This is a genomic window from Streptosporangium sp. NPDC006007 (assembly GCF_040614315.1).
Lineage (GTDB): Bacteria > Actinomycetota > Actinomycetes > Streptosporangiales > Streptosporangiaceae > Streptosporangium.
In genome coordinates this window covers 1-57,671 of record NZ_JBEXUG010000018.1, presented here as the reverse complement: position 1 = coordinate 57,671, position 57,671 = coordinate 1, and the positions used below count along the sequence as shown (strand labels likewise).

Genomic DNA, 57,671 nt, shown 5'->3' with positions numbered 1-57,671 from the left:
ACGCGGTAGAACCGCTCGAAGACGCGCTCGCACTGCTCGGCGCTGAGCCCCGGCCCCTCGTCGGCCACCTCCACGACGGCCATGCCGCCCTGGGCCGAGAGCGCCACCCGCACGGGCGTGCCGTCCGGGGTGTGGGTGAGCGCGTTCGTCATCAGGTTGCCCACGACCTGGCGGAGCCGTACCTCGTCACCGCAGACGATGAGGGCGGCGCCGTCCACCGAGAGCGCGACGTCACGGGCGGGGGCGAGGATGCGGGCGTCGTGGACGGCGTCGGCGGCGATGGCCAGCAGGTCCACCGGGCGCATGGCCATCGGCCGCTGCTGGTCCAGCCGGGCGAGCATCAGCAGGTCGTCCACCAGCAGGCCCATCCGGACGGCCTCGGCCTCCACCCGCCGCATCAGCGGCGCGGGATCGACGTCGGGCGCCTGCCGGCAGAACTCGGCGAAGCCCCGGATCGAGGTCAGCGGGGTACGGAGCTCGTGGGAGGCGTCGGCGACGAACCTGCGCATGCGCTCCTCGGATCTGCGAGCCGAGGTCTCCGACTCCGACCTGGCCTGGAAGGCGGTCTCGATCTGGGCGAGCATGCCGTTCAGCGACCGGCCGAGGCGGCCGACCTCGGTGGCCGGGTCGGAGTCGGGGACGCGGCGGCTCAGGTCTCCGGCGGCGATGGCCTGGGCGGTGCGTTCGATCTCCTCCAGCGGGCGCATGCTCCGCCTGATGACGACCACACCCACCCCGGCCAGCACCAGCACGAGACCGCCTCCGCCGAGCAGCTCGATCAGCGCGAGCTGGCCGACGATCTGCCGGACCTCGGTCATGTCCACGGCCAGGACGAGGCTGCCGCCGTCGTTCAGGAAGACGCGGCGGACCCGCCACTCACCGCTCTCGAACGGGCCGACCTCCCGGCCCCGCGGCACCTGCGGGCCGGGTTTGCCCTCGACGTCGGTGCCGTTGAGCAGGATGATGATGGTGCCGGCCGCGTCGCGGAGCTCCACCCTGGCGTCGGACGGCAGCGGTTTGCCGATCAACGCGGCGTGGCCGCGGTGCAGGCGGCGCATCGAGGCCTGGGTGGTCAGCTCGATCTGGCCGTCCACCCGGTCGATCAGGTAGCCGTGCATGATCGACACGCTGCCGACGCCGATGAGGGCGAGGGCGATGGTCAGCAGGACCAGGATGACGGCGATCAGCTTTATCCGCAGCGACGACCGGCCGGCCATCATGGCCCCGGTGGAAGGCGCAGCACGTAACCGACGCCGCGCAGGGTGTGGATCAGCCGGGGATCGGTGTTGTCGATCTTCCGGCGGAGCACGGAGACGTAGGACTCCACGATTCCGACGTCGCCCCGGAAGTCGTAGTCCCATACGTGATCGAGAATCTGGGCCTTGGACAGCACCCGCCCGGCGTTCGCCATGAAGTAGCGCAGGAGCTTGAACTCCGTCGGCGACAGCGCCACGGACCTCCCCTCACGCCACACCTCGTGGCTCTCCTCGTCGAGCTCTATGTCGGCGAAGGTGAGCCGGGGCGGCCTGGGGAACAGGTCTCCCTGGCCGGTACGGCGGAGCACGGCCCGGATCCGGGCCACGACCTCCTCCAGGCTGAACGGCTTGGTCACGTAGTCGTCCCCGCCGACCGTCAGCCCCCGGATCTTGTCCTCCACCGCGTCACGGGCGGTGAGGAAGACCACGGGCGTGTCGGTGCCGCCACCTCGCAGGCGTCGCACCACGTCGAAGCCGTCCATGTCCGGGAGCATCACGTCGAGCACGATGAGGTCGGGGCGGTGGCGCTGGACGGCTGCGACGGCCTCTGTCCCACTGCCTGCCGTGTTCACCCCGAATCCGGCGAATCGCAGGCTCGCGGCCAGCAGTTCGAGGATGTTCGGCTCATCCTCGACGATCAGGAGGCGGGCTTCCGGGGAGTCGGTCACAGGATTTATCTTCACCCGCCCAGATGAAAAAGGAGTTAACTGGCCAACACTGAGGTTAACCCCACGATATGCCGGGCAATCGCCAAACTGGACGTCGCCGCAGGAGAGGGGGCGTTTCTCAGCAGAACCACTCGGCCGTGCACATCGATCGCGAAATCATCCAGCATGCCGCCGTCCCTGGCCACGGCCTGGGCGCGGACCCCGCCCGCAGTCCTGACCAGATCGGCCCCGGTGAGCGCGGGAACGTAACGGCGCGCGGCCTTCAGGAAGGACCTCTTGGCCAGCGAGCCGAGCACCTCCCGCACCCCGGTCCGCCAGTGCCGGGCGGCGAGCCGCCGGGTGCCCTCCCAGGCCAGGATCCGGCGCAGGTCGCCGAGGTCGACGTCGCCCCAGGAGTAACCCTCCAGCGCCAGGGCCATGACCGCGTTGGGACCGACCAGCACCTCACCGTCGATCCTGCGGGTCAGGTGCACCCCGAGGAACGGGTAGCGAGGGTCGGGCACCGGGTAGATCAGGCCGCGGACCAGATCTCTCGCCGCACCGGCCAGCGCGTAGTACTCCCCGCGGAAGGGAACGATCCGCACGTCGCCCGCGGCCCCGGCCATCCGGGCGACGGTGTCGGTGCCGAGCCCGGCGCAGACGATGAGCCGGTCGAAGCCGAGCTTGCGCCGTCCCGCCAGCACGTCCACCCCGCTCGCGGTCTCCCGCAGCGCGCGGACGGGGTGCGACAGCAGGACCGACCCGCCGGAGGAGGCCACGTCCTCGGCCAGCCGGCGGGCGACGGCGGGAAAGTCGGCGATCGCGGTGTGCGGGGAGTGCACGGCCGCCACCCCGACGGTGTCCGGCTCGATCTCGCGCAGCGCCAGGGCGTCCAGCTCCGCGATGCCGGGAACGCCGTTGGCGCGGGCGCGCTCGGCGATCCTCCGCAGCCCCGCCCTCTCGGCCGAGGTGGAGGCCACGACGAGCTTGCCGACCTCCTCGTAGGGGATGCGGTGCTCGGCGCAGTACTGTCTGAGCAGGGCCACGCCCTCCCGGCAGAGCCGCGCCTTGAGCGAGCCCGGCTGGTAGTAGATCCCCGCGTGGACGACCCCGCTGTTGTGCCCGGTCTGATGGGCTCCGACGCGGTCCTCCTTGTCGAGGACGGTCACCCTGGCCCCGCGGGTCCGCGCCACCTCCCTGGCGACGGCCAGGCCGACGATCCCCGCACCGACGACCCCGACGTTCACCGCGCCGCCCTCTCGATCACAACACCGACCATCGCAACACCGACCTTCGCCATGCCGACCATAGCCACGCCGGGCAACCGCGCGGGAGCCGACGGAGCAGGATGCCCCGGTCAGCGGAGCGGACCTGCTCGAAAACCGGTGGCACCCCTCCCCGGCAGGGGAGGTTCATATCCGGCCATATTGGTGATCGTAGTCATACGGCCACCGCCGCCTCGCCCAGATCGCAAGGTTCGGCCGAACCACCGGAGCGACCGGAGTGGCCGGACCGTCAGGTCGTGGCCCCGTCGCCAGGTTGGGGATCCCCCCGGCGTCTGGCACGCTGTACGGCCCGCGCCCAAAAAAGCCCGCCCGGAGGGAATCACATGCGTAGGTATATAGTTAGCAAAGGTAATGACATATGCTAATGAACCACCCACCCAGGAAGGACCTCGTCGCGAACCTGCGCAGCGACGCCGGTCTGGCTTCGGCACTGCGCGTGTCACTGGCACGGCTGAACAGACGCCTGCGCAGGCAGGCCGCGGGGCACTCACTGACCCCCACCCAGGTCGCGACACTCGTCGCGGTGGAACGGCATTCCGGGATAACCCCCGGCGAGTTGGCCGAACACGAGAAGGTACAACCACCCTCGATGACGCGCGTGATCACCTCCCTGGAAGAGCGGGGGCTGGTGTCCCGCACCCCGCACCCGTCCGACCGGCGTCAGGTGACCGTGAGCGTGACCGAGCAGGGCGCACTGCTGCTGAAGGAGGAGCGCCGCCGCAAGGAGGCGTGGCTGGCGCAGCGGCTGAGGGAACTGTCTCCCGAGGAGAGGACGGTGCTCCGGCAGGCGGCTCCAATCCTGGAGAAGCTCAGCCGGAACTAGCCGAGCCCGAGGAACCCAGGGCCTCGGCGCCCCCACTGGACGCCGAGGCGCACGTTTCCGACGCCGAGCAAGACGAGGAGAAGGACCACGGGGGAGACGTCTCCCCGGCGGGCGTCGAGGAACGTGCCCCCCAGAACGACACGGGGGACAAGGGCACCAAGGGTGTCGGAGGTACCTCCGACACCTCCGACACCGGGAACACCGGGAATACCGGGAACACCGCCGGGACCGGGGAAACCCTCAAGACCGACGACACCCCCGAGACCGGCACCACCCTCAAGACCGACGACACCCTCAAGACCGATGACACCGCGGCCGCGACCGCGCGGGCGACGCCGGAGGCGCGGGGCGGGATGTTCCGCTCGCTGCGCGTCCGCAACTACCGGATGTTCGCGCTCGGCGGGGTGGTCTCCAACGTCGGCGGATGGATGCAGCGCACCGCGCAGGACTGGCTGGTGCTGGAGCTGACGCACGGCAGCGCCACCGCGCTGGGCGTGACGACCGCGCTGCAGTTCCTGCCGCAGCTGCTGTTCGGGCTCTGGGGCGGCATGCTCGCCGACCGCTACGCCAAGCGGCCGCTGCTGATCGTCGCCCAGTGCCTGATGGGCGTGCTCGCGCTCACCATGGGCGTGCTCACCCTGACCGGTCACGCGCAGGTCTGGCACGTCTACGTGATGGCCTTCACCCTCGGCCTCATCCTCTGCGTCGAGATACCGACCCGGCAGGCGTTCGTGGTCGAGATGGTCGGACGGCGGGACCTGTCCAACGCCATCGCGCTGAACTCCTCCAGCTTCAACCTGGCCCGCGTGGTCGGCCCGGCCCTCGCGGGTGTGCTGATCTTCGCGCTCGGCGGCACGGGACCGATCTTCCTGGTCAACTCGCTGTCGTTCCTCGCCGTGCTCGGCGGTCTGGCGCTCATGCGCACCTCGGAGCTGACCACCCCCGACCTGGTGCCCAGGGCCAAGGGGCAGCTCCGCGAGGGGTTGCGCTACGTGCTGCACCAGCCGGACCTGCTGATGCCCATACTGCTGGTCGCCTCCGTGTCACTCTGGGCGCAGTCGTTCTCGATGTCCATCGCGTTGATGGCCCGGGGGACCTTCGGCGCCGGCGCGTCGTCCTTCGGCCTGGCCTCCAGCATGTTCGCGGTGGGCGCGCTGGGCGGCGCGCTGATGGCGGCCCGGCGGGTACGGCCCAGCCGGAAACTGCTGATCGGCGGCGCGATATCGTTCGGCCTGTTCCAGATCGCCACAGGGCTGGCCCCCTGGTACCCGGTCTACCTGCTCCTCCTCGTCCCCGCCGGGATCGCGCTGATCTCGGTCAACACGGCGGCCAACACCAGTGTGCAGCTCACCGCCTCCCCGGAGATGCGTGGCCGGGTGACGGGCATCTACGTGCTGGTGTTCACCGGCGGCGCGCCGATCGGCTCGCCGCTGATCGGCTGGGTCTCCGAGCTGGGCGGACCCCGCGCGGGGGTCGTGGTCGGGGGCATGCTCACCCTGATCGGCGTCGGCACGGTGATAATGCTGACCAAGGCCATCGGCAGGAGGTCGCATGCGGCTGTTCGTGGGGGTGCTACCGCCTTGGCGGGCGCGTGACGAGCTGACCCGCGCGCTCGGCCCCCACCGGGCCGCGTGGCCCGCCCTCCGCTGGCTGGATCCGGCGAACTGGCACGTGACGCTCTCGTTTCTGGGAGAGGTGCCCGAGGAGATCCTGCCCGAGCTGGACACCAGGCTCGCCCGTGCCGCGGCGCGCCAGGCGCCGATGACGCTGTCGTTCGCGGGGGCCGGCGCCTTCCCCTCCGCCCGTCAGGCGCGGGTCCTCTGGGCCGGCGTGTACGGCCCCCGCCCCCGGCTCATCCGCCTCGCCGGCTCCCTGGGGGCGGGGGCGCGGCGGGCGGGAGCCGTACAGACGGACCGGCGGCAGCTCAGGCCGCACCTGACCCTGGCCAGGTCCCGCACCGATGTCGACGTGCGGGACCTGGTCGAGACGTTCGAGGCGTTCGCCGGAACCGCGTGGGAGGCGCGCGCCGTACACCTGGTGAGAAGCCGTCTCGGGCCCGTGGTCCGCTACGAGCCGATCGCCGAGTACGCCCTGTCGGCCTCGGCACCCGGCGGGCGGAGCTAAGCTCCAGGACGTGGATCGTCCCCGTCGCTGGCTCCTCCCCCTGGTGCTCACCCTGCTCGTGCTCCTCGTGGTGATCGGCGCCTTCGTCTCCTAGCGCGGTGACCACACACCTTTCCCACCTGTCACCAGGCGTACTCCTCGGGGGCCGTCCTGAACCCCGGGAAGATCTCGTCGAGCTGGGCGAGGGCCTTCTCGTCCAACCTGATCTCCAGGGCCCTGGTGACGCCGTCGAGCTGGTCGAGGGTGCGCGGGCCGATGATCGGGGCGGTGACGACCGTCTGGTGGAGCAGCCAGGCCAGGCCGACGTTGGCCGGCTCCTCTCCGAGCTCGTCGCAGAACGCCTCGTACCGTTCGATCTTGCCTCGGTGCTTCTCCAGCTCCTTGGTGATCTGCTCAGAGGCCGACCTCCCCTTGTCGATCTTCCTGAGGATGCCGCCGAGCAGGCCGCCCGCGAGGGGGCTCCACGGGATCAGGCCCAGCCCGTAGTCCTCGCAGGCCGGGATGACCTCCAGCTCCGGGGCTCTGACGATCAGGTTGTAGTGCGACTGCTCCGAGACCAGGCCGAGGGTGTTGCGACGGGCCGCCGTCTCCTGGGCCTTGGCGATGTGCCAGCCCGCGAAGTTCGACGACCCGACATACAGGATCTTGCCCTGCTGCTTCAGGATGTCCATGGCCTCCCAGAACTCCTCGAACGGAGTGTTCCGGTCAATGTGGTGCGCCTGGTAGACATCGATGTAGTCGGTCCGCATACGCTTCAGCGAGGCATCGGCCGCGCGGCGGATGTTGAGCGCCGACAGCAGGTCCTCGTTGGGCCAGTCTCCCATCGAGCCGTAGAGCTTGGTGGCGATGACGGTCTTCTCACGGCGCCCGCCCCCCTTGGCGAACCACCGTCCGATGATGTTCTCGGTGACGCCCTCGCCCCGCTTCCAGCCGTAGACGTTGGCGGTGTCGAAGAAGTTGACTCCCAGCTCATGGGCATGGTCCATGATCGCGAAGGAGTCCTCTTCCGAGGTCTCGGGGCCGAAGTTCATGGTGCCCAGACAGAGACGGCTGACCTTCAGACCGGTACGGCCAAGCTGCGTGTAATCCATGAACACACACTAAGCATCCGGAGTGCGCCCCCGTCGAGTCCCGCTCCCCTCACGGACGGGTCCCGCCCCTGAATCCGCCGGCGACGCCGGGAGACCCCTGCGGACGGGCGAGTCCGCGGAGGGGCGAGTCCGCGGAGGGGCGAGTCCGCGGAGGGGCGAGTCCGCGGAGGGGCGACGACGGCCGGGGCGCTCCCGGGCGGGCGCGTCCAATCCCGGCCCGCGACCGTGGTGGCTTCCGCCGGTACGGCGCCCCGCAGGGCATGATGGCTGGATGGTGAGTAGACCGGGGTATGTCATCGTTCGCGTGCTTGTGGTGGCCGCGCTGCTCGGGGTGGCGGCTCCACTCGGCCCGGGGGCGCGGGCGGACGGGGAGTCGCCTCTCTTCACCCTCAAGGACAGGCGGATCAACGAGTCGAGCGGCCTGGCCGTCTCACCGACGCACAAGGACGTCTACTACACCCACAACGACAGCTCCGCCGGGCCGGTCTTCTTCGCGGTCGGCGCCGACGGGCGGACCCGGGCCACGTTCACCCTCCGGGGGGCGGCGGCCCGCGACTGGGAGGGCATGGCGGCCTCCAGGGACCCCGAGACCGGGCAGGGGGTGCTCTGGTTCGCCGACATCGGCGACAACTTCGACGGAGCATGGCCCGACATATCGGTCTACAAGGTGACAGAGCCCACCGTGCTGCGCGACGCCGTCCTCCCCGCCGTCCGCTACCGGTTCCGGTACGAGGACGGCGGCCACAACGCCGAGGGCGTCATGGTGCACCCCCGCACCGGGCGGCTCCACATCGTGAGCAAGGAGTTCTCCGGCTCGGTCTACGCGGCCCCGAAGCGGCTGCGCACCGACAGAACCAACGTGCTCCGCAAGGTCGGCTCCGCGCCCATCATGGCCACCGACGCGGCCTACGCCCCCGACGGATCGAGTTTCGTGATCCGTACCTACTTCTCCGCCACGGTCTACCGCGCGCCGGGGGACCAGATCGCCCGGATCTCGATGCCCCAGCTGGAGCAGGCGGAGTCGATCGCCTACACCCTCGACGGCAAGGCGTTGCTGACCGGCAGCGAGGGGAGGAACAGCCCGGTCTACCGGGTGCCGCTGCCCGAGAGCGTCCTGCGGGAGACGGCTCCCCCGCCCGCCCCCACACCGACGGGCGGCACCGGCCGGCGCGGCGGCGCCGGTCAGGGCGGGGGCACCCCGCTGGCCGCCGACGCGCGGGAGGACGACGCCGACGCCGGGGTGCCGGGTTCGGCGGTGGTCCTCTGGCTGGCGGCGGCGGCCGGGGCCACCGGTCTCATCACCTTCATCGCCCGCCGTACCCGATGAACCCCCCTCGGTGAGGCCGTGGCGTTCGATGCCGCCCCGGAGCCGCCGGCCGCCCACCGCGGTGTCCGTGCCAGTGTCGGCCGGCACCGGCCGTGAGGTACTCGGCCCGGATTGAGTACCTCGCTGCAAGCGCCTCGTGACCTGCGTCCGGCATTCTCCGTACCATGCACGATCAAAGTCCGGTGCCGGAGCCACGTCGCCCGCGCCCGGGAGTGAGCTGCCCGGAATGCGGCGCACCTGTCACGGGGCCGCAGGGCACGGGGACCCGGGATCGTTGCCCGCGCTGCGCGCTGCCGCTCCACGGACCGGTGGCGGCCCAGCTGTGGCAGGTGGACAGGGCACTGGCCGATCTACGGGTCAGGGAGGCGGACCTGCTGACCCGGCGCGGCCACCTGCTCGGCCTGCTCCGCGCCGGCCGGGCGCGCTCGGCCCAGGACGCCTTCCGGAGCCCGGCAGCCGGGGAAGGACGGGGAAACCCGCCGTCCCCCACCCCTCCAGGGCACACGCCTCCAGGGCACACGGCTCCAGGGCACACGGCGGAGCCTCCGCCGCGTAAGGACTTCTCCCCCAAGGCCGCGCAGAACCTCCTGCTGGGCCTCGGCGGCCTGCTGCTCGTCGTCGCGGCCGTGGTGTTCACGGTGGTCAGCTGGGGACACATCGGTATCGGTGGACGGGCGGTGATCCTCGCCGGGGTGACGGTGCTCACCCTCGCCACACCCAGGCTCCTGGTGGCGCGCGGACTCACCGCCACCGCCGAGACGATCGCGATGTTCGGTGTCGCCCTGCTTTTCCTGGACGGCTACGCGGCCCGCCGGGTCGGCCTGGCCGGAGCCGACGGCCTCTCCCCACTCGACTACGCCGCCCTGCTCTTCGGTCTGGTCGCGCTCGTCATGGCCGGATACTCGCGGCTGCTGCCGTTGCGGCTGCCGCTGCCGGTGGCGATCGTGCTCGCCCAGTTCCCCCTCCCGCTGCTGACGCTGGGGAAGACGGCCCCCTGGGTCACCGCCGCCCTCATGGTGACGGCCGCCGCCGACGCCGCTCTGCTGATGTCGGGTACCGGGGCCAAGAGGGGGACGGCACCGGCGGTTCCGGCGACGGCGAGGGGCTGTTTCGGGGTGACGTGGGCGCTGGGCGCGGCCTGTGGAGTCCTGGACTCGGCGCTGAGGTTGGGGGATTCCTCCCAGGCCGAAAGCCCGGCGGCCACCTTGGTCAAGGGGGCTCTGCTGGTGGCGGCAGCCGGGCTCGGAGTGGTCGTCGCCCCGAGGCTGAGGACGCCCGGACTCGAACTCCTCGCCGCCGGATCGGCGTTCACGCTGGTCGCCGGGGTGGCCGCGCCCGTCTGGCCGCTGCTCCCGCCCGGCTGGCAGGTCGTGCCGTACACCGCCGGGGCGCTGATCACCGTGGCCGTCGCCCGGTACCTTCCAGGCCTGAACGATCCCCGGGTCCGTTCCTCCGGCGCGGTCTCCGCCGGATGCCTGGCCGTGCTCACCGCCGTTCCCTCCGCGCCCGCGGTGATCAACACCTTGCTCGCCCCGTTCACCAGGTTGGACGATGTATGGGCGGGGCCCCACGTCCTCACCGGCGACTGGCGGATCGTGCCGCCTCCCTCCACCCCGGTCGTGCTGGGACTGCTGGCGCTCGCCTCGGCGATGGCTGCGTGGCGTCGATCAGCGAGGCCGGGATCCGTGGAACCGGAACCCGTGAAGCCGGAGCCCGCGGAGCGGGAAACCTCAGCGCGGGAACCCGTGGAACCGGGATCCATGAAGCCGGAGCTCGCGGAAGGGGCCCCCATAGGGGGGACGCCTGCCGGACAGGGGCCGGTGAGACGGCGGCCCGCTCCCATGGGACTGTTCGCCCTGGTCACCGGTACGCTCGCGACGGCCGTCGCCCCGGTCGCCCTCGCCTGGGGCCATCCGGCGAATCTCGCGGTCCTTCTCGCCTTGACCTCCGTGCTCGTGGCCTGCCTGACCTTGACCGGGAACCCCCGGTGGGCGCGTGCCCTCACGGTCACGGCCGTGCCGGTGGCCTCGGTCGCGGCTGCCACCGCGACCGCCGACCGAACCGGCACATACCTGGCGCTCACCGTCCTGCTGGTCGCATGGGGTGTGGCGACGTTCACCGCCCGGGTGCCGGAGGCCGCCGCGACGGCCCTGGTCGTGGCGGTGCTCTCGGCGACCGGCCTGATCTGGGCGGTGACCACCGGGATCGGATGGCAGCCGGTGAGCGACGGGCTGTCGCTGGCCCTGGCGGCCGGCGCGGTGCTGGCCGCGCTTCTCCACCTCCGCCGATCCCGGCCACAAACCGGAACGGCGCCGGATGAAACCCCCGAGCCCGAACGGCGGGCCGGGCCGGCGGCGGATGGAGTCTCCGACCCTCGGCGGCGGGCCGGGGTGGCGCTGAGTGTGATGCTGGCCGCGTCCGCGGTGCCACCGACGCACGACGCCCTCGCCGGGATCCTCGACTTCTACGGCCCGCTCGCCCACCCGTGGTCGGCTCCGGCCGCCCCCCACGCCCGCTATCCGCTCCTCATCGTGATCGCGGTTCTCGTCGCGGTCGCGGCGGTGACGGCCTCCTGGCGGCTCGCCGGGCGCAGGGGCGCGTTCGGGGCCGGGCTGGTGGCCTGGCCAGTGGTGTCGGCGGCACTGCCGGTCTCGGTCGGCCTGCCGTACGGGCTGGAGGTGGGACTGTTCGTCGCGGCTCTCGGACCTTCGGCGTGGATGGCCGCGCGCAGCCGTACGAACTGGGTGTTCGGTGCCTCGGCGGCACTGGCGACGGTCTCGCTCGCGCTCTCCTGGGCGCTTGCGAGCCGATCCGCCACGCTGGTCGCGCTCCCGTCGGTCGCGGTGATCGCCGCGGCGACGGCCTTCCGGGGGCGGGAGCGGGCCGTACGGGCCGGTGGGGCCGCCCTGGCGGTGCTGCTCGCCGGCGCGGAGGCGCTGTCCGCCGGGATCGCCCTGGAGTGGCCGGTACGGCATGCGGCGTTCGCCGTGCTCGCCGTGGCCTGCGTGGCGACGGCGGTGGCCGGCGGGTTCCGGCGTTCGTCGTTCGCGGTGGGGGTGGAGGGCGCCGGGTACACCCTGGCCGTCGTGGGCCTGGCGCTCGCCGCCGAGAGCCTGCCCCTGGCCGCCCTGGCATGCGCGACCGTCGGTGTGCTGATGGCGGGTACGGCGCTGCGCCCCGACCGCCGGTGGGCCGGATACGTGGGGACGGGTCTCCTGCTGGCCGCCTCGTGGCTGCGGCTGCTCGCCTCCGACATCACCGTGGTCGAGGCGTACACGGTGCCGTTCTCGCTGGTCCTGCTGGTGTTCGGCTGGTGGCGGGCGCGTGGCCGCGCCATCTCCTCCTGGGCCGCCTACGGCACCGGGCTCGCCTCCAGCCTGCTGCCCGGCACGATCGCGATGCTCGTCGGCACCGGCTGGGTACGGCCGCTGCTGCTCGGCGTGGTCTGCCTGGCCGTACTGTCGGCCGGGGCGCGCCTGCGGCTTCAGGCTCCGGCGCTGCTCGGCGGCCTCACCCTGGCGGTCGTCGCCCTGCACGAGCTGGCGCCGTGGATCGCGCAGGTCGTGATGGCCGTACCGCGCTGGGTGCCGATGGCCGCCGGGGGGTTGCTGCTCGTCGTGCTCGGCGCGACCTACGAGGCGCGGCTACGGGACGTACGCCGCCTGCGGGCGGCCGTCCTCCGCATGCGCTGACCATCCCGTGCTCCGGCCCGTAGCCGGTACCGCGGACCGAGAGGACGCCAAGCTCGGGAGCGGAGCGCGGACGACGGCGACCGTCCACCTCAGGAGTGAACCCATGACGTTGTCCGGTATCTCCCGTGGCGATGCCCTGAAGACTGTCCCCCGTGGTGATGCCCCGGAGATCGATCCGTGGCCTCACCAGGGGCGTTCCACCGCCGGCGAGGCCGCGTCGCCTACTCTGGAGCGTGTGAACCAGCCTCGCCTCCCGGATCTCCAGCCGTTGAAGACCAACGACTCGGTCACGATCGGTGTGGGCACCGGCCTGTGGGCGGTGGCCCTGGTGGTGCTTCTGATCGCGCGACCGGCTCCGGAGCACCAGTGGTGGATCTGGACCTGTGTGTCGGGCATATGCGGCGGTCTGTTCGGCCTGTGGTTCGTCCGCCGCCGCGACCGGCGGGATCCGCCTCCCACCCCACGGGCATCGGACGGACAGGGAACGGCGACCCCGCCCGCGTCCTCCACGCCTCCGCCGCCCCGCCACGGTGACGTGGCACGCTGACACGGCGGCCGGCCCCGACGCGACGACCGGGCGCCTCCGGGGCGGTGAGATGACGACCGCCCGCCCCGCCGAGCGCCCCGACCGGCCGGGCGGTGTCAAACCGTCCGGCCGGGACGCGTGGTCAGGTGCCGGTCGACGCGGTCCAGCTGTCCAGGTCGGCCTCGGCGAGCAGCAGCGGCACCGCGGCCGGGTCGCGCAACAGGGCCGCGACCGCGAGCCGGTCACCCCACTGTCCCGAGGCCCACGCGAGTCCGCGCGCCAGCCCCTCCACGCCCGAGGCGTGCACGGCGCCCTCGAAGAACCGCCAGGTGGAGGGGACGCCGTCCACCAGCAGCCTCTCGTGCTCCACATAGGTCGCGGGCGCGGTCGGCAGCAGTGACCGGACCGCCGCCGGGACCTCGCGGACCGCGCCCGTGGAGGTCACCTCGCCGGGGGCCTCCTCTCCGGCCAGCGGCAGGTCGAGCAGCTCCGACAGCGCCTCGGCCAGGTCGAACGGGGCCAGGATCAGCGGCCGGCCCGCGACCGGCGGAAGCAGGTCCGGGGCCTCGACCACGACCGGCTCACCCGCCCCGCCTCCGCCCCCCTCCGCCGCGCCGGACAGCAGGTGACCGTCCTCGACGTCGACGACGACGATCTCGCCGTTGAGGACGGCGCGCACCGCCCGGGGCGGGGCGACGCGGGCGGGGGCGACCCCGGCGAGGGCCACCCACAGGGCGCGGAGCTGGGCCCGGTCCACCTCGACGGCCGGATCGCCCAGCAGTTCGAGGACCTCGTCGGGGCCGCCGTGCGAGGCGAGCAGGTCGGGCAGCGTGGTCCGGACGCCGATCATCGCCAGCGCGGCCTCGTCGAGCCCGGTGGGGGCGTCGCCGTACAGGCCGAACAGCAGGGGGTCGGCGGCCGGAAGCCGCAGCTGGGTGGGGCGCCGCCCGCCGAGCACCGGGTGGGTGGAGAGCCACCACGCGGTGTAGGAGGGCACCTCCACGACCTCTCCGGCGACCAGGACGCGGAGCGGGTGCAGCACCGCGCGGAGCGGTGGGCGGACGAGGAGGGCGAGGGCCGCGGACCAGTCGGCGACGTACTCCAGGTCACGGACGGCGGAGAACTCCCTGGCGACCGGCGGCACGTCCACCTCGGGCAGCAGGTCGAGAACGGCCTCCAGCCACTCGTCCTCGCGGTCCAGGTCGTGGTCGCAGTCATCGGGGTCGATCATGACGTCGGTGTCGTTGACCACGGCGAAGCCGTCGAGCACCCCGGCCGCGGCCAGCACCCGGGAGCCGTACCGGTCCACCAGCCCGGGCGCGGCCGTGCCGAAGTGCGTCTCCTCGCCCAGCAGCCCGGCCAGCGCCCCCTCGGCCAGGAGCAGCTCACCGGCGGGGTACAGCTCGCCGTCGGCGCCGCGCAGGGCCAGGTCCGACAGCCACGGCTGCTCACCGGCGACCAGCCCGGCGGCGTCCACCAGGGCGAGCACCGCCTGGGCCACCGCCTCGGAGTCGGGGCTGTCCAGCGACTCGGCGACGGCGGCACGGGTCAGCGGGTCCTCCAGGACGGTCCTGGGCGTCGCCTCGCCCGCGCCCAGCCGCAGCAGCAGCGGGTGGGCCGCCTCGGGGTGGACGACGCGCAGCCCGAGCGGGGCCAGCACGGCCGGGTCCAGCGCGGAGCCGTCGGTCAGCAGCAGCGTGCCCCTCGGGCCGCGGACCAGGCGGCCGTCGGCCAGCGGCACCGGCAGCGCGCCCAGCGCCTCGGGGTCGTCGGCGGGCAGCACCTCGTACAGCGACCGCCACCAGGCGGGCGCCCTGTCCTTGACGGCGTCGCCGGAGAGCATGTCCACGACGTCGGCGAGCTCCACCCGCCTGACGCCGAGCGAGGTGATCGCGGGGTGCCGGGACGGCCAGCCCGCGGGCAGCAGGCCGGGAACCATGTCGGAGATCTTCTCCAGCAGTTCGCCCGGTGCCGCGACCACGGACGCCTGCCGCCCGGCCACGACCGGCTCACTCCCCTGGCCCGCCTCTTGGCCGGTCCCCCGGCCCATGCCGTTGTCGGCGGCGGGCGGGGAGAGCGCGGGCAGCAGCGGGGTGGCGGGGAGCCTGCGCAGGATCGCCCGGCGGATCTGGGCGTCGAGCTCCCCCTTGCCCATCAGGCCGGGGACGAGGTCGAGCAGCCTGGGCGTGCGGGGCAGCCCGGCGAGCAGTTCGAGGTAGGCGTCGGCGGCGCGCTCGACCAGGAAGTCGGTCAGCGGGCCCATGGCCACGTGCCGCCGGTCGGTGGCCATGGGGAAGGAGGCGATCAGCAGCGCGGGCAGGTCGAGCGGCTCGTCGCTCGGCGTCGGCGCGTGCACCACGGGCGGCACCCGCGCGGGCAGCGGGCGCGGCTCGCCCTCCACCCCGTCGGCGGACGCCGCTCCGCTGACGGGTACGGCCCAGCGGACCAGCCAGTACGGCCGGGCCCGCTCCTCGGTCGGCCGGTCGGCGAACAGCTCGGTCACCTGCTCGGGGGTGAACCCCCCGGAGGCCGAGACCACCCGCCAGCCGTCGGGCAGGACCGTCCTGACCTCGCCGTCCAGGTCGATCTCGATCGCCTCAAGCGCGGGCAGTCCCAGCAGCAGCGCGGGGCTGGTCTCCTGGAGCATCCGCCGGACCGCGTCCTCGGCGGCCTTGTCGCGCAGCGGCAGCCGTACCAGGGTGTCGAACCCCGCCGGCACCTCCACCGGCCCCGAGGAGAACGGCAGGCGCAGCAGCGGCACGTGCCCGCCGCGCTCGGCGAGTTCCTTGGCCAGCGCGGGCTCGGCGGCGACCAGGGCCGCGGTCTGGTCGCGGGACCAGCGGACGACCCCCGACCTGAGCGAGCCGATGACCGGCTCGTCGCAGACCGAGACCACGGCCGCGAAGCCGACGCCGAACCGGCCCGCCGCGCCCGACTCTCCGCGTTTGCCGGAGACGCGCAGCGTGGACAGGCCCTCGATCCCGGTGGCGTCCACCGGGGCGCCGGTGTTGGCGGCCGACAGCACCCCCTCCCGCAGCGACAGCCGGAGCCGGCCGGGCACCCCGGCCCGGAGCGCCGCGTCGGCGGCGTTCTGGGCGAGCTCGACGATCAGCCGGTCACGGTAGCCGCCGAGCGCGAAGTCCTCCTCCGCGTTGGCGTCCTCGCGGAACCGCGCGGGCGATGCCGTCCAGGCCGCGAGTACGGCGGAGCGCAGTCGGTCGGTGCCGAAGATGTCAGCAGTCACAGCGATGAGTCCAAAGGTCGGGGGCCCCACAGGTCACGTCGCGTCGCGGATCGCCGGATCATCGGGCCGCGGGCGATACGGCGGCCCGGCGGCCCGGCGCCCCTGCGGCCGGTGAACGGCCTGTGAGGACGGCGTCGGATCAGGAGTGGCCCAGCGGCTCGGCGGCGGTGTCGTCCACGGAGCCGGCCAGGTCGGCCTCCGAGGAGTCCTCGGTGAGGTCGTAGGCGTGGTCGTCGAGGATCGGTGAGGTCGGCTCGACCTGGTGGGGCAGCACGGCGGCCTCGGAGTGCGCGCCACAGCCGTGGTCGGCGGCGACCACCCGGCCGTCGTCGGGGGCGTACTCGTTGGTGCAGACACCGAAGCCGGTGCCCAGCGCGCCGGCGAGCGGCCAGTAGAAACCGCAGGTGGAGCACTGGGCGGGGGCGGCGTGCGCGAGCGGGGTGTGCGGGCCGGACTCGCCGGCGTGCCAGCGCCGCACGGCGCGGTCACGGCCGATCGGGGAGAGCACCCTGGCCCGGCCGAGACCGTACTCGAAGATCATTTGATGGTCGAAGTCGTCGTCGGTCTCGGTGAAGCCGGGCGCGAGCCGGGCGTCGTCCGCGGGGGTGGGCAGCAGGTCGCCCACGCCGAGGTCGCCGGGGCGCAGCCGCTCACTCCACGGCACCCAGTCGGGGGGCAGCAGCGCGCCCGCGCCGGGCAGGAGCACGACCTCGCTGACCGTCACGTTGCGCGCACGGGAGGCCCGGACGACGGTGACGGCCCAGCGCCAGCCCCGGTAGGCGTGATCGAGGCAGGTGAAGTAGTGGGTGACGATCCGCTCGCCCTCGGCCTCGGCCCCGAGGTGCTCACCCACCTGGTCGGGTCTGACGTTCTCCTGGATCACAGAACGGGCCAGGTCGACGGCGGCGGCGCAGGCCGGGTCGAGGACGATGGCGCGGGTTCGGGGGCGGTTCACGAGTCCTCCTCCGCCGGCTTCGCAACCGGACGGTTGCTGTGCCTACTGCCTAGCTCGCTGCGCTGACTCACAGTTCATTCTCACCTATGCCCGGAGCGAACGGCACCGGATACCCGTTCATCGGCGACGTGCCGCCGGGACGGCCCGCGGGTCCGGCTCTGCGGGGCGACGTTCTCGGGACCGAGGGTACCCGCACCGGCCGGGAACGGGGGCTACCGGGCGCGCCCCCACCGCGCGGGGCATCCCATCCGGCATTCGGGTAAGACTTGATGCGTGGCAGGTGGGTGGGAGCGAACACGCGAAACGGTGGGTGCCGCCTGCCGTCTGGTCGGCCGTTCGGCCGTCGGGGCGGGCCGGGCGACCGTGCGGGCGGGCAGGAGCGCGGGCCGGACGGCCGTGCGGGCGGGCAGGGGCGCGAGCCGGGCGACGGTTCGGGCCGGGCGCGGCACGGCGAACGGAACACGGCGGATCGGCAGCGCCTCCAGGCGGCTGACCCACGCCCAGGGGGCGGGCCGTACCGGGCTGGGCCAGCTGATCGAGTTGACCGCGGCGCAGAGCGCGGGCGACGCGCTGGTCACCGCGGCCCTGGCCGGGACGCTGTTCAAGCTCCCCGTCAACGAGGCCCGGGGCCAGGTCGCGCTCTACCTGCTGATCACGATGATCCCGTTCGTGGTGGTCGCGCCGTTCGTCGGCCCGGTCCTCGACCGGTTCCGCTCGGGCAGGCGCTTCGTGATGGCGGGCACCCTGTTCGGCCGGGGCCTGCTCTGCTTCGCGATGGCGGCGGCGATCGTCCCGGGTGACGTGTTCACCATCTTCCCCGCGGCGCTGGCCGTGCTGGTGCTGTCCAAGGCGTACAACGTCTCCCGCGCCGCGATCATGCCGAATGTGCTGCCCGCCGACATCGCGCTGGTCACCGCCAACGCCAGGGTCGCCCTGTTCGCGCTGGTCGCCGCAGGGGTCGCGGTCCCGATCGGCGCGGGCGTCAGCGCGTGGCCCGGCCCCGAGTGGGCGCTGCGCGGGGCGGTGGCGGTCTTCATCCTCCTGGGCGTGCTGGCCGTACGGCTCCCGCGTCACGTGGACTCCCCCGACTTCGAGGAGCGGGAGGAGGACGGGCGGGAGCGCCCGCACCGCTGGCGCACCCTGCTGAACGTGGGCCCGGTGGTCGCCGAGGGCGCGGGCGCCAACGTGGCCGTCCGTCTCTACTCCGGGTTCCTGCTGTTCTACCTGCTCTTCCTGGTGCAGGACGGGAACCTTCCGGGCCTCGCCCCGGCGGTCACGATCGGTGCGCTCGCGGTCGCCGCCGGGGCCGGGGGGCTGGCCGCCACGGCGGTGGCCTCCTGGACGCGCAACCACTCCCCGCAGGTCATCGTGCTGGCCACGCTCGCCCTGGCGACCGTGGCCACGGTGGCGGCGGCGATCGTGTTCACCCTGTGGACCGCGGTGGCCGTCGCGCTGACGGCCGCCTTCGCCCAGGGGCTGGGCAAGCTGGCGCTGGACGCGATCGTGCAGCGCGAGATCGGCGAGGAGGTGCGCTCGTCGACCTTCGGCGTGGTGGAGGCGTTCCTGCAGGTCGCCTGGGTGATCGGCGGGCTGGTCGGGCTGCTGCTCTCACTGTTCACCGACGGGACCGGAGGGCTGTCGGTGATGGCCGTGCTGCTCGGCTGCTCACTCGGCTGGCTGGTGGTACGGCGGCGCGGGCGGATCAGCGCGCGGGACGCCAGGGTCAGGGCCGCCACGACCACGACCCCGGACGATCCGCGCTCCGGATCCGGCGTTCCGGACGGCTCCGGCGCCTCACCCGCGGCCGGGGACGCCGCTCCGGCCCCGGCCCCGGCCCCGGACACCGGATCGGAGAGCCCCGAGGCTCGGCCCGCGGGCTCCGGCACCCGGCGTCCCGCCCCCTGGAAGAGGCGGCGACCGGAGACCGGGGGAACGACGACCGCGATCGTGCGGCGCGACGATCCCCCGGCGGAGAAGCGGACCAAACCGCTGACCAACCCCCACGGCTGAGCCTCGAACAGGCCGAGCCGCGAACAAGGGGGAAGGCCGGCCCCCCATCGGCCATCCGGACGGCCACGGGGGCGGGCATCCGGTTCACCGGCCGTCCGGGGGGCCGAATGGTCGTCCGGGTCAGTCGTCCAGGTCGTCGGCCACGGCACGGAGCACCGCGGCGATCTTCCTGGCGTGCGTGGCCTCCGGGTGCTTGCCCTTCTGATAGGAGGTGGAGACCGTGTCCAGGAGCTTGATCAGGTCTTCCACGATCACCACCATTTCGTCGGGCTTCTTGCGCTTACCCTTCGGCTTTGCGGTCTTGGCGAGCGTGGGGGGCTGGTCGATCACGCGTACCGAGAGCGCCTGCTGACCGCGGCGCCCTTCGGCCACACCGAACTCGACCTTCTGACCCGGCTTGAGGGAATCCACGCCATCGGGCAGCGCGGAAGAATGCACGAAGACCTCACCGCCGTCGTCGCGGGTGAGGAAGCCGAAACCCTTGTCGGCGTCGTACCACTTGACCTTGCCACTCGGCACAGGGGTGACCTCGTTCAGACTGTCGTGAAAGGGAATGGATGTAGGTTATGCCCAGCGCGAGCCCAGGGCGACCGTCTAATCAAGTCTGAATTACACGAGTGCGGCGGGAATCCTCCAGCCGTCGAACCATTCCGCGAACTCGGTCAGATCACCGAGTACGACGTCGGCTCCGTGATCACGCAGTTTTCCCGCCGGATAGTGACCGGTCGCCACCGCCACGCTGACGACGCCTCCCGCCCGCGCCGCGTCGATGTCGGCGATGTGGTCCCCGACGTAGGCGAGGGCGCCGAAGTCGGTGATGGCCGGGCCCTTGGCGGCTCCGAACACCGAACCGGCGATCTCGTCCACCTCCAGGCCGAGAAACTCGACCGTCCTGGCCGCGTCGAGAGGGTTCTTCCCGGTCACCACGATGACCCTGCCGCCGGCCCGCCGTACGGCGTCGACGGCCTGGCGCGCGCCGGGCATCAGGGTGGTGGCCGGGACCGCGGTCGAGGGGTACAGCGACCGGAAGACGGCGACGGCCGCGGGGATCTCCTCGGCGGGCAGCCAGTTGGCCAGCTCCAACTCCAGCGGCGGCCCGAGCCTGGCCACCACGGCCGCGCTGTCGATGGCCACACCGATGCGCAGCGCCAGCTCGTCGTAGACGGCGGCGATGCCGGCACGCGTGTCGGCCAGCGTCATGTCCAGGTCGAACCCCACCGAACCCATTCGGTCTTCACCGCTCCTCGTCCGCCCGGCGGCGGACTCCGCTCCGCCCGCCTATCGCAGGATGCCAAACCGCCGGGGAAAGAGGTAACCCCGGAATGCCGTACGCGGCGAGCTCCGCTCGGGTGAGTTCGTCAGTGGGTAGGGTCACGATGGAGGTATCGGCAGACAAATGACGAGATCAACGCGTGAGCGGATCATCGACGAAGCTCTGCGCCTGTTCGCCGAACGCGGTTATTCGGCGACCTCGGTGGCCGAGATCGAGGCCGCCTCCGGGCTCTCCCCGGGCGCGGGAGGGCTCTACCGGCACTTCAAGTCCAAATACGAGGTGCTGGCCGCGGCCGTGAACGAGCACGCCACCCGGACCCGGAGGCAGATCGCCGAGACCCTGGCGGAGACGAGTGCCGCCGACGCCTCGATCGCCGTCGAGGAGCGCCTGGCACACCTGTGCGGGGCCGGGCTGTCCAAGGTCCGCGAGGAGAGCGAGCTGACACGTGTCTTCTTCCGCGACCTGAGCCAATTTCCCGAGCTGGTGGCGGTCGTGCGCGAGGGGCTGCTGCAGCCCATGTTCGACGCGATCACCACCTGGTTCCACGCCCAGCCCGAATACACCGGGACCACCCCCGACTGGCCGGCGATCGGCGCGGTGCTCGGCGGCGCGGTGGTCCACTACCGGCTTTTTCAGGAGACCGTGGGCGAACCTCCGGGACGCGCGGAGCGTGATCGTTTCGTCGCCGCCTGGGTACGGCTCGCGCTCGGCCTGCTGCCCCGGCCCCCGGTCCAGGCGATCAGCCGGGACGACGGATTTCCTCGGACGCCGCTCTGTCGGTCATGCCTCCTACCATTAGCGGAATGAGCACGGAGTTCACCGAATGGCTGCGCGGCCGGAGCGACGACCAGTTGCGGGCTCTCGTCGCCGTGCGACCCGAGCTCATCACCCCCGTCCCGGCGCACGTCGAGGGGCTGGCCGGGCGAGCGAGCAGTCCGTCGGCGATCGGGCGCGTCCTCGACCGGCTCGACCGCTTCACGCTCTCGGTGGTGGAGGCGCTGGTCGTGCTTCCCACGCCCGTCGACTACCGGCGGCTGCGCACCCAGATGGCCAGGGCGCTGCCGGAGGGCGTCGCGGCCCCGACACTGCAGGCGGCACTGAAGGAGACGGTCGAGCGGCTGCGGACCCTCGCCCTGGTCTACGGGCCGCACACCGCCCTGACCCCGGCTCCGGGGGTGCGGGAGGTGCTGGAGACCCCCGCCGGGCTCGGCCCGCCCGCGGCGCAGGTGTTCCGGCACCATTCCGCCGAGCGCCTGACCGAGCTGGTCCAGGACATCGGAGGTGGGGGCGGTGACACCAGGCAGGCCCTCACCGGGCTGCTCGGCGACCCGCAGGTCGTCGGACGGCTGATCCAGGAGATCTCGCCGCAGGCCAGGTCCGCGCTGAGCGAGCTGGCGTGGGGGCCGGCCAGCGGCCGGGTGCCCAACGCGCGCCGGGAGGTGCGGGTCGCCGCCGCCCAGTCGCCGATCGAGGAGCTCCTGTCCCGCGCGCTGCTCGGCGCCACCGGCTCCGAGACCGTCGTCCTGCCCCGCGAGATCGGCCTGTTCCTGCGCGGCGGCCGGATCCACCGGGAGCTGTCCCCGGTCCCGCCGGCGCTCAGCGGGGCCGCCCGTGACCGGAGGCTCGCCGACCGCACCGCGGCGGGGCAGGCGTTCGCGTTCACCCGGTCGGTGGAGGAGCTCTGCGAGCGGTGGGGCGCCGACCCGCCCGGCGTGCTCCGCAGCGGCGGTCTGGCCGTGCGCGACCTGAAGCGGACGGCGGGCCTGCTCGACCTGCCCGAGTGGGTGATGGGGTTGATCATCGAGGTGACGTACGCCGCCGGAATGGTGGCCACGAGCGGCGGGGTCGACGGCGACTGGCTGCCCACCCCGGCCTACGACGGCTGGCGGGTGAAGAGCACCGAGGACCGCTGGGTGATGCTGGCCTCGGCCTGGCTGACCATGGACCGGGTGCCCGGGGTGATCGGTGAGCGCGACGAGCGCGACCGGCTGCTCAACGCCCTCCACCCCGACCTGCGGCGCTCGGCCGCGGCCGAGGTCCGCGCCACGACCCTGGGCCTGCTCCGCGCGGCCGGGCCCGGCGTCGCCCCCGCCCTGGAGTCGGTGCGCGGGCGCCTGGCCTGGGAGCAGCCCCGCCGTCGCGGCGGCCGGCGCGACCAGCTGGTGGAGTTCACGCTGCGCGAGGCCGAGCAGATCGGGGTGACCGGCCTGGGCGCGCTCACGGGCCACGGCTGTGCCCTGCTGCCCGGCGGGGGCCGCGCCGAGCCGGCGGGCGCGCTGCTGGCCCCGCTGCTGCCGGAGCCGCTCGACCACGTGCTCCTGCAGGCCGACCTGACCGCCGTCGCCCCCGGGCCGCTCACCGGCGACCTGAGACGCTGGCTGGCGCTGGCCGCCGAGGTGGAGTCCACCGGCGGTGCGACGGTCTACCGGTTCGGCGAGCGGTCGATCCGGCGGGTGCTGGACGCCGGCCAGGGCGCCGACGAGATACTGGCGATGCTGGAGCGTCATTCGACCACGCCCGTCCCGCAGCCGCTCAGCTATCTGGTCACCGACGTGGCCCGCCGTCACGGCCGCATGCGCGTGGGTACGGCGAGCGCGTACATCCGGTGTGACGACCCCTCGCTGCTGGACGAGGTGATGGCCGACAAGCGGACTTTCCCGCTGCGGCTGCGCCGGCTCGCCCCCACCGTGATCGCCTCCAAGTCCGCCAGAGCGACCCTGGTCGACTCGTTGCGCGCGATGGGTTACGCCCCGGCCGCCGAGTCCCTGGACGGTGACGTGATCATCGCTCAGCTCGACGTCCGCAGGACCGACTCCCAGCCCTCGTCGCGCTCCTCCGGAACGTTCAACGGCCCGGAGGCCGACGTCGTGGCGGCGGCGGTGCGCGCCGTACGCGCCGGTGACGCGGCTCACCGATCCCGCCGCGCCCCGGTGGACGCTCCGGAGGGCCAGGTGCCCCGCTCCCCCGCGACCGCCACGCTCAACGCCCTGCGCGACGCCATCCGGCAGGGCTCCCAGGTCTGGATCGGCTACCTCGACTCCCAGGGCAACGCCACCAGCCGGATCCTGGAGCCCGCCCGGATGGAGGGCGGCTACCTCACCGCCTATGACGAGACCCGTGCGGCGGTGCACCGTTTCGCGTTGCACCGCATCACCGGGATCTCCGACATCAACTGATCCGCTGGTCGTGACCGTGCGAGCCACCCGGATCGACCGGCCCCACCACCGGGCGTAATCCCCATATCGTGATATCCGTTGACGTTCCAAGTTCAACAGAAGCGAGACGATCCAGAGTGAGCGGTCACCCCGAAGGTCCCAGCACCAACCCGGACGACTGGAAGAGTCCGTACAGCACCGGCCCCGGCCAGACCCCGGGCTACGGGCAGGGGTACGGCGGACACGACCAGGGACAGCAGGACCACGGACAGCAGGGATACCCCGGGCAGGACCCCGCCGGGCAGGGGCACCCCGGGCAGGGCCACGGCCACCAGGACCACGGCGTGCCGGGGTACGGCGGCCAGGACCCCGGCGCGCCGGGGTACGGCGGCCAGGGATACGGCGCGCAGGAGTACGGCACACCGGGATACGGCACGCAGGAGTACGGCGGCCAGGGGTACGGCACGCCGGGATACGGCACGCCGGGGTACGGCGAACGCCCCTACGGCGTGCAGGGCTACGACCAGCAGGCGTACGGCGAGCAGCCCTACGGCCGCTACCCCCCGCAGTACGGTTACGGGCCCGTGCCCCACCAGAACAACGAGGGCGTCAGGACTCACGCGATCGTGGCGCTGGTCATCAGCATCGTGCTCGGCCTGACCTGCTACATCAGCCTCGGCGGCATCGCCGGGGCCATCATGTCCGGTATCGCGCTCGGCAAGGTCGACACCGACCCCCGGGGCGCCAGGAACCTGCTCAAGTGGTCCTGGATCGCCATCGGCGTCAACGTCGCCCTGCTCGTGCTGGGCGTCGGCGCCCTCATCGTCGTGGGCGTGGCGAGTTCCTCCTGAGGCTGAGCGGGGCGGGGACTGCCGGCGGGCACATCCGTCGTTGGACATACGGAGCGGGGAAACGAACGGGCGAGTCTCCCGCGTGAGTGCGACCATGGGCTGGCCAGCCGTACACGAGGGAGAAGTCTGTGACTAATGGACCGTTGATTGTCCAATCGGACAAAACCCTGCTTCTTGAAGTCGATCACGAGAGGGCGGACGAGTGCCGTAAGGCGATCGCGCCCTTCGCCGAGCTGGAACGCGCCCCCGAGCACGTGCACACCTACCGGGTCACCCCGCTGGCCCTGTGGAACGCCCGGGCGGCCGGGCACGACGCCGAGCAGGTGATCGACGCGCTGATCAGCCACAGCCGCTACCCGGTGCCGCACGCGCTGCTGGTGGACGTGGTCGAGACCATGGCGCGCTACGGCAGGCTCCGGCTGGAGAAACACCCCGTCCACGGCCTCGTCCTGACGAGCACCGACCGGGCCGTGCTTGAGGAGGTGCTGCGCTCCAGGAAGATCCAGCCGCTGCTGGGCGAGCGGCTGGACGCCGACGGTGTGGCGGTGCACCCGAGCGAGCGCGGCAACATCAAGCAGCACCTGCTCAAGCTGGGCTGGCCGGCCGAGGACCTGGCCGGATACGTCGACGGCGAGCACCACCCGATCGCGCTGAAGGAGGACGGCTGGCGGCTGCGCGCCTACCAGCGGGAGGCCGCCGAGGCGTTCTGGCACGGCGGTTCGGGCGTGGTGGTGCTCCCCTGCGGCGCGGGCAAGACGATCGTGGGCGCGGCGGCGATGGCGCAGGTCAAGGCGACGACGCTGATCCTGGTGACGAACACGGTCTCGGCGCACCAGTGGAAGCAGGAGCTGCTCAATCGGACCTCGCTCTCCGAGGACGAGATCGGCGAGTACACCGGTACCAAGAAGGAGATCCGGCCGGTCACCATCGCCACCTACCAGGTGATGACGACCCGCAGGCAGGGGGTCTACCGGCATCTGGAGCTGTTCGACGCCCGCGACTGGGGCCTGATCGTGTACGACGAGGTGCACCTGCTGCCCGCGCCGATCTTCCGGATGACCGCCGATCTGCAGGCCAGGCGGCGGGTCGGGCTGACCGCGACGCTCGTGCGCGAGGACGGCCGGGAGGGTGACGTGTTCTCCCTGATCGGCCCCAAGCGCTACGACGCGCCGTGGAAGGAGATGGAGAACCAGGGCTGGATCGCTCCGGCCGACTGCGTCGAGGTGCGGGTGACGCTCAGCGACGAGGAGCGGCTCGCCTACGCGATGGCCGAATCCGAGGAACGTTACCGGTTCTGCGCGACCACCCCGTCCAAGATCCGGGTGACCGAGGCGCTGGTCCGGCGCCACCTTGACGAGCAGGTTCTGGTCATCGGCCAGTACATCGACCAGCTCGACGAGCTGGGCGAGCACCTGAACGCGCCGGTGATCAAGGGGGAGACGAAGATCAAGGAGCGGGAGCGGCTGTTCCAGGCGTTCCGCGACAAGGAGATCCAGGTCCTGGTCGTCTCCAAGGTGGCCAACTTCTCCATCGACCTGCCGGAGGCGGCGGTGGCCATCCAGGTGTCGGGCACCTTCGGGTCACGTCAGGAGGAGGCCCAGCGGCTTGGCCGGGTGCTGCGGCCCAAGTCGGACGGTGGCGGGGCGCGGTTCTACTCGGTGGTCAGCCGGGACACTGTGGACCAGGAGTTCGCCGCCCACCGGCAACGGTTCCTGGCCGAGCAGGGATACGCCTACCAGATCATCGACGCGGACGACGTGCTCGCCGGCGATTGACATCACACGGCGAACACGTCGTCGTCTGTGTCAGGTCCACGAGATACCGCAGGCTTTCGACAAAGCAAACACCCCCTCGCTAGGCCGCGATGGCCACTGGCGACATACCCCATGATCTGCGCGAGTCACTGGATTTGCCCGGCTTTTTAGCGTTTTTGGCGCACAAACACGGACCGTGCCAACGCGGTCACCCCGCCGATCCGGCCGGAGACGGACGGCGTCATCTCCTTCGGCCGCCGAACGGCCACCGCGTCCCATTGGGGAAACGCGAGTAATTCTTTTGAGCGGTGCGAAGGGCATCGGTAGGCTGGCCGATTCGCTGCCTTACGACCACCTCCGTTTATCGAATGGGAGGCGCTTTCGCGTGCCCGCACAACAACTGTCCCCCCACATAACCGGCGGCCCATCCGGCGACGGCGCGGATGCCGCCGGCCCCGCGGAGATCCTCGCCGCCGAACGCGAGCATCTGGCCGCCTCCAGGGCCGCGCTGCGCGCGATGCGCGAACACGCCCGATCCCTCTCCTCCGACGCCGCCGGAGACTGGGTCTCCCAGCAGATCCTGCAGGCGCTGCTGGACCAGCGGGTCGCGGCGCTGGCCGATCACTCAGGCACCCCGCTGTTCTTCGGCCGCCTGGACCGGTCGGCCGACGACGATCTTCCCGTGACCGTCCACGTCGGGCGCAGGCACGTCCACGACGACCGCAGCCGCCCCCTGGTGATCGACTGGCGGGCCCCGGTCTCGCGGGCGTTCTACCAGGCGAGCCCGGCCGACCCGATGGGCGTCGCGCTCCGCCGCCGGTTCGGCTACCACGCCGGCGACCTGACCGCCTTCGAGGACGAGCGTCTCGACCAGGGGGAGGTCATCCGGCGGTCGAGGATCCTGACCGAGGAGATCGAGCGTCCCCGCTCGGGGCCGATGCGCGACATCGTCGCCACCATCCAGCCCGACCAGGACGAGATCGTCCGCTCCGAGCCGGGGCTGACCGTGTGCGTCCAGGGGGCGCCGGGGACCGGGAAGACCGCCGTCGGCCTGCACCGGGCCGCCTACCTGCTCTTCACCCACCGGGAGAGGCTCGCCCGGTCCGGAGTGATGATCGTCGGCCCGAACCGGGCCTTCCTCGCGTACATCTCCTCGGTTCTCCCCGCGCTGGGCGAGGTCAAGGTCGACCAGACCACGGTCGCCGGCATCCTGGGCGACCACCGGGCGCCCGAGGATCCCGCGGCCGGCACGGTCAAGGGCGACGCGCGGATGGTGCCGGTGCTCAGGCGGGCCCTGTGGGCGCACATCGTCAAACCGGACGAGGGCGTCCTGTTCACCAAGGGGGTCAACCGCTACCGGGTGGCCGATCACGAGGTCCGTGAGATCGTCGCCTCGCTCCGCGGCACCACGCGCTACGGTCCGGGCCGTGCTGCTCTGGCCCAGCGGCTGGCCCACCTGGTGCTCGTCCGGATGGAGCAGCGCGGGGAGGCCCCCGACGACCGGGTGCAGGACGCGGTCGCCCGGTCCAGGCCGGTCAAGCAGCTCGTGGACCGGGTGTGGCCCAAGGTGACCCCGGAGCAGGTGCTCCACCGCCTCTTCAGCGACCCCGGCTTCCTCGCCGCCGCGGCCAGGGACGACCTCACCGCCGACGAACAGGCCCTGCTGCTCTGGACCAGGCCCCCCAGGTCCTTCCGCTCGGCGAAGTGGTCGGCGGCCGACGGCGCGCTGATGGACGAGCTCGGCGACCTGATCGAGCGGACCACCCCGCTGGGGCACCTGGTCGTGGACGAGGCCCAGGACCTGTCGGCGATGCAGCTACGCGCCCTGGGACGGCGCTGCCGTACGGGCGCGGCCACCGTGCTGGGCGATATCGCGCAGGGCACCACCCCCTGGTCGGCACGCTCGTGGCGGGAGGTCCTGACGCACCTGGGCTTCGAGGACGGCACGGTCACCGAGCTCACCCTGGGCTTCCGCGTCCCCCGGGAGGTCCTCGACTACGCCGCGCGGCTGCTGCCCTCGATCGCGCCCGATCTGGCGCCTCCCCGGTCGCTCCGCCCCGGTGTGGGCTCGCTGTCCGTACGGCACGCGCCCGAACCGGCCACCGGCCTGACGGAGGCGGCGCGGGAGGCGCTGTCCCGGGAGGGCTCGATCGGCGTCATCGTCCCGGACGCCTCGGTCGTCGCGGTGTCGGAGGCGCTCTCCGCCCTGGAGCACCGCGTGCTGAGCCAGGACTCGGCCGAGGAGCATCGTCTCCTGGTCGTCCCGGCGACCCTGGCCAAGGGCCTGGAGTACGACCACGTCATCGTGGTCGAGCCGGCCGACATCGTGGACGCCGAGCCACGCGGCCTGGCCCGGCTCTACGTGGTCCTGACCCGCGCGGTCACCTCGCTGACCGTCCTGCACACCCGGGAGCTGCCCGCGCGGCTGCGCTGACCGGGCTCCGCCGGAGAACACCGCGGACGCCAGAAGAGGCGGCCCCCGCACCTCGGGGCCGCCTCTTCCGTGAAAGCGTCAGGACTTAGAAGTCCATGTCGCCGCCGCCCGGCATCGCGGGAGCGGCACCGGCCTTCTCGGGCTTCTCGGCGATGACGGCCTCGGTGGTGAGGAACAGCGCCGCGATGGACGCCGCGTTCTGCAGAGCGGAACGAGTCACCTTGGCCGGGTCGATGATGCCCGCCTCGAACATGTTGACGTACTCACCGGTGGCGGCGTTCAGACCCTCACCCGGGGTGAGGTTGCGCACCTTCTCCACCACGACGCCGCCCTCAAGGCCGGCGTTGACGGCGATCTGCTTCAGCGGCTCCTCAAGAGCCTTGCGCACGATCGCGGCACCGGTGGCCTCGTCGCCGGGGAGCTCCAGCTTGTCGAACGCCTTGGCGCCGGCCTGCAGCAGGGCCACGCCACCACCGGGGACGATGCCCTCCTCGACGGCCGCCTTCGCGTTACGGACGGCGTCCTCGATGCGGTGCTTGCGCTCCTTGAGCTCGACCTCGGTCGCCGCGCCGGCCTTGATGACGGCGACGCCGCCGGCCAGCTTGGCGAGACGCTCCTGGAGCTTCTCGCGGTCGTAGTCGGAGTCGGTGTTCTCGATCTCGGCGCGGATCTGGTTGACCCGGCCGGCGATCTGCTCGGCGTCACCGGCACCGTCGACGATGGTGGTCTCGTCCTTGGTGACGATGATCTGGCGGGCGCGGCCGAGCTGGTCCAGCGTGGTGGACTCCAGCTTGAGGCCGAGGTCCTCGCTGATGACCTGGGCGCCGGTCAGGATGGCGATGTCGCCCAGCATGGCCTTACGGCGGTCACCGAAGCCCGGGGCCTTGACCGCGACCGAGCGGAACAGGCCACGGATCTTGTTGACGACCAGGGTGGCCAGGGCCTCGCCCTCGATGTCCTCGGCGATGATCAGCAGCGGCTTGCCGGCCTGCACGACCTTGTCGAGGACCGGGAGCAGGTCCTTGTTGGCGGAGATCTTGGAGTTGACGACGAGGATGTACGGGTCGTCGAGGACGGCCTCCATACGCTCCGGGTCGGTCACGAAATAGGGCGAGATGTAGCCCTTGTCGAAGCGCATGCCCTCGGTGAGCTCAAGCTCCAGGCCGAAGGTGTTGCTCTCCTCGACGGTGATGACACCTTCCTTGCCGACCTTGTCCATCGCCTCGGCGATCATCTCGCCGATCTGCGGGTCGCCCGCGGAGATGGAGGCGGTGGAGGCGATCTGCGCCTTCGTCTCCACGTCCTTGGCCAGCTTGGAGAGCTCCTCCGAGACGCGCTCCACGGCGGCCTCGATGCCCTTCTTCAGGGACATCGGGTTGGCGCCGGCGGCCACGTTGCGGAGGCCCTCACGCACCAGGGCCTGGGCGAGCACGGTGGCGGTGGTGGTGCCGTCACCGGCTACGTCGTCGGTCTTCTTGGCGACTTCCTTGACGAGCTCGGCCCCGATCTTCTCCCACGGGTCCTCAAGCTCGATCTCCTTGGCGATGGAGACACCGTCGTTGGTGATCGTGGGAGCGCCCCACTTCTTCTCCAGCACGACGTTACGGCCCTTGGGGCCGAGGGTCACCTTGACGGCGTCCGCGAGCTGGTTCATACCACGCTCGAGACCGCGCCGGGCGTCCTCGTCAAACGCGATCATCTTGGCTGCCATACGGCTAGACCTCCCAAACACAGGGTGGCTTGCACCAGATCGAGCCGACGCCCGCGACGGCATACGGGTCCGCGACTCCGTTCGGCGGACCCCATCGTCTCGATCCAGGGTTTGGCACTCACCAATGGAGAGTGCTAAGCAACTGTTTAGCACTCCCCCCTGCCGAGTGCAAGCCAGAGTCCCCCTGACCTGGCCCCAGCCTAGACGAAGGCCCGGCCCGCCGATCGAAACGACGAGCCGGGCCGACGCGCGGGAGGATCCGCACGGACTGCGCTGCCGTGGGGTCCACCGGCACTTCCCGACGAACTGACGGACGAATCAGACCGCCCTGACGGATTCCGCCTGGGGGCCCTTCTGTCCCTGCGTGATCTCGAACTCGACCCGCTGGCCCTGTTCGAGCGCACGATAGCCATCCATCAGGATCGCGGAGTAATGGACGAAAACATCCTTACCACCGTCTACCGCGATGAAGCCGTAGCCCTTGTCCGCGTTGAACCATTTGACGGTGCCTTGCGCCACTTCCGACTCCTCTTACTGGACTTGAGGACGCCGCCCATTCCTCCGCGAAGTCCTCAATCTCCGAGGCGGAGACATCGCCTACGTCGATCGTCCTCGACCATACCTGTGATAGAGCATTGGGCAACAGAGCCAATCAGCAAACTACTGCTTTACGGACGCATTCAACACGCAGGCAGAGTTTTGCTATCACGATTAGTTAGTTAAATATTGCACCATGTCCCGGCTCAACAAATATGAGCTTGCGTCATAAAACACGACACCCGCACGCGGCCGGGCCGGTGCGGGTGTGGCGGACGTGATGTACGGGGACAGATCGCCGGGATGGGAGACGGACCCGACGGCAGACGGCATCCGACCAGGGAGGGGTCAGCCTCCGGCGACCGCCGGGATGATGGAGACCTGAACGCCGGCGGGGGTGGCCGTGTCCAGATTGTCGGCGAATCGGACATCCTCATCACCGACGTAAACATTGACAAAACGACGAATCTTCCCCGTTTCATCAAGAATTCGGGCACCGATACCCGGGAAGTCGGCGTCCAGCTTCCGGAGAACATCACGCAGGGTCTCGCCCTCTCCGCCGACCTCGGCGGAGCCGCCGGTGTACGTACGGAGAATCGTCGGAATCCGCACAGAAACGCTCATAATTAAGTACCTTTCACGAGTTCTAGGCGATAGCCGCACGGAATGCGTCAAGAGACGGCCGGATGACGGCGGTGGGGCGCGCCTGGTCGGCCACCGCGTCGAGGGTCTTCAGGCCGTCGCCGGTGTTGAGGACCACGGTCTCGGCGTCGGGGTCGAGCCGCCCCGAGGCGACCAGCTTGCGCAGCACCCCGACGGTGACGCCACCGGCGGTCTCGGCGAAGATGCCCTCGGTCCTGGCCAGCAGCCGGATCGCCTCGACGACCTCGGTGTCCGTGACGTCCTCCACCGCGCCGCCGGTGCGCCGGGCGATGTCGAGCACGTAGGGACCGTCGGCCGGGTTCCCGATCGCGAGCGACTTGGCGATCGTGTCGGGCTTGACCGGGCGGATCACGTCGTGGCCGGCCCGGTAGGCGGCGGAGACCGGGGAGCACCCCTCGGCCTGGGCGCCGAAGATCCGGTACGGCGTGTCCTCGACGAGACCGAGCGCGATCAGCTCCTTGAACCCCTTGTCGATCTTCGTGAGCTGGGAGCCCGAGGCGACCGGGATGACGATCTGGTCGGGGATCCGCCAGCCGAGCTGCTCGGCGATCTCGTAGGCCAGCGTCTTGGAGCCCTCGGCGTAGTAGGGCCGGAGGTTGACGTTGACGAAGCCCCACCTCTCGCCCAGCTCGTCGCCGATGAGCTCGGAGCAGAAGCGGTTGACGTCGTCGTAGCTGCCGTCGATGCCGACGAGCCTGCCACCGTAGACCGAGGCCATGACGATCTTGGCCTGCTCCAGGTCAGACGGGATGAACACACAGGCGTCCAGCCCGGCCCGCGCGGCGGCCGCGGTCACGGCGCCGGCCAGATTGCCGGTGGAGGAGCAGGAGAGGGTGTGGAAACCGAAGTTACGGGCCGCCTCGACGGCGATGGCCACCACTCGGTCCTTGAAGGAGTGCGTGGGGTTGCCGGAGTCGTCCTTCACGTGCAGCGAGCGGATGCCCAGCTCGCGTGCGAGGTTGCCGGCGTTGACGAGCCTGGTCCAGCCGGGCGCCATGTTGGGCTTGGCGGCCACGTCCGCCGGGACCGGCAGCAGGGAACGGTAACGCCAGATGCTGGCCGGCCCCCGGGCGATCTGCTCCCGGGTCACCCGGCCGAAGTCGTAGGCGACCTCCAGAGGGCCGAAACACTCGGCACAGGCGAAGTCGGGGCCGAGTTCGGAGCGGGCGCCGCACTCACGGCAGGACAGCGCGACGGCCGGGCCGAACCGCGGGCTCCGCGGGTCGTCGACGTGGCCGGCCTGGTCGAGGGGGACGGTGGTTTCAGTGTTCGCGAGCGCCATGAAGCGAGGCCTTTCCCTCATCTTCGTCTGCGACCACCCTGGTCACAGACCGGAATTGGCACCTGTCCCGGCCGACCTCGCCAGATCGCGAGTCTTGAACCGGGAGGGTTGCCGGGGCTTCGCAGGGCCGGTCCCTCCACCCCTCTGGATGAGCAATATGCAGTTGTGGACCTGACACGCAGGTCTCATGCACTCTACCCCGACCTGCGGCCGTCCTGACCAGTCGTCTCACTCCGCGAGACGCATCGTGTTATCTTTCGGACGGCGCCTCCCGGGCCACAGGCCGTTGAACAGCCACTGGACCGAGAGCGCCCTCCCGACCCCGGTGAATCGGCGACCGCTACGGCACGGTCGGCACGCGCGGCGGGGTCAGAAGCCGTAGGCGTCGCCCAGCGCTCCCTGGACGTACTTACGGGCCTGGTGGATACGGGACTTGGCCGTGCCGAGCGGGATGCCGAGCTGCTCGGCCACCTCGCTGTAGTCGAGCTGGCAGATGTCGCGGAGCACCAGCGCCTGAGCCAGGTCGGGCTTGTCGGCCTCCAGCGCCTCCATCGCGTCGAGCAGGTCCAGCCGGGAACCGGCGATCACGCTCACCCGGGCGACGTCGGGCTTGTGCAGCGGCAGCTCGTCGGAGGCCTGCTCGGCCGAACGCCGCTTCAGCGAACGGTAGGTGGTGCGGGCGCAGTTGGCGGTCACGATGTGCAGCCACGTGCTGAACCTGGCCCGCCCCTCGAAGCGGCCGATGTTGCGGGCCACCGCCAGCAGGGTGTCCTGGGACGCCTCCTCGGCGTCCTGCCGGTAGGGGAGGATCCGCCCGCAGTGCCGCAGCACATCGGGCTCGATCCGCTTGAGCAGCTCACCCAGCGAGCGGTGGTCGCCTTGGGCTGCCGCGCGCGCCAGTTCCTCGGTCGTCTCGTCCAGCGCCATCGCGAGCCCCCATCAGCGGTCACAGTCGCCCGACATCCTACGGTCGCCGGTTATGTTTGGTTAACCTTCAGGACAAGCACCTCCCCAGGCGAGGGGATCCATATGAGCGCGATCCTGGTGGCCTCGAACCGCGGCCCCGTCTCCTTCACCCTCTCCGAGGACGGCTCGCCGACCATGCGCCGGGGCGGCGGCGGCCTGGTCTCCGGCCTGTCCGAGGTGGCCAGGGGGCTCGACATCCTGTGGGTCTGCGCCGCCCTGTCCGACGGTGACCGCGGCGTCGTACGGCTGGCCCCCGGCGGCCGGCTGGACGAGGCCGGTTACGACACCGGGGCGCTGCGGATGCTCGACATCCCCCCGGCGACCTTCCAGCGGGCCTACAACGCGGTCGCCAACTCCACCCTCTGGTTCGTGCACCACCTGCTGTACGACACCTCCAACCGGCCGCAGTTCGACGCCAGATTCCGCCGGGAGTGGGAGTCCTACCGTGCGTACAACGAGGCGTTCGCGACGGCGCTGGCCGAGGAGTCCCCGCCCGGCGCCAGGGTGATGGTGCAGGACTACCATCTGGCCCTGGTTCCGGCCATGCTCAGGGGCGAGCGGCCCGACCTGCGGATCGCCCACTTCTCGCACACCCCCTGGGCGCCGCCGGAGTACTTCCGCCTGCTGCCCGACGAGGTCGCGGCCGAGCTGCTTGAGGGCGTCTTGGGCTCCGACCACGCGGGGTTCCTGACCCACCGCTGGGCCGGGTCCTTCATGGACTGCTGCGAGACCGTGCTCGGCGCGAAGGCCGACCGCGCCCGCCGTACCGTCGCCCACGGTGGCCGGACCACCCGGATCGGCGTGCACGCCCTGGGAGTGGACGGCGACGCGCTCTGGGCGCGGGCGTCGGAGCCCGACGTGGAGTCCCACATGAGGGCCCTGCGCGAGCTGGTCGGCGACCGCAGGCTGATCGTGCGGATCGACCGGACCGAGCTGTCCAAGAACATCGTCAGGGGCCTGGCCGCCTACCGGGAGTTCCTCGCGGCCCACCCCGAGTGGCACGGCAGGGTGGTGCACCTCGCCTTCGCCTACCCCTCCCGGCACGACCTGCCCGAATACCGCGAGTACACCGCGGCGGTGCAGCGCTGCGCCCTGGAGATCGAGGACGAGTACGCCACCGAGGGCTGGGATCCGCTGATCCTCAACGTGCAGGACGACTACCCGCGCTCGCTGGCCGCCTACCGGCTGGCCGACGTGATGCTGGTCAATCCGATCCGCGACGGCATGAACCTCGTGGCCAAGGAGGCCCCCGTCCTGTCCCCGCGCAGCGCGCTGGTGCTCTCCCGCGAGGCGGGCGCCGCGGCCGAGCTGGGTGAGCACGCGCTGCTGGTCAACCCCTACGACGTCTCCGCCACGGCCCGCGCCATCCACCGGGGCCTCACCATGCCGGAGGACGAGCGCGCCCGCAGGGGCGTCCGGCTGGCCGGCGCCGCCACCGCGCTCCCCCCGCACCGCTGGTTCGCCGACCAGCTCGCCGCACTCCAGTGATTTTCAATCGACTCGGCGTCTTCGCCACCTACCTGTACGGCCTCAGCGCCGCGCTCCCGATGCTCCGCGCCGACCAGGGGTCTCGCGGACCATGGCCGGCCTGCACGGCACCACGATGGCGGTCGGCGGCGTCCTGACCGGGTTGGCGCTCCCCCGGCTGACGCGGAGCGCGGGGATGTCGGGACTCGTACCGCTCAGGGGAACGGGAAGAGCGCCGGGGCAGGGCTCGGCCGGGGGTTCCAGCCGGCCGGGGCGGTGCTGTTCTGCTGCGTCGCCCCGGAGTTCTCCTTCAACCTCTGGGCGGCCAAACTGGCGGCCGACCAGACAGGACTGTCGGCGGTGGGCGCCGGGCCGTTCCCGCCGGGTGCGCTGGCCGACTCGTTCGGCACCCAGCAGGCGTTTCTCATGGTCCCGGCCCTGATCGGGCCGGCCGTCGGCGGGATCCTGATCAGCTCCAGGTGGCGTACTTGAGCCTGCCGGCCAGCCCCGGCGTGTTCCACACGTCCACGACGAGGATCTTGGACTTGGGCAGGTACCACTCACGCTGGTCGAAGGTCGCGGTCTGCCGGCCGTTGCTGAACGTGACGCACCGTCCGGCCCAGGAGCGGTAGTGCGCCCTGTGCCCGGGGCCGACCTGACGGAGACCCACCACGGTGGCCTTCCCGAGGACCTGACCGTACTTGCCGTTGAAGGGGCAGCGCTGCACGTCACTGGCGGGATAGAAGGGCCGGTCGGGCGCGTAGGCCGAGAAACCCTCGTGCCCGCGCTTGAGCACCTTCGGGCCGAACAGCCAGAAGGCATCACACCTCGGTGTGAAATATCCGGAGGACGGCTTACGGCACGCTCCGGTTATCACCTTGACCCGGTCGCTGTCGCGGTAGACCGTCCAGCCGACGGGGATCGTCAAGTGCAGGCCGCGGAAGGACAGGGTCTGCGTGGCCGAGGTGGAGACGGAGGAGACGGAGGAGGCGGAGGCCGAGGCGGTCATCGGGGCGACGAGCACCGCGGCGCCGGCCAGCGCAGCGAGGGCGAGGAAGCTCTTTCTCATGCCGGGCAAATTACCCGCCTTCGCTTGCCGACGGCTTAAGGCTCGATGGCATCGGCGATCGAGCGGAGCAGTTCCATGATCCCGTCGGGGCCGTCCACCACGATGTCGGCCTCCACGGTGATCTCCGCCGACCCGCTGAACACCGTCACCCCGGGCAGCCCGGACTCCCGCACGGCCGCGAACGCCGCCAGATCGCCCAGGTCGTCCCCGGCGAACAGCACCGACCGCGCCGACCGCTCCCGCAGGAAGGCGCTGAGCGCCCTGCCCTTGTCCATCCCGGGCGGCCGCAACTCCAGCACGAACTTGCCCGGCTCCACCGCCAGCCCGGCCTCGGCCGCCAGCTCGGCGACCGGGCCGCGCAGCGCGTCGAGCGCGGCCCGCGGGTCGGCGGCCCGGCGGGTGTGCACGGCCACCGCCCGCTGCTTGTCCTCGATCCTGACGCCCTCGATCCCCGAGACCAGCGCGGGCAGCTCGGCACGGACCCGGGCCAGGCCGGGGTGGACGGGAGGCGCGGTGAGCCCGCCGGCCTCCCAGCGTTCGAGACCGTAGTGCCCGAGCACCACCACTCCCGGCACCCCGGCCAGGGAGCCGTACTCGACCGCCGTGGCCGCCGGGCGGCCGGTCACGATCACCACGGCGCCGACCAGCCCGCCGAGCCTGGTCAGCAGCGCGGGGCCGTCCGGGTGGATCCTGGCCGCCTCGGGGTCGGGCACGATCGGGGAGAGCGTGCCGTCGAAGTCGAGGCCGATCACCGCTCCCGCGGGGTCGGCGAGAATCGCCCGCAGTCCTCCGGGGGTGTCCATGGTCACGCCTCTCCCGATCCCTCATCGTCTCGCGGGGCCGTTTTCGGGCCCCGATGGCCCGCTCCGCGCCGAGACCCCGTGGCCCTGCCGTACCCCGAAGGTCAGGGGCGCAAGCCCGGCCTCCTGGCGGCACGGTCGTCTCGGCGCGTCTCGCGGAGCCGGCGCAGGCGCTTGACCAGCATCGGATCGTGGGCGAGCGCCTCGGGCCTGTCGATGAGCTCGGCGAGCAGCTGATAGTAGCGGGTGGCGGAGATGTCGAAGATCTCGCGGATGGCCTGCTCCTTGCCCCCGCTGTACCGCCACCGGCGGCGCTCGAAGGCCAGCAGTTCCCGCTCCCGGTCCGTCAGAGCCCGCGGGACCGGCCGGTGCGCGGCCCCGTCCGCGGGGGTCCGCGTGGTCTCCCCGCCCCGGGGAGGCGGCTCGGCGTTCCCGCCACCGGGGGGCTGTGCCGTGCCCCCGCCGCCGGGAGTCGGCGCGGTGTCCATTGCTCTCCTCCTCTGTCGGCCATGCGGTGACCACACCGCGTCCACAGAGCCGATGCCAGGATAGTCGGGAATTTCCCGCTGTTCATGGCCGTGGTCCAGACGTACAGTCACCAGATGTGACCTCTGTCATCACCCTTCTCACCGACTACGGCCTGGCGGACGGCCACGTCGGCGCCTGCCACGGCGTGATCGCCGGACTCTCACCGGAGTCCCGGATCATCGACGTGTGCCACCTGATCCCCTCCGGGGACGTACGGCGCGCCGCCGCGATCCTGGCGCAGACGATCCCCCACCTCCCCCCAGGAGTGCACATCGCCGCGGTGGACCCCGGGGGCGGCTCGCGCCGGGCCGTGGCGGTCGAGGCGGGCGACCACGTGTTCCTCGGCCCGGACAACGGGGTGCTGTCGTGGGCGGTGCACGCCAGCGGCGGCGCGAAGGCGGCCCGCGAGCTCGCCAACGAGGATCTCTTCAGGAGACCGGTGTCGCCGACCTTCCGCGGGCGCGACGTCTTCGCCCCCGTGGCCGCGCACCTGGCCGTCGGGCGCGCCCTGGCCGACCTGGGGCCGGAGATCCCTCTGAACCGGCTGGTCTCGCTGCCCCCGCCGACCTCGCTGGTGCACCAGGACACGGCGGAGGGCGAGGTGCTCTCGGTGGACGGCCACGGCAACGCCCAGCTGTCGATCAGCGCGGGCGACCTGGCAACGCTGGGAGTGCGGCCGAGGGGCAGGCTGACGGTCTGGCTGGGCAGAAGGCACCTCTCGGTGCCCTTCAGGGAGACGTTCGGCACCGCGCCCCCCGGAGAGCTGATCGCCTTCACCGACTCGGCGGGCCTGGTCGTGCTCGCCGTCGGCTCCGGCAACGCCTCGCAGCGGCTCGGGCTTCCGCCCGGAGCGCGCGTGCGGCTGTCCCGCACCCCGTGACACCCGCACGACACCGGGAGACACCGGGAGACACCGGGAGACACCGGGAGACACCGGGAAGGGGACGGCGGGGAGGTCAGGGGGTGCGCGCCGCGCCGTGGGTCTCCGCGAAGTGACAGGCGCTGGCGTGCGCGACACCGGGCCGGATCCGCAGCGGCGGCTCCTCGGCGGCGCAGACGTCCCGCGCCTTCCAGCAGCGGGTGCGGAACCGGCAGCCCGACGGCAGCCCCGCCGGTGACGGCGGATCCCCCGGGAGGACGATCCGCCGGCGCCGCTCCCGCCCGTCCGGGTCGGGCACCGGCGCCGCCGACAGCAGCGCCTGGGTGTAGGGGTGGGCGGGCCGGTCGTAGACCTCGCCGTTCCCGCCGAGCTCGACCAGCTTGCCCAGATACATCACCCCGATCCGGTCGGAGATGTGGCGGACCACCGACAGGTCGTGGGCGACGAAGACGTAGGCGAGGCCGAACTCGTCCTGCAGCCGCTCCAGCAGGTTGACGATCTGGGCCTGGATCGACACGTCGAGCGCGGACACCGGCTCGTCGCAGATCAGGATCTCCGGCCGGAGCGCCAGTCCCCTGGCGATGCCGACGCGCTGGCGCTGCCCGCCGGAGAACTGGTGCGGATAGCGGTCGATGTGGTCGGGGTTGAGGCCCACCACCTCCAGCAGCTCCCGGACCCGGCGACGGCGGTCGCCCTTGGGGACGACCTCCCGGTGGATCTCGTACGGTTCACCGACGATGTCGCCCACGGTCATCCGGGGGTTCAGCGAGGTGTACGGGTCCTGCATGACCAGCTGGACGTCGCGGCGGATCCGCCTGAGCTCACCTCCCCGCATCCGGGCGACCTCCCGGCCGTTGACCCGCACCGAGCCGGAGGTCGGCTGTTCCAGCGCCATCAGAAGCCTGGTCAGGGTGGACTTGCCGGAGCCCGACTCGCCCACGATGCCGAGCGTCTCACCGCGTCTCAGGTCGAAGGAGACCCCGTCCACGGCCTTGATGGAACCGATCCGCCGGCGCAGCAGGGCGCCCTGCGTCAGCGGGAAGTGCTTGACCAGGTCGCGGACCTGGAGGATCGGCTCACCCGTGACTGCCATGGAGCACCTCCCGCCAGTAGTGGCAGGCGCTGCCGCGGGTCGGGCCGATCGGGTGGAGCGGCGGGGCGTCCGTGACGCAGTTGTCCTGACGGTAGGAGCAGCGGGGGTGGAAGACGCAGCCCGAGGGCATGTCCAGCAGGTCGGGCGGCATGCCCTTGATGGTGTACAGCTCCCCCGGGCCCCCGCGGTCACTCCGGGGGACGGAGTCCAGCAGGCCCTTGGCGTACGGGTGGGCGGGGGCCCGGTAGATGTCGTGCACGAGGGCGTTCTCCACGATCCGCCCGCCGTACATGACGGCGATCCTGTCGGCCACGTCGGCCACCACGCCGAGGTCGTGGGTGATGAGGATCAGGCCCATGCCGCTCTCGCGCCGCAGCTCCGTCAGGAGCTCCATGATCTGGGCCTGGACCGTCACGTCGAGCGCCGTGGTCGGCTCGTCGGCGATCAGCACCTCCGGGTCGAGCGCGATCGACATCGCGATCATGACGCGCTGGCGCATGCCGCCGGAGAACTGGTGCGGATAGTCGTGCGCCCGCTGCCTGGCGCCGGGGATGCGGACCCGGTCCATCAGCTCGATCGCCGTCCTCTCGGCGTCCCGCCTGGAGGAGCCCCGGTGCACCCGGAACATCTCGCCGATCTGCGAGCCCACGGTGAGCACCGGGTTCAGCGCGGAGAGCGCGTCCTGAAAGATCATCGCGATCCGCCGGCCACGGACCTGGGAGCGGGCGTCCTCCCGCAGTCTGAGCAGATCTGTGCCCCGAAAGCGGATCTCCCCCCGGGTGATCCTGGCCGGCGGCATGTCGAGAATACCCATGATCGCCTGTGCGGTCGTCGACTTTCCCGAACCGGACTCGCCGAGCACGGCCAGCGTCTCGCCGGGGTTCAGCGAGTAGCCGGCCCCGTTGACCGCCTTGACCACGCCCCGCCTGGTGACGAACTCCACGTGCAGGTCGTCGACGACGAGCAGCGGCTCACCGCCCGGGACCATCCCGGCGGGCGACGTCGCCCCCGGCGCCACGGTCTTCTTCACGGCGGTCCCCTAGCGCAGTTTCGGATCGAGGGCGTCGCGCACCGCGTCACCCAGCATGATGGCGGCCAGCACGGTCAGGCTCAGGAACAGCGCCGGGAAGAGCAGCGGCCCCGGAGCCTCCAGGAAGCGCTGCCGGGCGTCGGAGATCATCAGTCCCCACGAGATGTCGGGCGAGCGCAGTCCGACGCCGAGGAACGACAGGCCGGCCTCCGCGGCGATGAAGCCGCCCAGGTTGATCGTGGAGACCACGATCACGGAGGCGACCGCGTTCGGCAGGATGTGCCGGAACATGATGCGGGGGGCCGAGGCTCCGAGCGCCCGGGCCGCGATCACGTAGTCCTGTCCCTTGACGGTGATCACCGCGGCCCGCATGACGCGGAACGTCATCGGCCAGGCCAGTACGGCCAGCGCCGGCACCACGGTCCAGACGTCACCGGTGCGGAGGATCGACAGGATGAGCAGGGCGCCGAGAATCGAGGGGATCGCGAAGAAGATCTCGGTGACCCGGGAGAGCAGGGTGTCCGCCGCCCCGCCCCTGAAGCCGGCGACGAGGCCGAGCAGGCCGCCCACCAGCGCGGTGACGACGGTGGTGGTCACACCGACCACGATCGAGTTGCGGGCGCCGTAGACGGTGCGGGCGTAGACGTCACAGCCCAGGTTGTCGGTGCCGAACCAGTGGAGGTCGCTCATGCCCTGACGGGCGTCGCCGAGCAGGCAGGTCGTGGCGTCGAACGGATCCACCGAGGTGAACAGCCGAGGGAATGCCGACATAAGCAGAAAAATACCGATGAGAAGGGCGGAGCCGATGAACATCGGGCGGCGACGCAGGTCGTCCCAGGCGTCGCCGCACAGGCTCGCCGGTCTGAGAGGCCCGGACGGTCCAGCCGGTCCCGATCCCCCCGCCGGCCCCGGCCACCCCGGCGACTCGAACAACCTGGACAGCCTGGACAGGCCGCCGTGTCCGCCGCGCCCGCCGTACCCGGGGTGATCCGAGTGGCCGGGACGGCCGGGGCGGTCGTCGGCGTGGGCAAGGACGTCACTCATAGCGGATCCTCGGGTCAAGCGCGGCGTAGAGCAGATCGACGACCAGGTTGGCCAGGATGTGCACCAGCACCAGGAGGGTCACCGTGCCGACGACCACGGGCTGTTCACGCAGGTGGATCGAGTCGAACAGCTGCCGGCCGACACCGGGCAGGTTGAAGACGGTCTCGATGATCACCGTGCCGCCCATCAGCGTGCCGAGGTCGGCGCCGAGGTAGGTGATCAGCGGGATCAGCGCGTTGCGCAGGGCGTGCCGCCCGATGACCCGGCGCCGGGACAGCCCCTTGGCCACCGCGGTGCGGATGTAGTCGGCGCGCAGCGTCTCCATCAGATTGGCCCGGGTGAGCCGGGTGAGGTAGGCGATCGACGTCCCGGCCAGCACGGAGCCGGGCAGGAGATAGCCTCGCCGGCCCTCGGCGATGCCCGCGACGGGGAAGAGGTCGATTCCGGCCTGCCTGAGCCTGACCCCCAGGAGGAGCTGGAGCACGAAGCCGGTGACCAGCGCGGGAACGGAGATCAGCACCAGGGTCGACGCCAGGACCAGCGAGTCCTGGGCCCTGCCGTGGCGCAGCGCGGCGTACAGGCCGAGGCCCACCCCGATGACCGCCTCCATGACCAGGGCCGTCACCGTGAGGTTGACGGTCACCTGGAACTTGCCGGCCATCAGATCGGCGACCGGCACACCGGCGGAGGTGACGCCGAAGTCACCGTGGAACAGGCCGGTGAGATAGTGCCAGTACTGGACCAGGAACGGGTCGCCCGGACGGTGGTGCTCCCGCAAGGCGGCGACGCCGGGGTCCACCCGATCGCCGGCCGCCGCCGCGGCGAGGGGGTTGCCCGGCAGCGCGAAGACGACGGCGTAGATGAGCAGGGTGGCACCCAGCAGGACAGGTATCGCCTGGAGCAGGCGCCTGATGATGTAACGGCCCATTCAAGCCTCTCGTACCCACCGCCCGGGACCGCCCCCGGCGGCGGATCGCACGGCGCCGGGGGTGCGCCGAGGCGCCGGCGACTCCGGGGCGTGCCAGGACGCCGGGGCGTGCCGGAGACTCCGGCGCCGGGGGCCGGCGCACCCGGCCCCCGCGGTCCGTCAGCGAGTCTTCTCGATCTTGGCCCACTCGATCTGGTTGAGCATGTTGATCTTGAGACCCCTGATGTTCTGGGAGAACGCCGCGTTGGTCCGGTAGAAGTAGACCGGGATGTACGGCAGCTGCTTGATCAGGATGTCGTCGGCCTGCTGGTAGTACTTCAGGCTCTCCTTCTGCGACGGGGCTGCGTCGCCCTTGGCGAGGAGGTCGTCGAACTCCTTGTCGGACCAGCCGGAGAAGTTGGAGCCGGTCTTGATCGCGACCGTGGAGAACATCGGCGACAGGTAGTTCTCCGCGGACGGGTAGTCCATCGCCCAGCCCGCCCGGAACATGCCGCCGTACTTCCGATCCGCCAGATCATTGAAAATCGTGGCGAACTTCTCAAAAGGCTTGACCTTGACCTCGACACCGAGGTTGGCGCGGAGGTTGTTGGCGACGGCCTCGACCCACTCCTTGTGCGCGTCGTCGCTGTTGTAGCCCAATTCCACCAGCTTGGGGCCGTTGTTATCGGCGTACTGCCTCCTGGCCTTGGCCGGGTCGTAGGTGCAGACCGCGCAGGCGTTCGGGCGGTAACCGTCGATCAGCGGGCTGACGAAGTCGTCGGCCAGGGCGCGGGTGCCGGAGAAGACCGTCTCGGCGATCGTCCTGCGGTCGATGGCCATCGAGATGGCCTCGCGGACCTTCACGTTGTCGTAGACCTTGTTGAACTGCAGCGGGAAGCCGATGTAGCCGACGCCCGCGTCCTCCTGGTCGATGTAGCGGTCGCCGAACTCGGCCCTGGCGCTGGAGATCGCCGCCGGGGACAGGGAGTCGTGGATGTCCAGGACGCCCGCGCGCAGATCGTTGAACGCGACCTCGGAGTCGGTGTAGATCCTGAACTGGAGCTTGTCGAACCTGGGCTTCTCGCCGGGGAACCTGTCGTACCGGCTCAGCTCGATCACCTGGTCGACACCCTTGTTGTACGGCTTGTCGAACTTGAAGTACCCCTGCCCGATCGGCTTCTTGACGTACTCCTGGGTGATCTTCCCGTCGGGACCGAAGGCGGCCTTGGGCGCGGGGAAGAACACCCCGTAGCCCAGCATCGTCTTGAACTGGGAGAACGGCTTGCTGAGCGTGACCTGGAAGGTGTGATCGTCGATGACCTTCAGGCCCCGCATCTTCTTGGTGGAGAGCGCCTGGCCCGCCGGGGGGTTCAGGTCGGCCCAGCCGTCGACGCGGCTGAAGAAGCCGTTGGCGCCCTGGGCGTTGTCCCGGTTGGCGTTGTAGTTCCACGAGTCGACGTAGTTCTCCGCGATCAGCGGCTCACCGTTGTGCCAGGTGTAACCAGATTTGAGCTTGATCGTCCAAACCTTGCTGTCGGAGGACCTGATCGACTCGGCGACGTTGTCGACCACCCGCCTGTCGTCGGTGTAGTTCACCAGCGGGGCGAAGACCGCGGCCATGACCTCGGAGCCCTCGGTTTCGATGCTGTCGCCGGGATAGAAGAGTTTCTGTGGCTCACGGAGCTCCATGCTCACGGGCTGGTCGCCCGTGGCTCCGCTCGTGGCGGCCTGACCGCCGCACGCAGCCGCTCCGAGAGCGAGCAGCGCACTGCCGGCTATGATCCGTGCGCCTCTGGTAACGCGCATTACGGTGTTCCTCCCTCTACAGGCGGACGTCGCCATGAGCTCCCGAAGTCCGGGCGACCCGGCGGGGGATCTTCACGGTCCCCCGGTCCCTGCCGTCCCGGCCGACGCACCAACGCCACACCAGTCGGACGCGACTATTCCGCACCGCTCCACACCGAGCCGTCTCTGTGATGTTGCAGTTCGGTCACGCGCGCACCAGTCGGACACCATGCGCCTGTCAACATGGCCGTCCCCGGCCCTCAAGAAGACATAAAACCGACATAGAGCTATATATGGGAAGGGAACGGCCACGCCAAAATACCTCGGACCCGGGGATGCTCGCGTCCATCGCCCTCGGGCGACCCACGCCTGGGCTAACGTTGACGGCGTCGCAAGGGCTGGAGGCTCGCCGGCGAACCGCACAATTACCCTGGAACCTCCTGTCCAATGTGTTCGGCGGAGCACCGCCGCAGGCACTCCATCCGCTCGCATCCAATAGAGTCCTTGCCATGAGCCAGCCGGAATCCGCGGTCGCGGACGCCCAGGCGGGCGGCCCGAATGACGGCACCCCTGCGAACCGACAGGAGCCGCTGGCCAAGCTCGCCGAGCGTTACGGACTTCGGCGTGCCATCGCACGCCCCAGCCTGCCCGCCTACCTGCGCCAACTGTGGGAGCGGCGACACTTCGTCATGACGTACGCGACCTCGCGGAACGTCTCGAAGTACAGCGCCTCGGCCCTGGGCCAGCTCTGGCAGGTCCTCACCCCCCTGCTCAACGCCGGCATCTACTGGGTGATGTTCGGCCTGATCCTGGGCGCGAGCAAGGCGATCGAGAACTACCCCGCGTTCCTCATCACCGGGATGTTCGTCTTCACCTACACGCAGCGCTCGGTGAGCGGCGGCGCCAAGTCGATCTCCGGCAACCTGTCCCTGATCCGCGCCCTGCACTTTCCCCGCGCCGCGCTCCCGCTCGCCTACACGATCCAGGAGTTCCAGCAGCTCCTGATCTCCATGGGCGTGCTGCTCACCCTGGTTCTGGTCACCCAGGAGCCGATCACCTGGCTCTGGCTGCTGATCCCGGTCGCCCTGCTGCTGCAGACGATGTTCAACATCGGCGCCAGCCTGGCCCTGGCCCGGATCGGCTCCACGGCCCGCGACCTGAACCAGCTGCTGCCCTTCATCATGCGCACCTGGCTCTACGCCTCCGGCGTGTTCTTCTCCATCCAGTTCAAGGTCGTCTCCCCGCCCCCCGGGACGGGCTCCGCCACCGGGGCGGGTCTGCCGCAGTGGGTCGCGGACGTCATGTACTTCAACCCGGCCGCCGCCTACATAGAGCTCATGCGTGGTCTCCTCATCGGGGGCGGTGTACGCCCCTGGGTCTGGCTGGTCTGCGTATTCTGGGCGGTGTTCGCCCTGATCGGCGGCTTCTGGTACTTCTGGCGAGCCGAGGAGAAGTACGGCCGTGGCTGAGTTGACCGAGGAGCTGCCCCAAGTGAAGGCCGACGATCCCGGCGCCGAGAACACCGGCGTGAGAGTGCGCCCCGCTCCGGAGCCCGCCCCCGACTCCCCCTCGGGCACCCCGACGGTCGTCGTGGACGACCTGCACATCATCTACCGGGTGTACGGCGCGGCCACCGAGGCGGAGAAGGGCAACGCGGCCAACGCCCTCATGCGTCTGCTGAAGCGTCAGGGCAGGCCGCAGATGAAGGAGGTCCACGCCGTCCGCGGCGTCTCCTTCGTGGCCCACCACGGCGACGCCATCGGCGTCATCGGCCGTAACGGCTCCGGCAAGTCCACCCTGCTGCGCGCCATCGCCGGGCTGCTGCCGCCGCACTCGGGCGCCGTCTACACCAACGGGCAGCCCTCCCTGCTCGGCGTCAACGCCGCGCTGATGCGCGAGCTCACCGGCGAGCGCAACATCGTCCTCGGCTGCTACGCGATGGGCATGAACCCCGCGCAGGTCAAGGAGAAGTACGAGGAGATCGTCGACTTCTCCGGCATCGGGGAGTTCGTGCAGTTCCCCATGTCGACCTACTCCTCCGGCATGGGAGCCAGGCTCCGCTTCGCGATCGCCTCGGCCAAGGCGCACGACGTGCTGCTCATCGACGAGGCGCTGGCGACCGGCGACCGCGACTTCAAGCGCAAGAGCCAGGAGCGCATCAAACAGATGCGCGACGAGGCCGGCACCGTCTTCCTGGTCGCGCACAACCTCGACGTGATCGAGGAGACCTGCAACCGGGTCATCTGGTTGCACAAGGGCAAAATCAAGATGGACGGCGACCCGCGGACGGTGCTCGCCGCGTACAACAGCGTCTGATCGCAGGGCAGGATGAGGAGCGACCGGCAAGACGCTCCCATCGGAGGTGAACCGTGCCCTCACGAGCACCGATTCCATACGACTTCCTGCCCAAGGTCCCGGCGCTGACCGTCGAGAGCGACGACGTTCACGACGGCCGGCCCCTGTCCGAGGCCCAGGTGTTCGACGGCTGGGGGTTCAGCGGGCGGAACATCTCACCTCGGCTGCGCTGGTCGGGTGCCCCGGACGGCACCCGTGGCTACGCGGTGACCTGCTTCGACCCGGACGCCCCCACCGGCAGCGGGTTCTGGCACTGGCTGCTGTTCGACATCGCCGCCGAGGTGACCGAGCTTCCCGCGGGCGCGGGGAGCCCCGGCACCTCCTTCGGCGCGCACGGCCCCAACGACTACGGCGTCAAGGCGTACGGCGGCGCCGCCCCGCCCCCCGGCCCGCCGCACCGCTACGTCTTCGCGGTGCACGCCCTTGATGTGGACGGGCTCGGCGTGGGTCCCGGCGCCTCGGCGGCCGCGGTGGGCTTCGCCGTCACCGCCCACACCCTGGCCCGCGGATACATCACCCCCGTGTACGGAGGCTGAGCGCCCGCCGATCGCGGAGCGTCTCCACCGGCAATCAACCGACACCGCGATCGACCTTCCGCTATGATTCGAACGTTGTTTCGAACCTAGGAAGCCGTCATGGAGTGGGGGCGCGCGATGCGAGAGCTGTCGACCGCGATCGACCACCTGGCCGCGGAGGACCCGTCCGGGGTTCCCCGCCTCCAGCTCACCGAGCAGCTCATCGAGCTGCACTGGCAGATGGCCAGACTTCAGGCGCAGATCGCCCGCCGCACCTCCGTGCGCCCGCCGGGCCGGTAGGCCACCGGGCGGCCGTGGCGGGCCGCCCGGCCCCGCCCATCCGGGCGGGTCAGACGAACATCGGCCGGACGGTCGCCGCCGACTCGAAGGGGAAGCGGTCGGCGAACGCCGGCCGCAGGTCGGTGAGCCACACGGCCGTCGGGTCGTACCGGGCGAAGAAGGGACGCCCGACCAGGTCCGGGTCGCGCGCCTGGATGAAGTGGAGCACGAAGACCTCCTCCCCGGCGATCTCCGCGACACCGTCCACGCAGATCTTCCCCGGCGTGGCCGACATGGAGGGCCCCCGCACCGTGCGGCAGAGCCCCGAGACGCTCGCGTAGGCGTCCCTGAAGATCTCGTATCCCCTGGCCAGGGGCACGGCGAAGTAGTCCTGCGGCCCGGTGTCGCGCTCCACGAACATGTAGTAGGGCACCATGCCCATCGTGAGCTGCCTGCGCCACATGGACGCCCAGGTCCCGGGGGTGTCGTTGATCGACCTGATCAGCGGCGCCTGGGTCCTGATCACCGCCCCGGTGGCGAGGATGCGGGAGACCGCGGTCTCCACGACGAGGGGCTCCATCTCCCTCGGGTGTGAGAAGTGCGCCATGAAGGCCAGGTTCTTGCCCGCCTCCACCACGGAGGCGAACAGGCGCAGCGTGTCGTCGGCGTCCGGATCGGAGACGAAGCGCTGCGGCCAGTAGCCCAGCGACTTGGTGCCGATGCGGATGGATTCAAGCTGCTCCACGGCGAGCAGCGGCTCCAGATAGCGGCGGAGCACCGGCTCCCCCATGATCATGGGATCTCCGCCGGTGAGCAGCACGCTGGTCACCTCCGGATGATCCTTCAGATAGCCGACCAGACCTTCGACGTCGTCGGAGGCGAACTTCAGGTCGGGCTCTCCGACGAACTGCGCCCACCGGAAGCAGTAGGTGCAGTAGGCGTGACAGGTTTGCCCCTGCTTTGGAAAGAAAAGCACCGTTTCTGGATACTTGTGCTGCATGCCGGGGATCTGCTCCCGGCCGACCATCGGGACGTTGAGGTCGAGCTGGCCGGCCGGGTGCGGGTTGAGCCGCATCCTGACGTTGTGCGCCGCCGCCTGGATCTCGGCGTTCGAGGCGCCGTTCCCGAGGAGACCCGCCAGCCTGGTGACGTCCGCCTCGGGCAGCATGTCCGCCTGGGGAAAGACCAGGCGGTACATGGGGTCGTCGGGCACGGCCGACCAGTCGATGAGCTGGTCCACCACATAGGCGTTGGTGCGGAAGGGCAGGACGGTCGCCACCGCCCTGACCCGGATCCGCTCCTCCTCATCGAGACCGGCTCGGCGGAGCAGGTCATCGAGATGCTTCGCGGTATAGGCCCGGAATCCGCGCGTGGGGCCCTCTTTCAAGATCACTGAGGCTTTCCCTCCGATTTTTTATTGCTCTTGGTGTAAACCTCTCCAACCAGTCGCGCGTCCTCGGCGCTTATATACCCGACGTAATCACCCTTACATCGGTTCCGTTACCCGACAAGATTTCTATCGCGATATATCTCGAATGGCCGTACAATCCCTCCCATGACGTCCCTCGCCCCCGTCCCTCACACATCCGGCGCCGACCCCGGCCTGCGCGCGTCCGACGCCGACCCCGGCCTGCGCGCGTCCGACGCCGACCGCGACCGCGTGGCGGGCGTGCCGGCCGAGGCCCTCGCGACCGGCCGCCTCACCAGCGTCGAGCACGCCGACCGCCTGGAGGCGACCTACAACTCCGTGACCGTGGGCGAGCTCGCCCCGATCATCCGCGACCTGCCCGAGGCGACACCCGCGGCCGGGAGATCACCCTTGAGGTGAACTCCCGCTTCGGCAAACTGATCGTCAGGGTTCCCGAGAACGCCCACGTCATCGACGAGGTTAGCGCGCTCTTCGCAAAGCGCAGCATATCGGGCGGTCATGGCATGGATGGCGGACCCGTCATCAGGGTCACCGGTCAGGCCACCTTCGGAAAGATCATCGTCTCCCGGGAGAGAAGCGACTGGAACCTCCCGGACAGGCCCTGATCCCCCCGACCGCACCATCCAGCGTCAACCCCGCCTACGATGCGGACAAACCATCCCGCACGAGGTGACCGCTTGCCTGATACCCACGCTCCCGGCGTCACGCCGATCGCCTTGGACGCGATGGGCGGCGACCACGCCCCCGACGAGATCGTGGCGGGAGCCGTACAGGCGGTCAGAGAACACGGCATCCCCGTCGTCCTCGTCGGCGCGGCCCGCCCACTCCAGGACGCGCTCTCCCTGCACGGCGCGACCGCCGAAATCCCGATCATCCGGGCGGAGGAGGCCCTGGCCATGGACGAGGGCGCCCTCGCCAGCCTGCGCCGCCCCCGCTCCAGCATCGCCGTCGCCTGCCACCTGGTACGGCGGGGCGACGCCTGCGCCGTGGTCTCCGCCGGATCCACCGCCGGGGTCGTGGCCACCGGCAAGCTCAGGCTCCGCGGCCAGCCGGGAGTGCTCAGGCCCGCCATCGCCGTCGTCCTGCCGACGCTCCCCACCCCCACCATCCTGCTGGACGCGGGGGCGAACGCCGAGGTCAAACCAGAGGTGCTGGTGCAGTTCGCCCACCTGGGCGCCGCCTACGCCGAGGCCGCCCTGGAGATCGACCGTCCCAGGATCGGCCTGCTGACCATCGGCAGCGAGCCGGAGAAGGGCAACAAACTCGTCAAGCGGGCACACGAACTGCTCTCGGCCACCCCGGGACTGGACTTCGCGGGCAACATCGAGGGGCACGACCTGCTCACCGGAGCCGTGAACGTCATCGTCACCGACGGCTTCACCGGCAACGTGGCGCTCAAGACCATGGAGGGCAGCGTCCGCTACGCCTTCGCCGAACTCCGCGAGGTGATCAAGGAGAGCCGTACGGCCCGGCTCGGCGGCCTGCTGCAGCGAAAACAGCTCAGGGAACTCCACCGCAGGCTGGACCCCGATGTCCACGGCGGGGCCGTACTGCTCGGACTGAACGGCACCGTGGTCATCGCGCACGGCGCCTCGCGGGCGAAAGGGGTGAGCGCCGCCTGCGTACTCGCCGCCACACTCGCCCGGCAGGGGGTGGTGGCCCGCATCGGCGAGCACCTGGCCGCCTCCCATCGTCCCCACCGCCTCTGGTGATCCCGCGTATCGTGATAAGGCCGCACAAATCTCGGGGGGTCGCGTGGATCGGCTGGCGGAGCGGGGGCTGACCACGGGAGAGGTCGCCGAACGAGTGGCCCGCGGACAGGTCAACGAGGTCCGTCGCCGATCGAGCAGATCCCTGTGGGCGATCATCCGCGCCAATGTCCTCACCCTGTTCAACGGCGTGATCGCCGCCCTCTGGGCCCTGATCATGATCTTCGGGCAGTGGCAGGACGGCCTGTTCGGCCTGGTGATCGTCGCCAACTCCGCGATCGGCATCGTCCAGGAGCTCCGGGCCAAACGCACCCTGGACCGGCTCGCCGTGGTCAACGAGGCCCCGGTCAGGGTCCGGCGGGACGGCGTGGACGTCGAGATCCCACCCCACCGGATCGTGCTCGGAGACCTCATCCTGCTCGGCCCCGGCGACCGCCTGCTGGTCGACGGCGAGATGATCGGCTCCGACGGGCTGGAGGTGGACGAGTCACTGCTCACCGGCGAGGCCGACCCCGTGCACAAGGCCCCCGGCGACCAGGTGCTCTCCGGCAGCTTCGCGGTCGCCGGGACCGGATGCCACGTCGCGACCCGGGTGGGCGGCGACGCCTACGCGGCCAGGCTCGCCGAGGAGGCCAGCAAGTTCAACCTGTCCCACTCGGAGCTGCGTGCCGGCATCACCCGGTTCATCACGTACATCACCTGGCTGGTGATCCCGATCGGCGCGCTGCTCGTCTGGAGCCAGCTCAAGGAGGCCGACGACTTCGGCCAGGCCATCACCGGCGCGGTGGCGGGCATCGTCACCATGATCCCCGAAGGTCTGGTCCTGATGACCAGCATCGCCTTCGCCGTCGGAGTGGTCCGCCTGGGCCGCCGTCACTGCCTGGTCCAGGAGCTGCCCGCGATCGAGGTCCTGGCCCGGGTGGACGTGCTCTGCCTGGACAAGACCGGCACGCTCACCGCGGGTGGCATGAGCCTCGGCGAGGTCCGCCCGCTCCGCGACGACCTGCCGGTGCGCGACGCCCTGGGCGCGCTGGCCAACCTGGACCGCGACCCCAACCCCACCGTCCAGGCCATCCGCGCCGAACACCCGGGCCCGTCCGGCTGGACCCCCACCGCCAAGGTGCCCTTCTCCTCGGCCCGCAAGTGGAGCGGGGCCGAGTTCTCCGGACAGGGCGCCTGGGTCCTCGGCGCCGCCGACGTCCTGCTCACCCCGGGCACCCCGGCCTACGCCGAGGCCGACGAACTGGCCGCCACCGGCCTGCGTGTGCTCGCCCTGGGCCGGGCGGCCTCCCTGCGCGACCCCGACGACCTCGGCCCCGTCGAGGCCGCGGCCATCGTCGTGCTCAAGCAGCGGATCCGCCCGGAGGCGGCCCAGACCCTGCGCTACTTCGCCGAGCAGCACGTCACCATAAAGGTGATCTCCGGCGACAACCCCGAGTCGGTGTCGGCCATCGCCACCTCCCTGAACATCCCCGGAGCCGAGCACGCGCTGGACGCCCGCACCCTGCCGGAGAACGATCCCGGCAAACTGGCCGAGATCCTGGACGCCAACACCGTCTTCGGCAGGGTCACCCCGCAGCAGAAACGGCTCTTCGTCGGTGCCCTGCAGTCACGCGGGCACACGGTCGCCATGACCGGCGACGGCGTCAACGACGTCCTCGCGCTCAAGGACGCCGACCTCGGCGTGGCGATGGGCTCGGGCAGCGGCGCCACCCGGGCGGTCGCCCAGGTCGTGCTGATGAACGACGACTTCAGCAGCCTGCCCTCCGTGGTGGCCGAGGGGCGGCGGGTGCTGGCCAACATCGAGCGCGTCTCCAGCCTCTTTCTCACCAAGACCTTCTACGCGCTCGTGCTCTCCCTGCTCACCGGGGTCATCGGATTCGCCTTCCCGTTCGCCCCCCGGCACTCCACGCTGGTCAACGCGCTGACCATCGGCATCCCCGCGTTCTTCCTCGCGCTCGCGCCGAGCAACGAGCGGGCCAGGAGCGGGTTCGTGCCACGCGTGCTCCGCCTGGCGATCCCCGCCGGAGTCGTCTGCGCGATCGCCGTCTACCTGTCGTACCTGCTCGCCCAGAACGGCGGCTCCAGCCTGGCGGAGAACCGCACCGCGGCGGTGATCACACTGTTCATCACCACCTGGTGGGTGCTGGTCCTGATCGCCCGGCCGTACGTCTGGTGGCGGATCGCGCTGGTGGCCGCGATGGCCGCCCTGTTCGCACTGGCCGTCACCGTCCCGTTCAGCCGCGAGTTCTTCGCGCTCGCCCCGGGTGACCTGGGCGACGACCTCGTCGCGGTCGCGGTCGGCCTCCTCGCCTCGGCCGTGCTGACGGCCGTTTTCAAGATCGTACGATCGTCCGACGGGACGGTGGTCCACAATGGGCCAGCCGCTACCCTTAGGTCATGACCGACCCGCAGCTCGTACTCACCGAGCGTGTCCAGCAGGCGCTGGCAGCCGCCTTCGGTACCGAGTACTCCGACGCAGACCCGCTGATCCGTCCCTCGCAGTTCGCCGACTACCAGGCGAACGTCGCGATGAGCCTGAGCAAGCGACTGCGACGAGCCCCGCGGGAGGTCGCCCAGGCGATCGCCGACCATCTCACCGACCTCCCGGGAACGGTCGAGGTCAGCGGTCCCGGCTTCCTGAACCTCACGCTCTCCGACGACTGGATCGCCGGCCAAGCCGGGGAGGTCCTGAGGGACCCTCGAAGCGGCGTCGCCCCGCCCTCCTCACCGCAGACCGTCGTGATCGACTACTCCGCGCCCAACGCGGCCAAGGAGATGCACGTCGGCCACCTGCGCACCACCATCGTCGGCGACGCGCTGGCCCGGGTCCACGAGCACCTGGGCAACAGGGTCGTCCGGCAGAACCACCTGGGCGACTGGGGCACCCCGTTCGGCATGCTCATCGAGCACCTGCTGGACATCGGGGAGAAGGCGGCCGTCGCCCAGCTTGAGGCCGGTGAGGGCAACGCCTACTACCAGGCCGCCCGGGTCAAGTTCGACAGCGACCCGGAGTTCAACCGGCGCGCCCGCACGCGGGTGGTGACCCTGCAGGCCGAAGACCCGGAGACCATGCGCCTGTGGCACATCTTCATGGACGCCACGGTCCGCTACTTCAACAAGGTCTACACCCAGCTCGGCGTGACGCTGACCAACGACGACATCGCCGGCGAGAGCATGTACAACCCCATGCTCGCCCAGGTCTGCGACGAGCTGACGGAGCGCGGCGTCGCCGTCGTCAGCGACGGCGCGCTGTGCGTCTTCCCGCCCGGCTACACCGGACGCGAGGACCAGCCCCTCCCCTTCATGATCCGCAAGAGCGACGGCGGGTACGGCTACGCCACCACCGACCTGGCCACCATCCGCTACCGCGTCCAGGAGCTCAAGGCCGACCGGCTGCTCTACGTGATCGGGGCGACCCAGGCCCTGCACATGTCGATGCTGTTCGACTCCGCCAAGATGGCCGGCTGGCTGCCCGAGCACGTCCGGGCCGAGCACGTCCAGATCGGCAGCGTGCTCGGCGGCGACGGCAAGATGTTCAAGACCCGTAGCGGAAAGTCGATCAAGCTCTTGGACCTCCTCGACGAGGCCGAGACCAGGGCCGCCGAAGTCGTCCGCGACAGCGAGTACGACGAGGTGGAGCGGAGGGAGATCGCCCACGCCGTCGGCATGGGCGCGGTCAAGTACGCCGACCTGTCGGTCAGTCACGACAGCGAGTACGTCTTCGACTTCGACCGCATGCTCGCCCTGACCGGCAACACCGGCCCCTACCTGCAGTACGCCCAGGCGCGGATCCGCTCCATCTTCCGCAAGGGCGGGGTCGACCCGGCCGAGGCGACCGGCCCGATCGTCATCGGTCACCCGGCCGAGCGCGCCCTGGCCCTGAGGCTTCTCGGGTTCGGCTCGGTCGTGGCGGAGGTCGCTGAGGGCTCGGCGCCGCACCGGCTCGCCGCCTATCTCTTCGACGTCGCGAGCGCCTTCACCGCCTTCTTCGAGAACTGCCCCGTACTGAAGGACGACGTCGCCCCGGCCACCCGCGCCTCACGACTCGCCCTGTGCGCGCTCACCCTGCGCGTGCTGGAGACCGGTCTGGACCTGCTCGGCGTGCCGGTGCCCGAGCGGATGTGAGCCACCCAGCGGATGACAGATAGCGGATGATCGCCTTGATTCACCAAATCAAGGCGATCATCCGGCAAAGTTGGGTTCGGCGCGCCTCCCGACGGGAATGACCGAATCGCATTACGCTGGCGCGGTCATCGGTCACAACTTCGGAGAGTTCTCTGCCTTGAGCACGGACCTGACCGCGAACCCTCACGCCAGGACGGAGTTGCGCCGTTACGCCAAGGCGCTCCTGGCGGAGCTGGCCGCCGACGCCACCTGCCCCCCGATGCCACCGGGGATCACCCACGTTCCCGACTACTGGCTGGCCCCGGCCGTCGAGGCGCTCGCGCTGCTCACCCGCGGTGAGGACGCGCTCGTCCCCCTGGGCCGCGCCGGTCGGCTCGACGAGCGGCGGACCGCCCTCTTCCTCTGCCTGGCCCTGGCCTCCTGCGGGCAGGGCGACCGGATCCACGCCTCCTGGCTCGGCATCGCCTTCGGTGAGCTGTCCCTGGAACGTCAGGTGACCACCGGCCAGCGCGCACTCTGGGTAGCCGCCGCCAGAGGCGCCTACGGCCCCGCCGGCAAGATCTTCGTGCTCCGCAAGCTCGACACGGTCAACGTCCCCTCACACTGCGAGCCCAGCCGGTGGCTGGGCTCGCTGATCCCGCACGAGCCGGCGACGGTGGTGCCGCCGTCCCTCGCGGACTTCCCCGAGCTCGCCGAGATGCCGGAGCTCGCCCAGCCCGTCCAGGCCTCGGCCCGGCTGGCCCGGCTGCTCGGCCGCTGCGCCGAGATCACCTCGACCCAGGTGGGGGCGGCGGAAAGCCCGGTTCGGCGTTCGGGCGGGGCCGCCCCCGTCCAGGGCGAGGACGAGCAGTCGGCCGTGCTGCGGCAGCTGATCGACACGGACGGCCCCGAGCCGCCGACGAGCTCGCTCACCGATCACCTCATCACCGACCTGCGACCCGGCTCCGCCCCCTCGCTCGCCGCCCTCGCCCTGCACGTGGCCGCGCCGATCGTCCGCGGTGCCGCCGAGGAGCTGGTGAAGGCCACCCAGGTCGACCCGCCGGAGTCTGTCACCATTCCGCTGCTCGGACACCGGGTGGTGCTGCGCCCCGAAGGTCCGGACCCCGAGTCGCTGGCCGCCGCGGAGGGACACATCACCGGGGAGGGCCTTCCCACACGCGGCAGGCCATGGCTCGCCCACGTGCTGCTCGTTCTCGGGGTCGCGGCGCTGCTGACGGCGCTCCTCATCCCGGCCGCGCTGCCACTGGCCGCGCCGGCGCCGGTCCTGGTCTTGGGAGGGGTCCAGCAGCTCTGGCGCCGCCGCAGGCGTGAGCGGGCGGACGTCGAATACGTCACCGCCCAGCTCTCGGAGCTGAGGGAGCTGGCCGACAGCGCGGTGTGGGCACTCCATGAATACGCGCGCGAGGCCGAGAAGCGGGCCCAGGGCGCCACCTCTGACCTGGGCGAACTGACCCGCCTGCTCCGCAGGGGCCCCCGGGCCGGGTGATCGGGGGCATCGGTCCGGAAGCGGAGCGCTCCATTCCGGAATCAGCCGGTGGTGATCTCCACCTCCGCGGGGGCCAGCAGGAAGACCTTCTCGGCGATCCGCTCGATGCGGCCCTCACAGCCGTAGGCCAGTCCCGCGGCGAAGTCGACCATCCGGGTGGCCTCGGCGGTGCTCATGCCGTTGACGTCCATGATGACGGTCTGGCCCTCACGGAAGTGCCGTCCGATGATCGGTGCGTCGTTGTACTTACGCGGTGTGAGCATGACGATCCGCGACGGCTCTACCATCGCGCGCCAGCGCTTGGCCGCACGCTCCGAGGCCGGCTGCCAGTCCTCACTCCCGTCGTCGACCTCGTCCTCGTAGTCATAGGACTCGTCGTAATCCTCTGCACCGCCCAGGCCAAGGTAGCTAGCCACCTTACGCACTGCCCCCATCGGCTCGTCCTTTCCTCAGGACCACGCCGCGCCCGGCCTGTCCTACACACCTTGGACGGTAACCGACGAACTGAGGTTCGCCCTGCGACACGCCCAGCGCATATTCCCACTTTGTACGGCTAGCGCACTGGTCTATATGTCCTCCATACCCGTTTTGGGCCGTATATCCCCGAACGGACTAGGGTTACGTCATGCGTATCTATACAGTCGATTCGTTTACGGACCAGATTTTCAAGGGTAACCCCGCAGGGATCTGCCTACTGGACAATCCGGTTCCGGACGCCTGGATGCGGTCCCTCGCCGCGGAGATGCGGCACTCCGAGACAGCCTTCGTGCTCGGCGGAGAGGACGGCGAGCCGTACTCGCTCCGCTGGTTCACGCCGACGGTCGAGGTGGCCCTCTGCGGGCACGCAACCCTGGCGACAGCGCACGTGCTGTATTCCACAGGATCCGCTCCAGAAACCCTCAAGTTCACCACGAAAAGTGGCATCCTGTCCGTGACAAGGGACGGAACAGGTCTAATCAGCATGGATTTCCCAGCCAAGGTCCTTGAAACGGCGATACCTCCGGCGGGGCTGGCGGGGGCGCTCGGGGTCGAACCGCGCTGGGTCGGCAGGAACGAGTGGGACTATCTGGTGGAGGTCTCCTCCGAGGAGGAGGTCCGCACCGTCTCCCCCGACTTCACCGCGCTGGCAGCCCTGGACGCCAGAGGGATCATCGTGACAGCCCGAGCATCGCAGCCCGGCGCCGACTACGTCTCCCGGTTTTTCGCCCCCCGGGTCGGTATCCCCGAGGACCCGGTGACCGGCTCCGCGCACTGCGCCCTGGCTCCCCACTGGTCGGCCAAACTCGGCGCGGCCACCCTGCTCGGCGCTCAGCTCTCCGAACGCGGCGGCCGGATCCGCACAACCCTGCGAGGCGACCGGGTCGAACTGGCCGGCCGTGCGGTAACCGTACTCTCCGGCGAACTTCACCTCTAAAACGAAACCTCGGTAGCTCCCCACTCCGCACCCCGACGGTTCACCGCGTCGCCCCCGCCGGGGAAACCCGCCCCTCCCCCAAGAAACCTCCCCCGGGAACGCGAAAAAGGGCCACCCCCAAGAGGGGTGACCCTTCCTCTAAAGAT

49 protein-coding genes and 1 riboswitch (1 of these 50 running past the window's edge) are annotated in these 57,671 nt (G+C 70.9%); of the genes, 26 read left to right on the top strand and 23 right to left on the bottom strand.

All coding sequences use genetic code 11. The annotated features are described in order from the left end of the window. The 3 genes in view from ABZ194_RS16365 to lhgO are tightly spaced (at most 35 nt apart) and all read right to left on the bottom strand, a layout consistent with a single transcriptional unit that may run on beyond the window. Positions 1-1,217, bottom strand: partial view of an ATP-binding protein gene (locus tag ABZ194_RS16365; RefSeq protein ID WP_355596862.1) — the 5' portion only. It extends 184 nt beyond the left edge of the window; only the first 1,217 of its 1,401 coding nucleotides appear in the window; its start codon is at positions 1,215-1,217; its stop codon lies beyond the left edge, outside the window. Further along, entirely contained in the window at positions 1,217-1,924 is a 708-nt protein-coding gene (locus ABZ194_RS16360) for a response regulator transcription factor (RefSeq protein ID WP_355596860.1), read from the bottom strand. The genes ABZ194_RS16365 and ABZ194_RS16360 overlap by 1 nt, the downstream gene beginning before the upstream one ends. A 35-nt stretch (positions 1,925-1,959) precedes the next feature. Further along, positions 1,960-3,150: an L-2-hydroxyglutarate oxidase gene (gene lhgO / locus ABZ194_RS16355; protein ID WP_355596858.1), complete on the bottom strand. Its 1,191-nt coding sequence runs from the start codon at positions 3,148-3,150 to the stop codon at positions 1,960-1,962. Positions 3,151-3,553: 403 nt separating this feature from the next. On the opposite strand from lhgO, the gene ABZ194_RS16350 reads away from it, so the two are divergent. The 3 genes from ABZ194_RS16350 to thpR are packed head-to-tail and all read left to right on the top strand — an operon-like array spanning position 3,554 to position 6,136. After that, the gene (locus tag ABZ194_RS16350; RefSeq protein WP_355596856.1) at positions 3,554-4,012 is read left to right on the top strand and encodes a MarR family transcriptional regulator; all 459 of its coding nucleotides are present in this window, start codon (positions 3,554-3,556) and stop codon (positions 4,010-4,012) included. Beyond that, complete coding sequence (locus tag ABZ194_RS16345; RefSeq protein ID WP_355596854.1) at positions 3,919-5,607, top strand: MFS transporter; 1,689 nt, start codon at positions 3,919-3,921, stop codon at positions 5,605-5,607. The genes ABZ194_RS16350 and ABZ194_RS16345 overlap by 94 nt, the downstream gene beginning before the upstream one ends. After that, positions 5,564-6,136, top strand: a complete 573-nt coding sequence (gene thpR / locus ABZ194_RS16340; RefSeq protein ID WP_355596852.1) for an RNA 2',3'-cyclic phosphodiesterase — start codon at positions 5,564-5,566, stop codon at positions 6,134-6,136. Before ABZ194_RS16345 ends, thpR begins: the two co-directional genes overlap by 44 nt. 122 nt (positions 6,137-6,258) lie before the next feature. On the opposite strand, the gene ABZ194_RS16335 is transcribed toward thpR, so the two are convergent. Next, entirely contained in the window at positions 6,259-7,227 is a 969-nt protein-coding gene (locus ABZ194_RS16335) for an aldo/keto reductase (protein ID WP_355596850.1), read from the bottom strand. A 271-nt stretch (positions 7,228-7,498) separates the two neighbouring features. Here ABZ194_RS16335 and ABZ194_RS16330 point away from each other — a divergent pair, with 271 nt between their 5' ends. The 3 genes from ABZ194_RS16330 to ABZ194_RS16320 all read left to right on the top strand — a co-directional run bounded on the left by ABZ194_RS16330 (position 7,499) and on the right by ABZ194_RS16320 (position 12,793). Next, entirely contained in the window at positions 7,499-8,554 is a 1,056-nt protein-coding gene (locus tag ABZ194_RS16330) for a hypothetical protein (RefSeq protein WP_355596848.1), read from the top strand. A 308-nt stretch (positions 8,555-8,862) separates the two neighbouring features. Continuing rightward, complete coding sequence (locus tag ABZ194_RS16325; protein ID WP_355596846.1) at positions 8,863-12,246, top strand: hypothetical protein; 3,384 nt, start codon at positions 8,863-8,865, stop codon at positions 12,244-12,246. Positions 12,247-12,481: 235 nt separating this feature from the next. After that, positions 12,482-12,793 carry a DUF2530 domain-containing protein gene (locus ABZ194_RS16320; RefSeq protein WP_355596844.1) on the top strand — a complete coding sequence of 104 codons (312 nt, stop codon included), beginning with the start codon at positions 12,482-12,484 and terminating at the stop codon, positions 12,791-12,793. A gap of 121 nt (positions 12,794-12,914) precedes the next feature. On the opposite strand, the gene ABZ194_RS16315 is transcribed toward ABZ194_RS16320, so the two are convergent. Further along, positions 12,915-16,016 carry a hypothetical protein gene (locus ABZ194_RS16315; RefSeq protein WP_355596842.1) on the bottom strand — a complete coding sequence of 1,034 codons (3,102 nt, stop codon included), beginning with the start codon at positions 16,014-16,016 and terminating at the stop codon, positions 12,915-12,917. Positions 16,017-16,155: 139 nt separating this feature from the next. Beyond that, complete coding sequence (locus ABZ194_RS16310) at positions 16,156-16,971, bottom strand: DUF3027 domain-containing protein (protein WP_355596840.1); 816 nt, start codon at positions 16,969-16,971, stop codon at positions 16,156-16,158. A gap of 306 nt (positions 16,972-17,277) precedes the next feature. Between ABZ194_RS16310 and ABZ194_RS16305 the strand changes: the two genes are divergently transcribed. Further along, the gene (locus ABZ194_RS16305; RefSeq protein ID WP_355596838.1) at positions 17,278-18,981 is read left to right on the top strand and encodes an MFS transporter; all 1,704 of its coding nucleotides are present in this window, start codon (positions 17,278-17,280) and stop codon (positions 18,979-18,981) included. A 120-nt stretch (positions 18,982-19,101) separates the two neighbouring features. Here the strand turns inward: ABZ194_RS16305 and ABZ194_RS16300 are convergent, their stop codons facing one another. Next, positions 19,102-19,500, bottom strand: a complete 399-nt coding sequence (locus tag ABZ194_RS16300) for a cold-shock protein (RefSeq protein ID WP_355596836.1) — start codon at positions 19,498-19,500, stop codon at positions 19,102-19,104. A 90-nt stretch (positions 19,501-19,590) separates the two neighbouring features. Then, positions 19,591-20,208, bottom strand: coding sequence for an HAD hydrolase-like protein (locus ABZ194_RS16295; protein ID WP_355596834.1), 618 nt, complete (start codon positions 20,206-20,208; stop codon positions 19,591-19,593). Between the two features lie 169 nt (positions 20,209-20,377). Between ABZ194_RS16295 and ABZ194_RS16290 the strand changes: the two genes are divergently transcribed. The 5 genes from ABZ194_RS16290 (at position 20,378) to ABZ194_RS16270 (ending at position 28,448) form a co-directional block, all read left to right on the top strand. Continuing rightward, positions 20,378-21,061 (top strand): TetR family transcriptional regulator, encoded by a 684-nt coding sequence (locus ABZ194_RS16290; RefSeq protein ID WP_355596832.1) that lies wholly within the window; start codon positions 20,378-20,380, stop codon positions 21,059-21,061. Then, complete coding sequence (locus ABZ194_RS16285) at positions 21,058-23,430, top strand: helicase-associated domain-containing protein (protein WP_355596830.1); 2,373 nt, start codon at positions 21,058-21,060, stop codon at positions 23,428-23,430. Before ABZ194_RS16290 ends, ABZ194_RS16285 begins: the two co-directional genes overlap by 4 nt. A 116-nt stretch (positions 23,431-23,546) precedes the next feature. Next, positions 23,547-24,260, top strand: a complete 714-nt coding sequence (locus ABZ194_RS16280) for a hypothetical protein (RefSeq protein ID WP_355596828.1) — start codon at positions 23,547-23,549, stop codon at positions 24,258-24,260. A gap of 128 nt (positions 24,261-24,388) precedes the next feature. Then, positions 24,389-26,035: a DNA repair helicase XPB gene (locus ABZ194_RS16275; RefSeq protein ID WP_355596826.1), complete on the top strand. Its 1,647-nt coding sequence runs from the start codon at positions 24,389-24,391 to the stop codon at positions 26,033-26,035. A gap of 391 nt (positions 26,036-26,426) precedes the next feature. Then, the gene (locus ABZ194_RS16270; protein WP_355596997.1) at positions 26,427-28,448 is read left to right on the top strand and encodes an AAA family ATPase; all 2,022 of its coding nucleotides are present in this window, start codon (positions 26,427-26,429) and stop codon (positions 28,446-28,448) included. 85 nt (positions 28,449-28,533) lie between these two features. Here ABZ194_RS16270 and groL read toward each other — a convergent pair whose 3' ends face one another. The 5 genes from groL to ABZ194_RS16245 all read right to left on the bottom strand — a co-directional run bounded on the left by groL (position 28,534) and on the right by ABZ194_RS16245 (position 33,568). Continuing rightward, entirely contained in the window at positions 28,534-30,159 is a 1,626-nt protein-coding gene (gene groL, locus ABZ194_RS16265; RefSeq protein ID WP_355596821.1) for a chaperonin GroEL, read from the bottom strand. A 318-nt stretch (positions 30,160-30,477) separates the two neighbouring features. Continuing rightward, entirely contained in the window at positions 30,478-30,678 is a 201-nt protein-coding gene (locus ABZ194_RS16260; protein ID WP_127936975.1) for a cold-shock protein, read from the bottom strand. Between the two features lie 366 nt (positions 30,679-31,044). After that, complete coding sequence (locus ABZ194_RS16255; RefSeq protein ID WP_355596818.1) at positions 31,045-31,320, bottom strand: MoaD/ThiS family protein; 276 nt, start codon at positions 31,318-31,320, stop codon at positions 31,045-31,047. Positions 31,321-31,342: 22 nt separating this feature from the next. Next, complete coding sequence (thrC, locus tag ABZ194_RS16250) at positions 31,343-32,641, bottom strand: threonine synthase (RefSeq protein ID WP_355596816.1); 1,299 nt, start codon at positions 32,639-32,641, stop codon at positions 31,343-31,345. Positions 32,642-32,655: 14 nt separating this feature from the next. Continuing rightward, positions 32,656-32,796, bottom strand: a riboswitch (SAM riboswitch). Between the two features lie 214 nt (positions 32,797-33,010). After that, complete coding sequence (locus ABZ194_RS16245) at positions 33,011-33,568, bottom strand: RNA polymerase sigma factor (protein ID WP_355596814.1); 558 nt, start codon at positions 33,566-33,568, stop codon at positions 33,011-33,013. A 96-nt stretch (positions 33,569-33,664) separates the two neighbouring features. Here ABZ194_RS16245 and ABZ194_RS16240 point away from each other — a divergent pair, with 96 nt between their 5' ends. Both ABZ194_RS16240 and ABZ194_RS16235 read left to right on the top strand, forming a co-directional pair. After that, positions 33,665-35,095 (top strand): trehalose-6-phosphate synthase, encoded by a 1,431-nt coding sequence (locus tag ABZ194_RS16240; RefSeq protein ID WP_355596995.1) that lies wholly within the window; start codon positions 33,665-33,667, stop codon positions 35,093-35,095. Between the two features lie 255 nt (positions 35,096-35,350). Further along, positions 35,351-35,566 carry a hypothetical protein gene (locus ABZ194_RS16235; RefSeq protein WP_355596812.1) on the top strand — a complete coding sequence of 72 codons (216 nt, stop codon included), beginning with the start codon at positions 35,351-35,353 and terminating at the stop codon, positions 35,564-35,566. On the opposite strand, the gene ABZ194_RS16230 is transcribed toward ABZ194_RS16235, so the two are convergent. From ABZ194_RS16230 to ABZ194_RS16220, 3 genes are all read right to left on the bottom strand, one after another. Beyond that, the gene (locus ABZ194_RS16230; RefSeq protein WP_355596810.1) at positions 35,544-36,143 is read right to left on the bottom strand and encodes a hypothetical protein; all 600 of its coding nucleotides are present in this window, start codon (positions 36,141-36,143) and stop codon (positions 35,544-35,546) included. The two genes, ABZ194_RS16235 and ABZ194_RS16230, sit on opposite strands and share 23 nt — an antisense overlap. 35 nt (positions 36,144-36,178) lie before the next feature. Then, the gene (otsB, locus tag ABZ194_RS16225; RefSeq protein ID WP_355596992.1) at positions 36,179-36,946 is read right to left on the bottom strand and encodes a trehalose-phosphatase; all 768 of its coding nucleotides are present in this window, start codon (positions 36,944-36,946) and stop codon (positions 36,179-36,181) included. Between the two features lie 101 nt (positions 36,947-37,047). Further along, the gene (locus tag ABZ194_RS16220) at positions 37,048-37,293 is read right to left on the bottom strand and encodes a DUF3263 domain-containing protein (RefSeq protein ID WP_355596990.1); all 246 of its coding nucleotides are present in this window, start codon (positions 37,291-37,293) and stop codon (positions 37,048-37,050) included. 254 nt (positions 37,294-37,547) lie between these two features. Between ABZ194_RS16220 and ABZ194_RS16215 the strand changes: the two genes are divergently transcribed. Beyond that, complete coding sequence (locus ABZ194_RS16215; RefSeq protein ID WP_355596808.1) at positions 37,548-38,351, top strand: SAM-dependent chlorinase/fluorinase; 804 nt, start codon at positions 37,548-37,550, stop codon at positions 38,349-38,351. A 76-nt stretch (positions 38,352-38,427) separates the two neighbouring features. Here the strand turns inward: ABZ194_RS16215 and ABZ194_RS16210 are convergent, their stop codons facing one another. The 5 genes from ABZ194_RS16210 to ABZ194_RS16190 all read right to left on the bottom strand — a co-directional run bounded on the left by ABZ194_RS16210 (position 38,428) and on the right by ABZ194_RS16190 (position 44,231). Beyond that, positions 38,428-39,444, bottom strand: a complete 1,017-nt coding sequence (locus ABZ194_RS16210; RefSeq protein WP_355596806.1) for an oligopeptide/dipeptide ABC transporter ATP-binding protein — start codon at positions 39,442-39,444, stop codon at positions 38,428-38,430. Beyond that, positions 39,428-40,474: an ABC transporter ATP-binding protein gene (locus tag ABZ194_RS16205; RefSeq protein WP_355596804.1), complete on the bottom strand. Its 1,047-nt coding sequence runs from the start codon at positions 40,472-40,474 to the stop codon at positions 39,428-39,430. The genes ABZ194_RS16210 and ABZ194_RS16205 overlap by 17 nt, the downstream gene beginning before the upstream one ends. A gap of 9 nt (positions 40,475-40,483) precedes the next feature. Continuing rightward, positions 40,484-41,518: an ABC transporter permease gene (locus tag ABZ194_RS16200; protein WP_355596802.1), complete on the bottom strand. Its 1,035-nt coding sequence runs from the start codon at positions 41,516-41,518 to the stop codon at positions 40,484-40,486. Then, on the bottom strand, positions 41,511-42,446 hold the full coding sequence (locus tag ABZ194_RS16195) for an ABC transporter permease (RefSeq protein WP_355596800.1): 936 nt from the start codon (positions 42,444-42,446) through the stop codon (positions 41,511-41,513). The genes ABZ194_RS16200 and ABZ194_RS16195 overlap by 8 nt, the downstream gene beginning before the upstream one ends. A 159-nt stretch (positions 42,447-42,605) precedes the next feature. After that, positions 42,606-44,231: an ABC transporter substrate-binding protein gene (locus ABZ194_RS16190; protein WP_355596798.1), complete on the bottom strand. Its 1,626-nt coding sequence runs from the start codon at positions 44,229-44,231 to the stop codon at positions 42,606-42,608. Positions 44,232-44,719: 488 nt separating this feature from the next. Here ABZ194_RS16190 and ABZ194_RS16185 point away from each other — a divergent pair, with 488 nt between their 5' ends. From ABZ194_RS16185 to ABZ194_RS16170, 4 genes are all read left to right on the top strand, one after another. Next, a complete protein-coding gene (locus tag ABZ194_RS16185; protein ID WP_355596796.1) occupies positions 44,720-45,679 on the top strand; it encodes an ABC transporter permease in 960 nt (319 codons plus the stop codon). Continuing rightward, positions 45,672-46,526, top strand: a complete 855-nt coding sequence (locus ABZ194_RS16180) for an ABC transporter ATP-binding protein (protein WP_355596794.1) — start codon at positions 45,672-45,674, stop codon at positions 46,524-46,526. Before ABZ194_RS16185 ends, ABZ194_RS16180 begins: the two co-directional genes overlap by 8 nt. Before the next feature lie 53 nt (positions 46,527-46,579). Next, the gene (locus ABZ194_RS16175; RefSeq protein WP_355596792.1) at positions 46,580-47,101 is read left to right on the top strand and encodes a YbhB/YbcL family Raf kinase inhibitor-like protein; all 522 of its coding nucleotides are present in this window, start codon (positions 46,580-46,582) and stop codon (positions 47,099-47,101) included. Positions 47,102-47,200: 99 nt separating this feature from the next. Then, positions 47,201-47,380, top strand: coding sequence for a hypothetical protein (locus ABZ194_RS16170; protein WP_355596791.1), 180 nt, complete (start codon positions 47,201-47,203; stop codon positions 47,378-47,380). Positions 47,381-47,429: 49 nt separating this feature from the next. Here ABZ194_RS16170 and ABZ194_RS16165 read toward each other — a convergent pair whose 3' ends face one another. Next, positions 47,430-48,752, bottom strand: a complete 1,323-nt coding sequence (locus ABZ194_RS16165; protein ID WP_355596789.1) for a lysine 2,3-aminomutase — start codon at positions 48,750-48,752, stop codon at positions 47,430-47,432. Positions 48,753-48,914: 162 nt separating this feature from the next. Here ABZ194_RS16165 and ABZ194_RS16160 point away from each other — a divergent pair, with 162 nt between their 5' ends. The 6 genes from ABZ194_RS16160 (at position 48,915) to ABZ194_RS16135 (ending at position 56,111) form a co-directional block, all read left to right on the top strand. Continuing rightward, positions 48,915-49,187: a DUF1707 domain-containing protein gene (locus ABZ194_RS16160; RefSeq protein WP_355596787.1), complete on the top strand. Its 273-nt coding sequence runs from the start codon at positions 48,915-48,917 to the stop codon at positions 49,185-49,187. After that, the gene (locus tag ABZ194_RS16155) at positions 49,184-49,393 is read left to right on the top strand and encodes a hypothetical protein (RefSeq protein ID WP_355596786.1); all 210 of its coding nucleotides are present in this window, start codon (positions 49,184-49,186) and stop codon (positions 49,391-49,393) included. Before ABZ194_RS16160 ends, ABZ194_RS16155 begins: the two co-directional genes overlap by 4 nt. A 72-nt stretch (positions 49,394-49,465) precedes the next feature. Continuing rightward, positions 49,466-50,500, top strand: a complete 1,035-nt coding sequence (gene plsX / locus ABZ194_RS16150; RefSeq protein WP_355596784.1) for a phosphate acyltransferase PlsX — start codon at positions 49,466-49,468, stop codon at positions 50,498-50,500. Positions 50,501-50,543: 43 nt separating this feature from the next. Next, positions 50,544-52,901 (top strand): HAD-IC family P-type ATPase, encoded by a 2,358-nt coding sequence (locus ABZ194_RS16145; RefSeq protein WP_355596782.1) that lies wholly within the window; start codon positions 50,544-50,546, stop codon positions 52,899-52,901. After that, on the top strand, positions 52,898-54,625 hold the full coding sequence (gene argS / locus ABZ194_RS16140; RefSeq protein WP_355596780.1) for an arginine--tRNA ligase: 1,728 nt from the start codon (positions 52,898-52,900) through the stop codon (positions 54,623-54,625). The genes ABZ194_RS16145 and argS overlap by 4 nt, the downstream gene beginning before the upstream one ends. Before the next feature lie 157 nt (positions 54,626-54,782). Next, entirely contained in the window at positions 54,783-56,111 is a 1,329-nt protein-coding gene (locus ABZ194_RS16135; protein WP_355596778.1) for a hypothetical protein, read from the top strand. A 41-nt stretch (positions 56,112-56,152) separates the two neighbouring features. On the opposite strand, the gene ABZ194_RS16130 is transcribed toward ABZ194_RS16135, so the two are convergent. Beyond that, the gene (locus ABZ194_RS16130) at positions 56,153-56,527 is read right to left on the bottom strand and encodes a cell division protein SepF (protein WP_355596776.1); all 375 of its coding nucleotides are present in this window, start codon (positions 56,525-56,527) and stop codon (positions 56,153-56,155) included. 209 nt (positions 56,528-56,736) lie between these two features. Between ABZ194_RS16130 and ABZ194_RS16125 the strand changes: the two genes are divergently transcribed. Then, a complete protein-coding gene (locus ABZ194_RS16125) occupies positions 56,737-57,525 on the top strand; it encodes a PhzF family phenazine biosynthesis protein (protein ID WP_355596775.1) in 789 nt (262 codons plus the stop codon). The last annotated feature ends 146 nt before the right edge of the window (positions 57,526-57,671 follow it).

Bases quoted from the DNA above. Each gene is read 5' to 3' on its own strand.
- ABZ194_RS16350 (WP_355596856.1), top strand. From the start codon at position 3,554: ATGAACCACCCACCCAGGAAGGACCTCGTCGCGAACCTGCGCAGCGAC.
- thpR (WP_355596852.1), top strand. From the start codon at position 5,564: ATGCGGCTGTTCGTGGGGGTGCTACCGCCTTGGCGGGCGCGTGACGAG.
- ABZ194_RS16335 (WP_355596850.1), bottom strand. From the start codon at position 7,227: ATGGATTACACGCAGCTTGGCCGTACCGGTCTGAAGGTCAGCCGTCTC.
- ABZ194_RS16330 (WP_355596848.1), top strand. From the start codon at position 7,499: ATGGTGAGTAGACCGGGGTATGTCATCGTTCGCGTGCTTGTGGTGGCC.
- ABZ194_RS16295 (WP_355596834.1), bottom strand. From the start codon at position 20,208: ATGGGTTCGGTGGGGTTCGACCTGGACATGACGCTGGCCGACACGCGT.
- ABZ194_RS16290 (WP_355596832.1), top strand. From the start codon at position 20,378: ATGACGAGATCAACGCGTGAGCGGATCATCGACGAAGCTCTGCGCCTG.
- ABZ194_RS16285 (WP_355596830.1), top strand. From the start codon at position 21,058: ATGAGCACGGAGTTCACCGAATGGCTGCGCGGCCGGAGCGACGACCAG.
- groL (WP_355596821.1), bottom strand. From the start codon at position 30,159: ATGGCAGCCAAGATGATCGCGTTTGACGAGGACGCCCGGCGCGGTCTC.
- ABZ194_RS16255 (WP_355596818.1), bottom strand. From the start codon at position 31,320: ATGAGCGTTTCTGTGCGGATTCCGACGATTCTCCGTACGTACACCGGC.
- thrC (WP_355596816.1), bottom strand. From the start codon at position 32,641: ATGGCGCTCGCGAACACTGAAACCACCGTCCCCCTCGACCAGGCCGGC.
- ABZ194_RS16245 (WP_355596814.1), bottom strand. From the start codon at position 33,568: ATGGCGCTGGACGAGACGACCGAGGAACTGGCGCGCGCGGCAGCCCAA.
- ABZ194_RS16230 (WP_355596810.1), bottom strand. From the start codon at position 36,143: ATGAGAAAGAGCTTCCTCGCCCTCGCTGCGCTGGCCGGCGCCGCGGTG.
- otsB (WP_355596992.1), bottom strand. From the start codon at position 36,946: ATGGACACCCCCGGAGGACTGCGGGCGATTCTCGCCGACCCCGCGGGA.
- ABZ194_RS16210 (WP_355596806.1), bottom strand. From the start codon at position 39,444: ATGGCAGTCACGGGTGAGCCGATCCTCCAGGTCCGCGACCTGGTCAAG.
- ABZ194_RS16200 (WP_355596802.1), bottom strand. From the start codon at position 41,518: ATGAGTGACGTCCTTGCCCACGCCGACGACCGCCCCGGCCGTCCCGGC.
- ABZ194_RS16195 (WP_355596800.1), bottom strand. From the start codon at position 42,446: ATGGGCCGTTACATCATCAGGCGCCTGCTCCAGGCGATACCTGTCCTG.
- ABZ194_RS16190 (WP_355596798.1), bottom strand. From the start codon at position 44,231: ATGCGCGTTACCAGAGGCGCACGGATCATAGCCGGCAGTGCGCTGCTC.
- ABZ194_RS16185 (WP_355596796.1), top strand. From the start codon at position 44,720: ATGAGCCAGCCGGAATCCGCGGTCGCGGACGCCCAGGCGGGCGGCCCG.
- ABZ194_RS16170 (WP_355596791.1), top strand. From the start codon at position 47,201: ATGGAGTGGGGGCGCGCGATGCGAGAGCTGTCGACCGCGATCGACCAC.
- ABZ194_RS16160 (WP_355596787.1), top strand. From the start codon at position 48,915: ATGACGTCCCTCGCCCCCGTCCCTCACACATCCGGCGCCGACCCCGGC.
- argS (WP_355596780.1), top strand. From the start codon at position 52,898: ATGACCGACCCGCAGCTCGTACTCACCGAGCGTGTCCAGCAGGCGCTG.
- ABZ194_RS16125 (WP_355596775.1), top strand. From the start codon at position 56,737: ATGCGTATCTATACAGTCGATTCGTTTACGGACCAGATTTTCAAGGGT.